Here is a 46363-nt window from a genome sequence, read left to right as displayed (position 1 = left end):
AAGCCGGTCCTGCGGCAAATCTCCCGGATCGATAGATGCTCTCGAAAATGCCAGCGTCGGATTACGCTCAGTAACGCCATGTCGATCACTCCAGAGCCCCCGCTGAAAACATGCGAGGGACGGTTGAAACATGGGTCAATTCTCAATGGAAATATCGGGCTGCGCCGGGTCAGCTCTCAGTGGAAATCAACAGATGAAGGATGGCCAGTATGAGGTTCTTGATGGCGCGGCCGTTCGCGTTCTCCTCGACAACGAGGATGAGTCGCCGATCGAGCCTTGATGGCGCAAGCATTGTTCTGGCTTGCGGATATGATCGATCATGGAGGATCCTGTGCCGACCTTAGCTGCTCTGTTCAAGGATCTTAAAACCGCGCAGGTCGCGGCGGCCAAGCTTTCCGCCTCTGGCGTCCCCGAGGACCATACCAGTATCATCTCCAATCAGAGCGAACATCTCACAACCGACATCGACCCGGTCGAAAGCACGACAATCGGAGCCAGTGTCGGTGCGGTCGGCGGTGGCGCTCTCGGTCTGGTCGCCGGGCTTGCTCTCATGCCTGTCTCGGGACTGGGTCTGGTGGGAGTGCTGGGGTGGCTGGCGACAAGCCTTGCGGGAGCCTCGGCGGGTGTCGTAGCGGGGGCAACGGCCACGAGCGTCTATGACGTATTATGCACCAGCGGGGCGCCGGAGAAAGAGGCGCATTTCTACACAGAGGGGTTGCGCGCTGGTGGTACCTTGGTTGCCGTCAAACGGTCGGGAACTCCGGTAGCATCGGGGATATCCTGCGCTCCGCCGGTGGAGCCTTTGCTGCTCCTGAGGAGGATATTCCATAGCCAAACGATCGAGCCTCTCGATCGTTTCCGAAGATGATTCCTCACGTCGGGAAGGAATGTCAATCGTGTCGCCGGCCAAGCGTTTCTAGGAAAGTATCGGCCTGGCTTCCGCCTCAGAGGACAACAGCGCTTCGATTATCAGCTTCTCGGAATTGAGATGCCGACGCAGCACTCCATCATCGATGCTGACCAGCACCTGCTCAGGGTTGAGCTAACTAGCGTTTACCTCTGAACCAGACCCAGGATTGGCGCCGCACCGACGGCAGCAGCAGTGCGGGGACACAGCCGAGAGACTCGCCCTTAGGCAGCAATGTCATCCCAACGGCTTGTAGGCGATCACGTCCATCTCGACTTTCACGTCCACCATCATTGGAGACTGGACCGTGGAACGGGCTGGCGGGTGGTCTATGAAGTGCTTCTGGAAGACCGCGTTGAAGCTTGAGAAGTCACGGGCGTCGTCGAGCCATACATTGACCTTCACCACGTCCTCCAGCGTGCAGTCCGCAAGTGCGAGAACGGATCTGATGTTCTCGATCACCTGTTCGGTCTGCGCCACGATGTTGCCGACGATAACCTCGCCTCCGACCGTGGGAACTTGACCCGATACATAGACGAAATCGCCAGCACGGACGGCTTTTGCGAAGGGACGGCGCTGGCCGCCTGCCTGGCTGTCGGCGACGTCATAGCGGATCAGTTTCTTGTTGGTCATGGAATGCGCTTTCTGTTTGGCAAGGCCGGGCGTCAAGGCCGGGTCACAGCGTTTCCTGCACGAAGTGCATGGGTGAAACTTCACGATACGCCCGTTTGGGCGGGACGTAGTCAAAAGCGCGGACTGGGCTTTTGATCTCTTCCGAAAGTGGTGGGGCCATCTGGCCGCGCCGGGTCGGGTCCGGGATCGGCACCGCGGATATCAGCCGTCGGGTGTATGGGTGCTGGGGGTTTTCGAAGATAGCCGCCCGCGGCCCGATCTCGACAATCTCCCCGAGGAACATCACGGCTACCCGATGGCTCATACGCTCGACCACGGCCATGTCATGGGAGATGAACAGATAGGCGAGGCCATGCTGCTGCTGCAGATCCAGCAGGAGATTGGAGACTTGCGCCTTGACCGACACGTCGAGGGCCGAGACAGCCTCGTCGGCTACGATGAATTTCGGTTCGAGCGCAAGTGCTCGCGCGATCGAGATTCGCTGGCGCTGGCCGCCGGAGAATTCATGCGGGTGCCGATCAGCCATTGCGGCGGAGAGGCCCACCTGTTCGAGAAGCTGCGACACACGCAGCTTTGCCTCCTTGCGGCCCATCAGGCGATGGGCGAGGATGGGCTCAGCAATCGCGGAACCCACGGTGATGCGCGGATTAAGGGAGGCGAATGGGTCCTGAAAGATCATCTGCGAGGAGCGGCGCATCTCACGCAACTTGCGGTTATCTGCTTTTGTGACATCCTGCCCGTCGATCACGATCGACCCGGCAGTTGGGGTGAGGAGCCTGATGATGGCGCGGCCGGTCGTCGACTTGCCGCAGCCGGATTCGCCCACCAGCGCGAGTGTCTCGCCAGGGCGCAGGTCGAAGGACACATCTTCCACGGCATGAACACGCCCGTTCGGAAGATCGAAACGGACCGCGAGGTTATCGACCCTGAGGATCGGTTCCACCGTCTGTGGAACCGGGTTCATCTCGATGCCATCCGTCGCTTCTCCGGTTGCCGGATCGACCTCCGGGAACCGCCGCGGTGCGTTCGCAGCGCCCATCGTGCCGAGCCGCGGGATGGAAGCGAGCAGCGATTTCGTGTAGACGGCCCTCGGATTGGCAAAGATTTCGTGCGTTGAACCGGTTTCGACCATGTCCCCGCGAAACATCACCACGGTGCGGTCTGCTATTTCTGCAACGACGCCCATGTCGTGGGTGATGAACAGGATGCCCATGTTCTCCTCCCTCTGCAGTTCGCGCAGGAGGTGAAGGATCTCGGCCTGGATGGTCACGTCGAGGGCCGTTGTCGGTTCGTCGGCGATCAGCAGCTTCGGCCGGCAGGCGAGCGCCATGGCGATCATGACGCGCTGGCGCATGCCTCCGGAGAATTTGTGCGGGTATTCGTGCAACCGGGTCTTGGCGGCTGGAATGCGAACACGCTCCATCAGGCGCAGGGCTTCGGCTTCCGCTTGCCCCCATGACAGGCCGCGATGCAGGACAAGGGCCTCGGCAATCTGGTTGCCGATGGTGAAGACCGGGTTGAGTGAGGTCATCGGCTCCTGGAAGATCATGCCGATGGAGCCGCCGCGGACGGAGCGCATCTGCTTGTCACTCATCTTCAGGACATCTGTGCCCTCGAGCAGAATCCGGCCTTCGATACGGGATCGTCCTGCAGGCAGAAGCCGCATGGTGGACAGCGCCGTGACGCTCTTGCCGGAACCGGATTCGCCGACGATGGCAACCGTTTCGCCTGCATCTACATGCAGGTTGATATCGCGGATGACCGGGATCCAGCCTTCCGACGTCTTGAACGAGGTGGTCAGGTTCTCGACGGCAAGCACCGGCGGCGTCGTGGTCATGGCAGTGGTCATGATCAGCTTTCCTTGGCCAGTCGTGGATCAACGAGGTCGCGCAGGCCGTCCCCGAGCAACTGCAGCGAGAGAACCGAGAACACGATAGCCAGTCCCGGGAAGATCATCAGCCACGGGGCGTTGTTCATGTATTCACGGCCGGACGCGAGCATCGTCCCCCAAGTCGGCATGTCGGTGGAAACGCCGACGCCAAGGAATGAGAGGCTTGCTTCCGCCAGCATTGCCGAAGCAAAGACAAAGGTCGCCTGAACCAGGATGGGGGAGGCGAGGTTGAGCAGGACATGCCGGGCAAGGATTTGCCAGGTGGGCAGGCCCATGGCGACCGCCGCCTCGATATAGGGTAGTTCGCGCAGGACGAGCGTCGAGCCGCGTACAATCCGGGCGAGGCGGGGGGCATAGGTTATCCCGAGCGCGATAATGACAGTCGAAAGCGAGGGGCCGAGTGCAGCAACCAGCGCGATCGCGAGCAGGATGTCCGGGAAGGACATCATTGCGTCGAGGAGGCGGGAGATGGGCGCATCCAGGCTGCGGAAGAAACCGGCGGCAACTCCCAGGATCACGCCGAGTACGGTCGAGATTGCGACGACGCCCAGACTGACGAGCAGCGAGATCCGCCCGGCGAAGATAGCCCGCGAAAAGATATCGCGCCCGAATTCGTCGGTTCCAAACAGGTTGGTCATCGACGGCGGCTTCAGTTTGTTGACGATCGAGAGCTTGTTCGGAGCATAGGGGGCAACCCATGGCGCAAGAAGTGCAGCCAGTATGACCACCACCAGGATGACGGTGCCGAGCAGCACCGCCCGGTTGCCGAACAGGCGGCGAAGGCCAGACACCAACGGCAGGGAGACGGAGGCCATCGTGGTCATTGGCGCACCCGTGGATCAACGAGGATATAAAGCATGTCTACGATGAAATTGATGAGCACATAGATGGCGGCGACAACAAGCAATGTTCCCTGAATCACTGGGTAATCGCGCCTCAGTACTGCCGATACGACAAGGTTACCAATCCCGGGCAATCCGAAAACGGTCTCCGTAACGACGGCACCGGCGACGAGTAGCGCGATCGACAGGCCGATGACGGTTATGATCGGGATCAATGCATTCTTCAGCGCGTGTTTCAGGATAACGCGACCTTCACCCGCTCCCTTGGCCCGTGCGGTCCTGACATAGTCGTCACCGAGAACGTCCAGCATGGCGGCGCGGGTGAAGCGTGTGATCAACGCGGAGTTGACGACGCCGAGCGCCACTGCTGGCAGAACAAGATGGTGAAGACGGTCAAGGAAAGAGGTGTCGGGACCACCATAGCCGGAGGCGGGAAACCAGCCCTGGCCGACAGCGAATACCTGGATCAGGATCAGGCCGAGCCAGAAACTCGGCACACTCGCCGCCACCATAGTCAGTGTAACGACGATCTGGTCGAAGATTGTGCCTCGCTTGACTGCGGACAATATCCCGACCGGTAGGGCAATCAGGACGGCGATCAGGATTGAGAACAGGGTGAGGAAGAAAGTCGGCTCCGCCCGTGCGGCAAGTGCCGTCGTGACGGGTTGGTTGAGGAAGATCGACTGGCCGAGATCGCCCTGCAATATGCCCAGCACGAACTGGCCGTATTGCAGGAGGAGCGGCGCATCAAGCCCCAGACGGGTGCGCAGTTGCGCGATGTCTTCCGGGGTCGCATCGGACCCCAGCATGACAGCGGCAGGATCGCCAGGCGTTACGCGAACGATGATGAAGACCACCGTCACGACAAGGGCGAGCACTATGGCCATTCCCCCCAGCCGTTTCACGAGTGCCTGAGCGATCCTTGCCATCAGTCAGTCCTTACTTCTTCGGGCTCACGTTCCAGAAATGCGGCCAGTACGTAGGCTCATAACCATCAACCCCATTGGCGAGACCGGAAACGGCGTTGAAGTTTCCCACCTTGTAGAGCGGAGCATCGTCATAGATGACGGTCTGGATGCCTTCCCAGGCCGCCTTCTTTGCGTCGTCGGTGGTGGCATCCATATAGGCAGCAACTGCCTTGGCCTTCTGCTCGGAGACATACCAGCCCGGATAGGTGTCGGTAATCGTGTTGATCGTCGTCGGATCGCCGGGGAAGTTGGAGTGGGTGATGAAGATGTCCCATTCCTTCGGATCAGCGCGGCGGGTCGTCAGCGTTGCCCAGTCCACCACCTGAAGGTCGACCTTGAAGCCCGCGGCTTCGAGATAGGCCTTTGCGACCTCGCCGATCTTGTAGTGGAACTCATACTGGCGGCTGGTCATCAGGCGCAGTGGCGTGCCATCGTATCCGCCCGCTTCCAGAAGTTTTGCGGCAGCTTCGGGATCGCCCTCACCATAGCGTTCGACGCCGGCTTCGGTGTGCCAGAAGGAGCTTTCCGGGAAGATCGAGGCATCAACGCTGAAGAAGCGGTCGTCGGAGAAGGCCGCCAGCATCATGTCGTTCGGATTGAGTGCGGCCTGAACTGCCTGGCGCAGTTCCTTTTTGACCAGAAGGCCTTCCTTCATGTTCATGTTCATCGACGCCCAGCCGGCATCCTTGAAGATGACGGGCTTGGCGCTGTCGCTTTGTTCGACACGCTCATAGGCGCTGACGGGAAGCGAATCCGCATAGTCGAACTGGCCCGAGATGAGGCCTTCGACGCGGGTATTGGCATCAGGCACGGGCACGAAGCGGATTTCCTTGGCGATCGCCTCGCGCTTGCCGGCATAGTTGCTGACTTCACCTTCCGGAGAGGTATAATCCTCGAAGCGGACGAGCTGGATGTACTGGTCAGGCTTGCGCTCCTTCAGCGCATAGGGTCCGGTGCCGACAAACTCGGTCAAGGTATCCGCGATCTTCTCGGACGGCAGGATGACCGAGGCCTGCGAGAGCGTTGCCAGTAGCGGCGCATAGCGCGACTTCAGCTTGATGACGACAGCGTGATCCCCGTCTTCAGTCAGGCTGTCAACAATCTCGGCAACCTGCTTGCCCTTCGAATTGATCGCCATCCAGCGCTTCAGGGAGGCGGTAACGTCCTTGGCGTCGAAGTCGCTGCCATCGTGGAACTTTACGCCCTCGCGCAGCGGAATCCGATAGGTGAGACCGTCTTCCGACAAAGTGGGCATGTCGGCTGCGAGGAGCGGCACCGACTTCCACTGGGCGTCGTAGGTGTAGAGCGTCTCGAAAATGTGCTGATCGATGGTCAGCACGATATCCGTCGGCGTCTGCATGACGTCAAGGGTTGGCGGTTCGCCGATCGTCGCGACGGTCAGTACGCCGTCGCTTGCCTGCGCCAGAGCCAGGCTGCTTGTGCCGGCCAGTGCTGCCAGAGTGATCAGAGCAAGTACATTCTTCTTCATGGTCATCCCCTTCTTGTGTTGCGTCGTTAATCAATCCGGCCGGCTTTCCTCCCGGCCGAAAGTTCAGGCATTATCCAGCCCCAGCGGGTCGGCCACGCGCGGCCAAAGCTCAAGGCTTGCCTTGCGATAGGGCGTGGTCGCCGGGTCGGTCGGATAGGAGGTCGGCGCGGCGATGTAGACGATCTCGGACGAGATCGGCTGGAAGCCGGCATAGAAATGGTTCGTCGACTTGATCAGTAGATATGACTTGCCGGAAAGTTCGACGCCCTGGTTGGTGAAGATGTCCGGCTCGTAGGTCTGGGTGCGGCTGGTGATCAGCAGGATATCGATATTCGTCCCGACGGGGCGGATGACGGCGGTGCTTCCGAGCGTCACTCGACTGTTCTGAAAACTTTGCCAGCCGGCATCAAATACCTTTGCGACAGTGACGCGCAGGTCCAGCGGATCACCGCCTTCCGGCCCGGATTTCCCACCGATGCGCAGGTTGATCTGCGCCCCTTCTCCCGCCGCATGGCAGAAGGTGACCGCGACGGGATCCCATATTGTTGCCACCGCGATGTTATCCAATCCGCGTGTCATCATGCGGCGGAGGATGTGGGTCGCGTCACCGGCCACGCCGCCGCCGGGATTGTCCCAGATGTCGGCGATCGTGACCGGCTTGTCGTGATGAGCGGCGCGGATGGCGACCGCCTTATCCAGGCCGGTCTCAGTGTCGAACATGGGCATGGCGGTCGTCTTGCGCAGGCTGTAGAGCTCGCGCCCGAGCCGAGCGGCCAGCGCGTCGCCCTTCTCCTTGTCGTTGTCGGTCACGACCACCATGCGCGTGCCCATGTCGGGCAGGTCGCCGGCCATGAAGCCGTGGATAACGGAGATGGAGAGGATGCCGTCTCTGCCTTCCAAGTCCTTGATACGGTCCACGAAGGACCGCATCGGCTCGCGGCTCGTAGGGAAAATGGTGATCATGCGGCAATCAAAGGTGGAGATGACCGGCGTGATCTCACCGCGCAAAGTCCTCAACGCCAAGTCAACAACATGCTCGCCACGCTGTTCGAAATCGGTGTGAGGAAATTCCTGGAAGGCGGCCATGATGTCGAGATTGGCGACCCGCAGCGCGGTCAGGTGGCTGTGCGGGTCGAACTCCGCAGCGATCAGCAGGCCGGGGCCAACTATGTCTCTGATGCGGGAAAGCAAATCGCCTTCCGGATCGTCATAACCCTGGGCGGCCATGGCGCCATGCAGGCCAAGTACCACCCCGTCGACAGGCATGGCTTCCTTCAGCTCCGAAAGGATCAGGTCACGCAGAGTCTCGTAGGTTTGTCGCTGGATCAGGCCGGCTGGTTCCGCCCAGCAGGAAGTACCCTCGATGACGGTAAAGCCTTCTTCCCGACTGCGACGGCGGAGGATCGGGACCACGGCGGAGCAAAGCGTGGGGGTATCCGGGTGCTCGCCCGGTCCGGCATAGAAGGCCGCCTTGAAGGCGTTCATATCGGTGGGGACGGGGGAGAAGGTGTTTGTCTCGGTCGCCAGCGAGGCGGTAAAAATGCGCATTCCGGTCCTGTCCACATACACTCCGGCCTTCGCGCCACCGCTTTGGCGCGCGCTGCCATCGTATCTTTGTCATGAAGCCGAGAAATCTGATCATGCCTCTCTGGGCTGTGTCAGCCAGAGCAGGTTCAGGCTCTCGATATCCCGTTTTCTTCAGTTCGCCCGTTCACCGTTACGGTGTAATTTATTTTCGTCATAATGCGTCAAAATGGTTTCAAGTCAATGCTTCTTCCTGGTTTCTAACAGGCTGATGTAATTAATTTTCTTATTGAGCGAAATCGCGCATCATTTTCGTAAGGGGGGAACTGCTCGGAACTCGTTTCACGATGGGCGGAAGGGCCATTATTGCTTTAAGATCATCAGCTTCCGGCAACTCAGGTGGGAGGTTGATCCAGAACGAGGCCTCGCTCTCCATGAAAAAGCAGGCCCGCAAGAGGCCCGCCATTTTCGTGACGTTCACTGGTTCTGGATGCCCGGCCCATTCGCTCAGACCCTGAGGAAGCAAAAAAATCTAAGGTGCTTCACCAGACAGTCCCGCGTGCATCCACTTTCTCGACGCGGGTGACGATGCCGTTGCGGTGGAAGACCATCCGTTCGAAAAGATTGCTCACGACGCAGGTGTGGTTCGGGACTACCTTGACCAAGCTGCCAATCTGAGGGAAAGGCTCGGTGCACGTGGAAAGATCGACCACCGCATGTTCCTCTGACAGCGAGACGATGCGGGCGCCTTCGAACCCATGGATCGCACCGTAGTCGGTAAAGCCGAGAAGGTCGGAGGTGAGGGCCTTGGAACCGCAATCCAGCACGGCCCGATCCTCTGCAGGCCGCGAAACCACTGTGGCAATGACATGCATGGCAAGGTCATCGGCACTGCAATGACCGGCGCGGACCATGCTGCGGTCGTTATAGACATAGGTGCCCGCCCGATGTTCAGTAGCAGATGGCACGAGATGGGCGGCGAACAGATCCGGAGAGCCGCCGCTGGAGCGGACGGGGCAATCCATGCCCTTTGCCGATAGCAGCGCCACGGTGCGGGCCAGGAATACTTCCACTTCAGCCGCTCCGCCGACGGCCGGGTAGGTCATGATCCCTCCAAAACGCAGGCCGGGCGCTGCCGCCACCTTTTCGGCAAGCAAGACCGCGGCCTCCGGCGTCTGCACGCCACAGCGCCGGGCGCCGGTGTCGCATTCAATCAGCACCGTCAGCGGCTGATCGGCGCTGAACGTGGAAGCGAGTCCAGCGATGGTGACTTCGCTGTCCGCTACAACGGCAAGCTTCGCGACCCGTGAATTCAGGGCCTTCAGGCGGGCGAGTTTGGCGGGGCCCAGAATGTTGTAGGTAATCAGGATGTCATCGAAGCCCGCCTCGGCAAATATCTCAGCCTCGGTCACCTTCTGGCAATTGAGACCAACCGCGCCAGCGTCCAACTGCTGGCGAGCTATCGCCGCGATCTTGTGGGTCTTGATGTGCGGCCGGAACGCCTTGCCGTGCTGATCGCAATAGGCCTGGACGCGCGCGATGTTGGCAGCCAGTCGGTCCTCGTCGATCACCGGCATTGGAGTTGCGATCTGCTCAAGCGGAGTGCCAGGCTCAGGCCAGGGATAGTTCATGGTCAACCTCATCGGGAAATGGAGCGCCACAATTGCGGCGGCGGCAGTGGTTTCTTTTATTTTCTTTCCAGCTGCGGATTTATTGATGGCTGCCCGTACTATGTTATCAAAAGCTGGGCAAACTGAAATTCATTTTCAAAAGATGCATTCCTCGAAACGCTGCCGAAGCATAGGAAGAATCGAATGGACCTTTTTCACGCCCTTTCCGATGAGGAGGGCAGACTGTCCAGCCTGGAGGCGAAACTGGCGCAGTTTGCGTTGGAGAACGTCGATTTTGTCGTCAACTCGTCCATTGTGGAACTGGCCGAACGGGTTGGCGTCTCCCCCCCGACCGTGACACGTTTCTGCCGGCGGCTGGGTTGCCAAGGTTACTCCGATTTCAAGGTGCAACTCGCCAAACTCGCCTATGTCGGATTGCGCTACCTTAAACCGGAAGTGCCCACGACCACGGTGGAGGAGGTGGCGCACGACATTGTCTCGAAGGCGCAGAACGCGCTGTTCGAACTGCATCGCCAGCTCGATCTTGCCGCCATCGAAAAGGCTGCTGACATATTGCGAGGCGCTGATTTCATCCAGGCGTTCGGAGGCAGCGGTAACTCGACGATGATCGTCAATGAGCTCTACAACCGCCTCTTCCGTCTCGGCTGTCGGATCAATGCTTCCAACGACCACGGGATGAACCTGATGTTGTCGGCTGCGGCACAGCCCGGAACAGTGATGTTCGGTTCGTCCTTTACCGGCCGGGACATGGGTCTTGTCCATTGCCTGGAGCTTCTGCGGCAGAACGACATCCCAACGATCGTCATGACCCAGGCGGGCTCGCCGGTCGCCGTCGCTGCGGATGTCGTGATCGCGATCGAGATGCCGGAGGGCAAGAATATTTTCCGACCGACATCCACTCGCTATGCCTATCTTGCCGCAATCGACATACTGGCGAACATGGTCGCCTATGCAGATCGCACCAAGGCACTCAGATCCCTCCGCAGCATCAAAGGCGAACTGGTGCGCAACCGAGACGGAGACGACCGCCAGCTTCTAGGGGATTAGAGGCTGAGACGGCGTCATCTGTGCTTCTTCGCCCGAATACGCTCGCCATTGACGCCGCCAGGCGCTGCAATACTTCCTGCGCATTGTCATGCGGGCGAGAGAAGAAATTGTCCCGAGCGTTTGAACGGTGGAGACAGCAGTCGTTGGCGCGCCGGTTCCTTCTGGCCGGCGGCGTCGTGTCCATTGCAGCAGCACTGGTCGTGGGCGCTTTGGTGACAACCCTCATCGAGGCTGCCGTTACCAGAAACTCTGCGGCCACCACGGCGATGTATGTAGATGGCATCATTGCTCCACTGCTTCCGGATCTTCAGACCACCGAGGTCCTGGACGATATTACAAGCCGCACGCTGGACGAGACCTTCGGGCAGGGAGCGCTGGGAGACCGCGTCATTTCGTTTCGTCTGTGGCGAGCGGATGGCACGGTTCTCTATGCCACGGATGCCAGCATGATCGGACGAAGCTTTGAGTTAAACGAGGAGCTTCAACGGGCGTTCTCAGGCAAGCTGGTCGCCGAGTTCGAGCGACCGGACGACGAGGAGAGCATCGCTGAACGCGCTGCCGGCGGCCCGCTCCTGGAGATCTACAATCCCATCCTGCAACCGTGGTCGGGCGAAGTCGTGGCCGTTTCAGAATTTTCTGAGGTGGCGGAGGGGTTCGAGGAAAGCCTGTGGGAGGCGAGGCTACTGAGTTGGGCAGCCGTGGCTGCGGTCGTTGCAGTCTTCTTTCTATCTCTCTCCGCCATCGTGGTTCGGGGGAGCCGGACCATTGATGATCAAAAGGCCGCCCTGACGGAGCGGGTGGCCGAATTGTCCAACCTCCTGGAGCAAAACCGCGAACTTCACAGGCGGGCCCAGCGTGCATCTCAGAGAGCGACGGCGCTGAACGAGAGTTACCTGCGCCGCCTGGGTGCTGACCTGCACGATGGTCCTGCGCAATTGGTGGCCTATGCCGCCCTTCGGATCGACAGTAAGACCCTTGTGACGCCAGATACACCCGCCGCCGTCCGTGAGGTTGAGCTTTCGGCGATCAAGGCCAGGCTCCATGAGGCGATGGAAGAGATCCGCGCGATCTGCAGGGGACTTATCCTTCCTGACATAGAAAATGGGGACCTTCACGAGGTGATCACTCGCGCCGTCAACGCCCACGTTCAACGAACAGGTTCCCCCGTGGCGCTTCGATTGTCGGATGTCGCGTGCGAACTCTCGCCATCCGCGAAGATCACCATCTACAGGTTTGTTCAAGAGGCCCTAAATAACGGCTTTCGCCACGGAGGCGGGGTTGGACAGAAAGTGCGCCAAACCCTGGGTGACAATGAGATCACGGTGGAAGTAGAGGATGAAGGTCCGGGCTTCGATGTGGAAAAGGTGAAGCCCGCGGGGCTTGGGCTTGCGGGGCTGCGGGAACGGATCGAGAGCATTGGCGGTCGCTTCAGCCTTAAGAGTTCTACAAGCGGAACAACCGTCTGCATGACGTTAAGAGCCGAGGGAGCAGAATTCACACAATGACAAACATCCGTGTCGCGGTAGTGGACGATCATCCGCTTTTCAGAGAAGGCGTTATCCGTAGCCTGGGTGAATCCCCCGGACTGGAAATCGTGGCGGAGGGAGCATCAGGCCATGATGCGGTCACCATCGCCGAAAACGACGCGCCGGATGTGATGCTGATGGATATCTCGATGCCGGGGAACGGCCTGCAGGCGATCCAAGCAGTGCTCGAGGCGCAGCCAAACGCGAAGATCGTGATGCTGACGGTCTCGGAAGCCGGCGACGACCTTGCTAATGCCGTCAGGATGGGTGCAAAAGGCTATGTCCTGAAGGGCATCGGATCTCAAGGACTGGCGGAAGTGGTCAAAGCCGTCGCCTCCGGCCAGAGCTATATCGCGCCCAGTCTTTCGGCACGTCTCGTGGAGACGCTTTCGAGGTCGTCGGAAGCAAGGCATGATCCTTTTAGCGACCTCACCCATCGCGAAATGGAAGTGCTTAAGCTGGTGGCTTCAGGGCTCAGCAACAAGCGGATCGCCATCGCGCTCGATCTGCACGAAAAGACAATCAAGCACCATATGACGCGCATTTTCACCAAGCTCAACGTCACGAACCGCACCGAGGCGGCGCTCGCCTTGCGCGACGCCACGCGGGAAGGGTCAGCGGAAGGAACGCAGGCGCGCACGATCTGAAGCGGTTGCGCGCCGGTTGACGATCCGCCTGTTGCGCGCATCGCGCATCTCGTAGCGGTTGCGGACGATCCGCTCGACGGTGCCATTGGGGTGGCGTACAGTTATCGAGGAACCGTTGGTGCGAACCTCGACTTCGCCCTTTCCCGAGCGGGACAGACCTGGCGCAGTTCCACGGCCCGTTTCCCGCGTCTCGCTGCTTCGGCCGCTGCTGTTTCCACCGTTATTGCCTCCGCCGTTCCCACCGCCATTGCCACCGCTGTTGCCATTGCCGCTGCCGTTCCCGCCACCGCTACCTCCGCTATTCCCACCGCCGTTACCGCCGCCGTTTCCACCACCATTGCCGCCACTGTTGCCTTGTGCGGCGGCCTCAATGGGTGTGAAACCCGGGCCACGTTTCAGGAAGGCAACGCGGTAGGGGGAAAGCAGCGCCGCTGACGTCAGCACAGCAGACAGCAATAGATCTCTTCTTGTCCTCATCTCCGGTCTCTCGCGCGTCCTAGCCTGCGGGTCGTTCAGCATCTAGACAGCGTGTGCGGCAAAAGAAAGCCCCGCCCGTTGCGGAACGGACGGGGCAGGAGCCTGCGCAGGAAGGGACGGACAGCGCAGGTATCGGTTGATCTCGTTACGCGGCTGCCGTGCCAAGGAGCACGAAGCCCAGGGCGAGACCGGCAATCGGGATGAGAAGCCATCGAGCCTGAAAGACGCTGTTTTCCATGATGATCTCCGCGTGCGCCGTTGTGTTGGTGCTGCAACGGATTGCTTGGGCCTGCCGTTCCGGCGCATTGCGTCCCTGGGACCTTTGCGCGGGACTATCCGACCAAGGTCTGACTTTTTCGGGCCAAGGCCGGAAGCCCTCCCCAACTTAATCGGAACAATCACACCAGAGATGCAAAGGAGACGGGAGCATCTGCGAAAGACGTCCAAGCACTGCGTGCCTCGGGAGGGCGAATTGATGGATGTAGAGGAAGAGGTCGAAAAAGGCGGCGTCCTGTGCCGACGCGCACGGAACGCCGTTTGTGGCCCTGCGGGATTCGCGACAAAAAGAAACCCGCCGAAGCGGGTTAGGAAAACGCGGTACGCTCCTTCCTAGTCAGGAAGGGCAACGCTGCTGTCCGTGCGATCAATTATAGGCTTCTTGCCGGGCACATGGGACATGGTGCGGGTTGTGCTCTCGAGTTCGCCATCTCTCACCCGCGTCTTTGTCCGGGACTTGCTGAAGGTGCCCTTGTCCATCGCCTGGGCGCGGGACTGCGCTTTCAACTGGTTCGGGTTCTTATTGATCTGCGTACGGCTCTGTGCTTTTCCGTCTGCAGCAGCAGCGCTGCCGCCTGATGCGATGGAGGAGGTGGTGCCGTCGTCGGTGACGCAGGCCCCGGCAGTGCCGAGCGTGCTTGCGGAGGTTCCGCCAGCCGCGGCGCTTCCACCTGTTCCAACGGTTCCTGCCGCGTCACACTCCTGCGCATTTGCTGGAGAACTCGCGAAGATGGCCATTGCTGCTGCAGATGTAACAAGCATTTTGCGAAACATGAGGATGCCTTTCACTTTGCCGGTTTCGTAATGTCGCATGTCCCGTCTGACCGACGGGTGATAACGGTGCCGTCCGGCTGGACAACACTTGCAGTGGATAAGGACTGACCGCCGGCAGAACTGGAACTCGACGCCGACGCACCGCTTGAAGACGATGACCCGGCAGTGGAGGATGACGATGATCCGGTGCCTGATGTAGTCGTGCTGGTCTGCCCATTGACGGTTGTCGATGACGTGACCTTTCCGCCGCCCGCGGTCACGGACGAGGATAGCCCACCTGTAGCCTCAGCCTCGCTGTCATCGCTGTGGATGATGGTGCATGTGCTCCCATCTTCCAGCGTCACCCGCTCCGTCGTCGCGGCCACAGCAATGCCGCCGAACAAGATGAGCGGTAAGGCGAGCGGCTGGCTCGATAGTTTGCTCAAAAGCTTCATGATCTCCTCCTGAAAAGTTGGCTCCGGTAACCGGAGCCAACCAGAGACACGTTAGCAGGTGCCGTCGTTCTTCTTGGCCTGGCCCGGAGGGCAGTCCTTGTTGCTGATGTCGTCCTGAGCTGCGCCAGCGGCACTGCCGGCAGTCCCAACGGAACTGCTGGAGGTTCCGCCGCCAGCGCTCGTTCCGCCTGTCCCGAGTGTCGAAGCCGAGCCGGAGCCGCTGGCTGAGCCAGCCGCGGATCCACCGGTCCCGACGGAGCTGCTCGACTGGCCGTCGCCAGCAGAGGTTCCACCAGTGCCAAGGGTCGAGGCAGAGCCAGCGCCCTCACCGGATCCGGCCGCGGAACCGCCTGTGCCGACAGAACTGCTCGACGTACCGCCTCCCGCAGAGGTGCCGCCTGTGCCGAGGGTGGACGCCGATCCGGCACCGTCACCAGAGCCTGCCGCAGAACCGCCCGTGCCAACCGAGCTGCTGGACGTGCCACCCCCTGCCGACGATCCTCCGGTTCCAAGAGTGGAGGCAGAGCCAGCGTCGCAATCGGTAGCCCCGGGAGCGCAATCCGTGCTTCCAGCGGAGCTGCCGCCTGTGCCGACAGTACTGCTGGACGTCCCGCCGCCCGCGCTGGTGCCGCCGGTGCCGACCGTGCTGCTGGTTTGGGCATAGGCTGAAAGAGCGGTTCCGGCGAGCAGCGCCGTCGCAAGTGCAAGTGGGGTCACAAGTTTCATTGGGTTCCTCCTGGGTTCACCATGCTTCGGTCGATATTCGCCAAAGCTGCAAACGGAACATCCACTCCGGCACCCTGTTCCCCGCCTGAGGCTTCAGTCGTACAGGCGATAGGACCTAGGTCCGAAGCGTGAGGACGGGTCTAAAGGTTGACTTTCAATCGGTAGGTCCGCGCCGTCACAGCGGGAACGACGCTCTCGCTGCAAACCCGCGACCACCTCTCTCGAAGGCCAGGCTGCCTCCTAGTCGGTCGAGTGCCATCTGGACGATCGAAAGGCCGAGTCCGCTGCCTTGGCCTTGGGGCTTCGAACCTCGGAAGAAACGTTCCGTTACGCGGTTCTCTTCCGCAACGGGAAACCCCGCTCCCTGGTCGAGGATATCGACGACGGCCTCGGACTCTCGCAGGTGGATGAGGCACCTCACTTCGCCCCCACTGGGCGAATGCTGAACCGCATTCTCCATCAGATTGCGTATCACCAGACGAACAAGGATCCTGTTGCCCTGGATGAGGGGTTGCTGCTGGGTCTGATCTGGGAGTTCTACTGCGACGCGGACGTTGTTGGCCGTAAGCAGTGTCTCCAGTTCCGAGGCGATCTCTCCGACGAGCGCCGCGATATCGACGGACTCAGCGCTCGGGACGTCTTGCGAGGCATCTACGGCGGCAAGATCGATGAGTTGACGCACCATCCGGCTGGTTCGGTCGACGCTTGTGGAAATGCGGGCCAGTGCGTCGCGCTGGACGGCGGGGTCGTCGGTTCGGAGGGCGATCTGAGCCTGTGTCTTCAGCCCCGCAAGCGGCGTCTTCAGTTCATGCGCGGCATAGGCAGTGAAGCTCCGCTCTCGGTCCCGCGCATCGGCCACGCGACCGAAAAGGCTGTTCAACGCCCGAATGACGGGACGCACTTCGCGCGGGGCGGAGCCGGCATCCACCGGATGAAGTTCGGATGCCGAACGGCTAGCCAGCCCTTCGGCAATGCGGGTGAGCGGAGCAAGGCCGCGACCAACGCTCAGCCAGATCAGTGCCGCCAGCACAGGGAGAATGGCGATGCCCGGCACGAGGAGCCCCTTGATGACATCGCCGATCAGCCGCTCCCGGATTTCGAGACTGTCGCCGACCAGCACGCGCACGCCAAGCGAGGGATTGACGACTGCATAGACACGCCACCGCTCGCCGTCGATCTCGGTCTCTTCGAAGCCATTCGTGTGACTGGCGAGGGAAGTTGCAGGCGCACTCTCCGAACGGCTGACAAGGCTACCCTGCAGCGACCAGATTTGGCAGGAGAGTTGGCGGCTGTAGCTGCCGCCGGCTTGCTCAAATGGTGCAGGTGGGACGCTCGCGGTTGCCGCGCTCGCTGCCGCAGCAGGATCGATCTGGTGGTCGGTAATCAGAGAACTCACCATGCGTGCCGCTTCCATCAGGCGGGCGTCGAGGACGCGCTCGACCTCGGCCTGGGTGCTGGCGTAGATCCAGACAGCGGCGAAGAGCCACACGGTGCCGGTCGTGGCAAGCAGGATCGCGAACAGCCTTACCCGTATGGAGTTCATGGCGACGCCCTAAGCCGGTAGCCCGCGCCACGTACGGTTTCGATGAAGGACGTGCCGAGCTTGGTCCGCAGCTTGTGAACGTGAACCTCCACCGTATTGCTCTCGATTTCCTCCTGCCAGCCGTACAGCTTCTCTTCCAAGGTCGATCGGGAAAGGATGACGCCTGGGGCCTCCATCAACGCCTGCAGGATCACGAATTCGCGCCGCGATAAGGAAATTGCAGTACCGGATCGCGATGCAGACATTCGCGCCGGGTCAAGGCTTACGTCCTTCCATTCGAGAAGCCCCTTCGCCCTGCCATGACCGCGGCGCACGATCGCCCTTAGCCGCGCCGCGACCTCGTCGAGATCGAAGGGCTTGCCAAGATAGTCGTCGGCTCCGGAATCCAACCCTGCTATTCGGTCGGCAACCTCGTCCTTCGCCGTCAGGAGGAGAACAGGGGTGCGGTCTCCCGATCGACGCATCTTCGCCAGCACGTCGAGTCCCGAACCGTCCGGGAGCATGAGGTCAAGGATAACGGCATCGAATTTGTCGGCCTTGATTGCAGCGTCGGCATCGGCAATCGATGTCACCGCGTCAACTGTAAAGCCGCACATCTGCAACCCGACCTTCAGGCCGTCCAGCAGGATCTCGTCGTCTTCAACCACAAGCAGGCGCATTGCATCCTCATTGACTTCGCAACCTCCCTCCACCCGTCACCTTAAGGCTGCCTTAAGGTTGGGAGGAGAGACCGCCGCTCCAACCTCAGAGCAACGGAGCGAGCTTTGCGTTTCTTCCTGTCGGTCTCATGTCTCATCGTAACCTTGGCTGCGTCGGCGATAGCCTTTGCCGTCGAGCCGCCGCTCCCTATGGACCAGGCTTTCCGAATGGAGGCCCGCCGCGATGGCCCTCACATCGCAATAAGATGGCAGCTTGAGGATGGCTATTATCTTTATCGCGAATATCTGGGCGCAACGGGGGCGGACGGCAAGCCCGTCGAGCTGACAACTCCGCCCGGTGTCATCAAGGATGATCCCGGTTACGGAAGCACCGAAGTCTATTACAATTCGACCACGGCAACGATTTCGGCGCCGATCGCTGGGTCCTTGAAGGTCACCTACCAGGGCTGCCAGGACGGCGGGCTCTGCTATCCTCCTAAAACCGTCGATATCGACACGGAGGGACTTGCGTCCATATGGAATTCAGGGACGCCTGAACCTCAAGCTGCGCCTCAATCGCAGGCAGCCTTTCCTCTGGTGTCCAAGGCCGCGCCGGAACCCGCCGACAGTCCCGGCATCCGTATCTCGGACCAGTCTACCGACGGAGTAGTCGGCTCTCTCCTGAACCGCGGGGGTGTGCTCTTCCTGATTGCCGGCTTTCTGGGTCTAGGCATGTTGCTGGCCTTCACGCCATGCGTCTTTCCCATGTACCCAATCCTGGCCGCGAACCTGTCGAGGGAGGGCGAGAGTCTCACTGCCGGACGCGGTTTCGCGCTGTCACTGACCTACGTCCTTGCTCTTGCGGCGGCATTCAGTCTCTTCGGTGTCGTCGCCGCATGGTGGGGCCAGAGCTTCCAGATCGCCCTGCAGTCGACCACTGCGACCTTCGTCGTCGCCGCCATCTTTGTTGCTCTGGCATTATCGAGCTTTGGGCTCTTCGAACTGCAACTGCCGTCTTTCCTCACGAACCGGATTGCACGGCGCCGTGGGCCGGGAGGCTCACTGGCGTCTTCGGCAGCACTCGGGTTTTCATCCGCTCTAGTGATCGGGCCTTGCGTCACGGCTCCGCTCGCCGGCGCTCTTCTCTACATTGCGCAGACCGGAGACGTCGTCCTCGGCGCGACAGCCCTGTTTGCTCTCGGCGTCGGCAAGGGCATTCCGCTGATCCTGATGGGCACCTTCGGGTCGGGCCTGCTTCCGCGCGCAGGACAATGGATGGAACGTGTCCGCCAGGTCTTCGGCTTCCTCTTTCTTGCAACTGCCGTATGGCTTGTGGATCGTCTGCTGCCTGCCGGCGCCGGCCTTCTGCTGTGGTCGGTTTTGGCGATCACCTTTGCCGTCTTCGTCGGCGCCTTCGATCAAATCAAGCCCGAGGCGGGTGGCAGTGCGCGGCTGGCCAAGGCCGCGGGAATGCTGGCCGCGCTCTACGGCGTCATGCTGGGGATTGGCGGCCTCTCTGGCGCAACCGATCCGCTAAAACCTCTCGCGACCATCGCTGCCGCACGCTCCGGAGACGCGACAGCAACGAAAGCGGTCGACAAGGACTCGTTCCAGGCCGTTTCCTCGGCAGTGGAACTGTCCTCGCTCCTGGAGGCCGATGCCACTGGCTCTCCTTCGCTTGTCTACTTCACAGCTGACTGGTGCGTCACCTGCCGGGTGATCGAGCGGTCCGTTTTTCCGGACCCGACAGTGGCAAATGCGCTGGATGGCGTCCGCCTGATCTCAGTCGATCTCAGCGAGATCAACGAGGCCAACCAGTCGCTGATGAAGGAACTGCAGGTCGTCGGGCCGCCGACAATGCTGTTCCTCGACGGCAGCAATAACGAGATCGCCGGCAGCCGGCTCGTGGGCGAGATTACCGCGCAGACCGTCGCGGCTTCCGCGTCAGCCGTCAAGGGTGCGCTTCGATGAATGCGGTGTCCTTCGGTCCCTTCGTGTTCGACACGGAGCGCTTCGCTGCCATCGCAGGCATGGTCGTGTTTCTCGTCGTGGCGTCCGTTCTTGCCCATAGGGTTGATGACAGGCTCGGCCGCTGGTCGTCTTGGACGGCGCTGGTCGGACTGGCAGCGGCGCGCCTGGGGCATGTTCTGCAGCATGTTGAAACCTTCGCCTCGGAGCCCTGGCGGATCCTTGCGGTATGGCAGGGTGGCTTCTCCTGGAGCGCAGGCGCCGCAGGCGTGGCCCTGATGCTGGTCGTGCTGTTCCTGAGGAGCCGAACGCTCGCCGGGTGGGCGATGGCAAGCGTGGTGGCGGGGAGTGTTGCCACAGCGGCGACCTTGGCATTGACCTATTCCGGCACCCAGGTTCCGCCTGTCACATCCGTCTTCCATTCTCTCACTGGTGCCGAAACCAGGATTGGTACCAACGGTCGTCCAGCAGTTCTGAACCTGTGGGCGACGTGGTGCCCGCCTTGTCGCCGCGAACTGCCGATGATGGCGGAACTTGCTGCCAGTACGGCCGACGTCGACTTTGTCTTCGCAAACCAGGGAGAGCCTGCGGCAAAGATCGCTGACTACCTCCGGAGCGCGAACCTCAACCTGCCGCGGGCGGTGCTCGATCCGCAGCTTCTGCTCAGCCGCCACTATTCGGCCGTCGGCCTGCCCGCGACACTCTTTCTAGCAGCCGATGGCACGCTTGCCGGCTCCCACCTGGGTGAGATCTCCCGCGAGGTTCTCGCGCAGAAGATCCAGGAACTCAAATCTGAAGAAGGAATATCCGAATGACACCTTCCCGAGCGGCCGCTCTGTGGCGACCGTTGACCGCCTCGCTTTTTGTCATGGGCCTGTCTGCCTGCGCGCAGACCGCCCCGGAGCCACCAAAGGTCGAAGGACCAAAAGTGGATCCGTCACTGGCGAGCATGTACGCGCCGATCCAGGATGGGGACGAGACAATTCCTGGGGTCGACGTCTCCAAGATGGATCCGAAGAACGTCCGGCAGGTGGTTGACTACAAGACCGGTTATCCGGCGGGCACGATCGTAGTCGACCCCTATTCCCGGTTTCTCTACCTCGTCATGGAGGGTGGCAAGGCAATGCGTTACGGCGTCGGCGTCGCCAAGGCTGGCATGGAGTTCGAGGGAGAGGCTGATATCTCGCGGAAGGCGCAGTGGCCGGGCTGGGTGCCCACCCAGAACATGATCAAGCGCGATCCGGAACGCTACGGCCCTTTGGCATCGGGCCTGGAGGGGGGCATCAAGAACCCTCTGGGAGCGCGTGCCCTGTACCTCTACCAGGGCGGCAAGGACACGCTCTATCGAATCCACGGGACCAATGAGCCCTGGAGTATCGGCAAATCCGTCTCGTCCGGCTGCATCCGGCTGCTGAACCACGACATCATCGACCTGCACCGCCGTGTCCCGAAAGGATCGAAGGTGGTCGTGCTTGGACCCGAAGAATCAGGAAAAGGAGAAATATGAGATGATTACCCGCAGGAACCTGCTTGCCGTCACCGCTGGCGCCGCTGCTTTCGGTGCCATGCCTCCGCGCCTGGCCTTCAGCCAGGAAATCACCGAGAAGACGGTCTTTCACGATCCCGACGCGCCGGTCCTTGGCAATTCCAAGGGCGACGTTACGGTGGTCGAGTTCTTCGACTACCAGTGCCCCTACTGCAAGAAGATCCATCCCATGCTCGAGAAGGTCGTTCGCGATGACGGCAATGTCCGACTCGTGCTGAAGGACTGGCCCGTGTTCGGAGGCGCATCGGTCTTTGCTGCCCAGGCCGTTCTTGGAGCCGCGCAGATCGGCAAGTACGAACCAGCCATGGAAGCGCTGATGAAGACGACCGGAAAACTGAACGAAGAAGTCGTCGAAAAGACCCTGACGGGCGCCGGCCTTACCATGAAAGAGATTGCAGCCGCCGTGAACGAACACAGCGCCAAGATCTCGGGCCTGCTCGATCGCAACTACAATCAGGCACTGGCCTTCAACTTCGCAGGCACGCCCTCCTTCGTCATCGGCCGGACGACCTTTGCCGGCGTTCTGGACGAGACGGGGCTGAAGGAAGCGATTGCCGAAGCCCGAGCGGCTTGAGCTGAGGATCGGGTGTCACCCTGCACACTGCCACACGAGCGGAGGACGAGATGAAGCCTCGTCCTCACTGGTGTTTCTTGTGAAGGCCTTCGTCTGCGCGTTCGGCTGACGCTGTTGCCGGTCCGCATAAACCAATCCCAAATCCTTCGACGGAGGTGAATAGCACCCCGGCGTCTTCAAACGTGCGCCTCAACTGGGCGGCCGTTGAACGGTGGAGACCGTGACGGCCACCCTCAAAATCGCGGATCGTGCTGCGAGATATGGAGGAACGGTCTGAAAGCTGCTGTTGCGTCCAGTTGAGCCAGCCTCGAGCGGCGCGACACATTGCCGGTGTGATGGCTGGCTCTTTTGTGGCTTGACCCATTGCGGCACCCCCATCTGTGGCGATATACGTCATTTAGGGCGATTTGCGAAGGCCCGGAAGGAAATACGGCATTGGGATAATCACACAGCAGCATCTTCTCCTTCTGGTGGTTTTCCTTCCCTTCGCGGGAAGCGTGGTCGTTGCGCTGGCGCTACGCACGCATTCACGACTACTTCCCGCATCGATCGCGGCAGCGGTCTGCGGCATTGTCATAGCGGCCATCGCGGCGCTCTATCCCGCCATAGCCAAAGGTGGAATTGTTCGCTTCGAGGTTGATTGGCTGCCGCAACTAGGGCTCAGCTTCTCCCTGCGGATGGACGGATTCGCATGGCTTTTTGCTGCACTCGTTACCATCATTGGCGTGCTCGTGGTGCTCTATGCCCGCTACTACATGTCGGAGCAGGACCCGATCCCGCGCTTCTTCTCATTCCTGCTGGCGTTTATGGGTTCGATGCTTGGCATCGTAATCTCCGGCAATGTCATCCTCCTGTCGATCTTCTGGGAGCTGACAAGTCTCTCATCCTTCTTCCTGATCAGCTACTGGCATCACAATGCCGCTGCGCGTGATGGCGCTCGCATGGCACTGACCATCACGGCGACGGGCGGCTTCTGTCTGTTGGTAGGCCTGTTGATGCTCGGCTCTATCGTCGGGAGCTATGAACTCGATGCTATATTGGCAGCTGGCGACCAGATCCGCGCACACCCGCTTTACCTGGCGAGCCTGATCCTGATCCTGGTCGGTGCCTTTACCAAGAGCGCGCAGTTTCCATTCCATTTCTGGCTTCCAGCCGCCATGGCCGCGCCCACGCCGGTATCGGCCTACCTCCATTCTGCGACGATGGTGAAGGCAGGTGTCTTTCTCCTGGTGCGCCTCTCGCCCGCCCTGTCGGGGACCTATGAATGGTTCCTGCTGCTCGGCCTTGCCGGGATCAGTACGCTTGTTCTTGGTGCCTATTTCGCCATGTTCCAGCAGGACCTGAAAGCGCTGCTGGCCTATTCGACGATCAGCCACCTTGGCCTGATCACCACGCTCCTCAGTCTTGACAGTCCGGTCGCAACCGTTGCCGCCATCTTCCACATGGTCAACCACGCGACGTTCAAGGCGTCGCTGTTCATGGCTGCCGGCATCATCGACCACGAAACTGGCACCCGCGACATGCGCCAGCTCAGCGGACTGCTGAGATACCTGCCGATAACCGGTCGGCTGGCGATGGTCGCCAGTGCTGCCATGGCTGGCGTGCCTCTCCTGAACGGCTTCCTGTCGAAGGAGATGTTCTTTGCGGAATCGGTGGAGACACATGCCGATTCGTGGCTCGATACCGCTCTGCCTTATCTGGCCGTCACCGCCAGTGCGTTCAGCGTTGCCTATTCACTGCGTCTGATCCACGCCGTTTTCTTTGGCCCCCCGGCCCTCGATCTTCCAAAGGGGCAGCCGCATGAGCCACCGCATTGGATGCGATTCCCCATTGAGTTTCTCGTCTTTGCCTGTCTTGTCGTCGGTATCGTACCGAACCTCACGATCGGTCCCTTTCTACGGGAAGCTGCCGTCAGCGTTCTTGGTCAAGCGACGCCGGAGTACAGCCTGTCTGTCTGGCATGGCTTCAATACGCCGCTCCTGATGAGTGCTCTCGCACTTGTTGCGGGGACCGGAATCTATTTCGGGTTTCGCCATTACTTTGCACGCTGCGATGAGGGCCCTCCATGGTTCCGGCACCTCAGGGGGCAGCGCATTTTCGAACGTGTCCTCGTGACGGTGTCATGGCGCTGGGCAAGGGAGCTCGAGGCCCGTCTCGGGACACGCGCTCTGCAGCCGCAGCTGCGTTGGGTCACCTTTGTCGGCTTCATGGCCGCCTTGACGCCCTTGTACCTGCTCGGATTCCAGTCGCGGATGATCGAGCCGTCCCGCATCGATATCGCCTTCTCGGGCCTGTGGGTCATCGGTGCCTGCCTGGCGGTCGGTACCGCGTATCTTGCTAAATATCACCGCCTGGCCGCGCTGGTCATGCTGGGCGGTGTTGGCCTGATCGTCTGCCTGACCTTTGTCTGGCTCTCGGCCCCGGATCTGGCGATCACCCAGTTGCTGGTCGAGATCGTCACGACGGTTCTGATCCTGCTCGGGCTTCGATGGCTGCCGAAGAGGACTGAGGAACTGAAGGATGAACTGACCTTCCGGGCCAGGTTCAGACGCTTCCGCGACCTCATCCTCGCCATGGCCTGTGGCGTGGGAATGGCGTTCATCGCTTACGCAGTGATGACCATGAGCGTACCCGACGCGATCGCCAATTACTTCATCAGCAATGCCTATAGCCAAGGCGGCGGGCGCAACATCGTCAATGTGATCCTCGTCGATTTCCGCGGGTTTGATACGCTGGGCGAGATCACCGTTCTGGGAATTGTCGCGTTGACCGTCTACGCGCTCTTGCGCCGCTTCCGTCCGGCAGCAGACAGTATGGCGCCCCCGGAACAGCAGCGAGTCCAGACAGCCTTTGACCAGCAACAGCCCAACCGAACCGTCGGGGATACGGCCCGAGATTATCTCGCCGTACCCTCCGTCATCATGCAGTGGCTGTTTCCTGTCGTGATCACATTCGCAATCTATCTCTTCATTCGCGGGCACGACTTGCCGGGAGGCGGCTTCTCCGCAGGACTCACCATGTCGATCGCTTTCCTCCTCCAGTATCTCGCGGGAGGGACGCGTTGGGCGGAAGAACGTATCCGCATCCTACCGCTGCGATGGATGGGAACAGGCCTGCTAACCGCGACTGCGACGGGCATCGGGGCGTGGCTTCTGGGGTATCCCTTCCTGACCTCCCATTCCCGATATCTGGACCTGCCACTGATCGGCAAGGTTCCCGCCGCGACCGCCATGCTCTTCGATCTCGGCGTCTTTCTGCTGGTGATCGGTTCGACAGTTCTCATCCTCGTGGCCCTTGCGCACCAGTCGATCCGCATCAACCGGCTGAATGCGCTGGAGAAGAAGGCGGAGGATGTCGTCTGATGGAAGTTGTGCTTTCGATTGCCATCGGCGTCATGACCGGCTGCGGCGTCTGGCTGATCCTTCGGCCGCGCACCTACCAGGTGATCATCGGTCTCTCCCTGCTTTCCTACGCGGTCAACCTGTTCATCTTCGGAGTCGGCGGCGTCAAGTCGGACGAGCCGCCGCTTCTCATCGACGGAGCCTCTGTGGCCAGCATCAGCGATCCGGTTCCGCAGGCGCTGGTCTTGACGGCGATCGTCATCGGTTTCGCGACGACCGCGCTCTTTCTGGTCGTCCTTCTGGCCGCCAGGGGGCTGACCGGCAGTGACCACGTCGATGGTCGGAGCGATTCCCGATGATGGACTGGTCAAAGCATCTCATCGTGGCGCCCATCCTCATACCCCTGGTATCAGGCGCACTCATGCTGTTCATCGCGGACCGCCAGCGCGTCCTGAAGTCGATGGTCGGCCTCGTCAGTTGTCTGCTGCTGTTGCTGGTATCGCTGCTGCTGGTCGGCATCGCGGCAGCCGACTACGGTGCGAGCGGAGTCTATCTCGTCGCCAACTGGGCGTCACCTTTCGGGATCGTGCTCGTGGTCGACCGCCTCTCCGCATTCATGGTGGCGCTGTCGGCGGTTCTATCCGTTCCTGTCCTTGTCTTTTCGATGGCCCGCTGGCACTCGGCGGGTGCTCATTTCCATAGTCTCTTCCAGTTTCTGTTGATGGGCCTGAACGGCGCCTTTCTGACGGGTGACCTGTTCAACCTCTTCGTATTTTTCGAAGTCATGCTGGCGGCCTCGTACGGTCTGTTGCTGCACGGGTCAGGACCGTTGCGGGTCAAGGCGGGGCTTCATTACATCGCCGTCAATCTGGCGGCGGCGCTGCTGTTCCTGATCGGCGTAAGCCTGATCTACGGTACCGCCGGTACGCTCAACATCGCCGATCTGGCCGCCCGCATTCCCGCGATCGAGCCGGACCGAAGGATGTTGATGGAAGCCGGAGCCGCAGTGCTCGGCGTTGCCTTTCTGATCAAGGCAGGCATGTGGCCTCTCTGCTTCTGGTTGCCCAGTGCCTACAGCGTTGCCGCGGCACCAGTCGCCGCCATCTTTGCCTTGCTCAGCAAGGTCGGGATCTACATCATTTTGCGGCTGACCATGCTGTTGTTCGCCGAGGGTCCCTCTGCCGGTTTCGGGTCAGCCCTTCTCCTGTACGGTGGAATGGTGACGCTTGCCTTCGGAATCATAGGGGTGCTCGCTTCCCAGGCACTGGCACGGATTGGTGCCTATTCGATCCTCGTGTCCTCCGGCACCTTGCTGGCCGTCATAGGCCTCAACGATGCGGCAGCCACGTCAGGCGCCCTTCTTTATCTGGTCAGCTCCACCCTCACTCTGGGTGCCTTCTTCCTGCTTGTGGAACTGGTCGAGCGATGCCAGGGGGCAGGAGCATCCGTGCTTGCCGTCACCATGGAGGCCTATGGCGATGCAGATGACGATGTCCCGGAAGAACTGGATGGGGTCACGATGCCGGCAACGCTTGCGATGCTCGGGGTCTGCTTCGCGGGCTGCACTATCCTGCTTGCGGGCCTGCCGCCCCTTTCGGGCTTCATTGCCAAGTTCGGCATTCTCTCGGCGATCATAGGCACCGGATCGATCGGCGTTCCGCCCACAGGGCCGGCGCTCGCCCTCGCCGCCTTGATCATCATTGCCGGGTTGGCGACCCTCATTGCGCTGACGCGTGCGGGAATTCGAACCTTCTGGAGCTCCCTCGACGTCGCAGTGCCACGGGTGCTGGTCGTCGAAGTTGCTCCCGTACTGGCCTTGTTGGCACTGCTTGCTGCACTGACCATCCAGGCCGGTCCGGCGCTATCCTACATGGAGGCTGCCGTCCGCTCCACGGGCAAGGGTGGCAGCTACCTGAATGGCGTCATGGAGGAAAAGGCGCTGCCCTCCTGGCGCGATCTGCAGCCTCAAGCGAGCGGGGACTAGATCATGTTCCCGTATCCGCTCCTGACACTCGCGCTTCTCGTCATGTGGCTGCTCCTCAACGGGTTTACGTTGGGCCATCTCGTGCTCGGCACCATCGTGGCAGTCGTGGCTTCATGGACCATGGTTTCCTTGCGTCCCAGCAAGCCACGCCTGCGCAAGTGGTATCTGATCCCGAAGCTGCTGATGGTTGTGATGATCGACATCGTCCGGTCCAATCTGGCGGTCGCGTGGGTGATCCTGCGCGGGCGCGGCAGCGGTCGACATTCAGCGTTCATAGATCTGCCGCTCGATCTGGATGATCCGACCGCCCTTGCCATCCTCGCCGTGATCGTGACCAGCACACCAGGATCAGCTTGGCTGGAATATGATTCCCATCAGCGTTCGGTTCTGGTCCACGTATTCGACCTGGCCAGCGAGGACGAGTGGCGCGATCTGTTGAAAAACCGCTATGAAAAGCTGTTGATGGAGATCTTCTCATGAGCGCGATAATCATCTTCACGGCCGTCAGCCTGGCGCAGATCATGTTGATGATCGCCATGGCGATTGCCTCGGTCCGGATGTTTTTCGGCCCGCGTGCTCAAGACCGGATCATTGGCCTCGATGCGCTCTACGTGAATGCCATGCTGCTACTGGCTGCCTTCGGCATCGGAACGGGGAAGACGGTCTATTTCGAGGCGTCTCTGGTTATCGGGCTTCTGGGTTTCGTCGCCACGGTCGCGCTCGCAAAATTCCTGATGCGCGGGGAGGTGATCGAATGATCTACTCGGCAGCCGACATCCCGATTTGGGCGGCCATGCTGGTCGCCTTCTTCCTGCTGCTCGGCGCCGGCCTGGCTCTTATCGGAGCAATCGGCTTCCTGAGGCTTCCAAACTTCTATGAACGGCTTCATCCCCCGACCTTGTCGACGAGCTGGGGCACGGGCGGCATCATGACCGCCTCGATCCTGTTCTTCAGCCTCGCCGGAGGGCGGCTTGTTGCTCACGAGCTGCTGGTCGGGCTCTTCATCACCGTTACCACTCCGGTCACTTTCATGCTCCTGGCAAGGGCAGCCCTGCATCGGGATCGGTTCGAGAATAATCCTGAAGTTCCCAGCAAGGCGTCGATCGAGAACGGCGCGGAGGACGTATGACTGCGGTTCCTGCTGCAAGGAGCGCGGTAGGGGAATTGCGAGATGTAGCCGGTACTGTCCGAGCCTCTGACACCGACTTCTTCTGAGTTCGTTTCTCAGATAACGCCTTCGTGCAAGGCTCAGTCGGGGCAATCATGCCGGCCATCATTGTGGACTGTAATCGAGGCGGCGAATAAGTTCGCCGTGAGACCGCGCCGTTTCCCGTGCGCATGTCTTCACCAGCGAGGGGAGCCGCGCCCGCAATGGCAGTACTGACTTCGTCACTCACTACCCGCTCCGAGACGTTCGCCGCGAATGTCAGGGCCCACCAGGCCGCGATGGAAACGATCCATCAGGCTGCGGCGCGTGCCGTTGACGGCGGCGGTCAGCAGTCGCGGGAGCGTCACGTGGCACGCGGCAAGATCCTGCCGCGGGATCGCGTCGCCAGGCTTCTCGATCCCGGATCACCTTTCCTCGAGATCGGCATGTTCGCCGCCCACGATCTCTACGACGGCGCGTCGCCGTCGGCCGGGGTGGTGGCCGGCGTCGGTCGCGTGTCTGGCCGCGAGGTCATGATCGTCTGCAACGATGCTACCGTCAAAGGCGGCACCTATTATCCGATGACCGTCAAGAAACACCTTCGCGCCCAGGAGATCGCCGAGGCGAACTGCCTGCCCTGCGTATACCTCGTTGATTCAGGCGGAGCGAACCTGCCCCAGCAGGACGAGGTTTTCCCGGATCGCGACCATTTCGGCCGCATCTTCTTCAATCAGGCCAACATGTCGGCCAAGGGCATCGCGCAGATCGCGGTTGTGATGGGATCCTGTACGGCAGGTGGCGCCTATGTGCCGGCTATGTCGGACGTGACCATCATCGTCCGCGAGCAGGGCACGATCTTCCTGGCGGGCCCGCCGCTGGTCAAGGCTGCAACGGGAGAGGTCGTATCGGCGGAGGATCTCGGCGGCGGCGACGTGCATACCCGGCTGTCGGGCGTGGCGGACTATCTTGCCCGGGACGATGCCCATGCACTCGCTCTGGCGCGGCGGGCAGTCGCCAACCTCAACCTGACAAAGCCCCGGCAACTGGATCTCGCACCGGTGGAGGCTCCTCTATATGACCCGGAGGAGATACTTGGTATCGTTCCCGCCGACCTCCGCACGCCCTACGACATCCGAGAGGTGATTGCCCGCGTGGTGGACGGCTCGCGCTTCGACGAGTTCAAGGCCCGCTACGGCCCCACTCTGGTCTGCGGATTTGCGCATGTCATGGGAATGCCGGTGGGGATCATCGCCAATAACGGCGTACTGTTTTCCGAGAGTGCCCTGAAAGGCGCGCATTTCGTCGAGCTTTGCTCGCAACGGAAGATCCCGCTGGTGTTCCTGCAGAACATTACCGGGTTCATGGTCGGCCGCAGTTACGAGGCGGGCGGGATTGCGAAGGACGGCGCCAAGCTTGTTACCGCCGTCGCGACCACCAAGGTCCCAAAGATCACCATGCTGGTCGGCGGCTCGTTCGGAGCCGGCAACTACGGCATGTGCGGCCGCGCCTACAGCCCGCGCTTCCTGTGGACGTGGCCTAACTCGCGCATTTCAGTGATGGGCGGCGAGCAGGCGGCGGGTGTTCTGGCGACGGTGAGGCGCGAAGCGCTGGAGCGATCGGGGAAGACCTGGTCGGCGGAGGAGGAGACCGAATTCAAGCGGCCGACAATCGAGATGTTCGAGCGACAGTCGCATCCGCTCTATGCCTCGGCAAGGCTCTGGGACGATGGCATCGTGGATCCGCGGAAGACACGGGAGGTTCTCGCGCTGTCGCTGTCGGCGGCTCTGAACGCACCCATCGAAGACACACGCTTCGGCGTGTTCCGGATGTGAGGGCAGGGCAATGTTTCAGAAGATCCTGATCGCAAACCGGGGCGAGATCGCTTGCCGTGTCATCACAACCGCTGCCCGCATGGGAATAAAGACCGTTGCCATCTACTCCGATGCCGACGTGCGGGCGAAGCATGTGGCGATGGCCGACGAGGCCGTGCGCATCGGTCCGGCGGCGGTTGCCGAAAGCTATCTCCAGGGCCAGAAGATCATCGAGGCGGCGCTTCATACCGGGGCGCAGGCCATCCATCCCGGCTACGGCTTCCTGTCGGAGAACCCCGATTTCGTCGAGGCAGTCGAGGCGGCAGGTCTCGTTTTCATCGGTCCTCCGGCCTCGGCGATCCGCGCCATGGGCCTGAAGGATGCGGCCAAGGCTCTGATGGCGGAAGCCGGCGTTCCGGTTGTTCCCGGTTATCACGGTGAACGTCCGGACCCAGACTTTCTTGCAGCGGAGGCGGGCAAGATCGGCTATCCGGTGTTGATCAAGGCGCGCGCCGGGGGCGGCGGCAAGGGCATGCGCCTTGTCGAGAAGCCCGCCGACTTCATGGACGCCCTGGCAGGCGCACGGCGGGAAGGGCAGGCCAGTTTTGGCGACCCGACCTGTCTGATCGAGAAATACATCACGCATCCCCGCCATATCGAGATCCAGGTCTTTGGTGATGGCCACGGCAATGTCATCCATCTCTTCGAACGAGACTGTTCGCTCCAGCGCCGCCACCAGAAGGTTATCGAGGAGGCCCCGGCGCCGGGCATGCCTGCAGCCGTTCGCGAGGCGATGGGCAAGGCCGCAGTCGAGGCCGCTAGAGCGATCGGCTATACGGGCGCGGGTACGGTGGAGTTCATCGTCGACGGATCCGGCCCGCTGCGGGAAGACGGCTTCTGGTTCATGGAGATGAACACAAGGCTTCAGGTGGAGCATCCCGTCTCCGAAGCCATTACAGGGTTTGATTTCGTCGAGCTGCAGCTCCGGATCGCTGCGGGTGAGCCGCTGCCGGTAAGGCAGGACGATCTGGCGATCGATGGCTGGGCCTTCGAAGCGCGGGTCTATGCCGAAGATGTGCCCAAAGGCTTCCTTCCCGCGACCGGCCGGCTCGAGCACCTGCATTTCTCGTCTGCAACCGCATTCGAAGCGGGTCCCGTTCGCATCGACGCCGGGGTGCGGCAAGGGGATGAAATCAGCCCATGGTATGACCCAATGATCGCCAAGGTCATTGTTCATGGACCCACGCGCTCGGCAGCGCTGAACATGCTTTCATCTGCGCTGGAGGAGTGCCGGATTGTCGGCTCGGTCACGAATGTCGAGTTCCTTGCGGTGCTCTCGCGACACGAAGGATTCCGCCGGGGCGAGGTCGACACCGGCCTCATCGCGCGCGACCTGTCGGAACTGATGCCTGTCTCGGAGCCATCACTCCAGGTTCTGGCACTGGCGGCACTCGGTGGCCTGAACCTGCTGCGTGCAGAGGAAGGTTCCGATCCATGGGATAGTCTCGTAGGCTGGCGACACTGGTCGGCTGCGCGGCAGTTCGTGCATCTGGAAAGCGGCGACAGGTGCATCGAGGCGCAGGTAACGAACCTTGGCCAGGGGCGGTTCACTGTCTCGGTCATGGGGGAGACCGTGATGTTGAACGTGATGGTTCTCGGCGGCCCCGCTGTCCGGGTGGAGACGGATGGCCACCAGTTCAATGCCGATATCGTGCGTGAAACCGATCGCGTCTCAGTGTTTGTCAGCGGGCGCAGTTTCTCGTTCGGCCTGGCTGATGCACTTTCGGATGTGGATGAGGAGCAGGCCGCAGGTGACACGATCACCGCACCCATGCCCGGACTTGTCAGGGCAGTTTACGGAAGGCCGGGTGCATCCGTCACCAAAGGCGAGGCGCTGCTTGTCCTTGAGGCGATGAAGATGGAACATACCCTGTTTGCACCGCGCGACGGAGTAGTCTCGGAAGTTCTGGCGGCAGAGGGCGACCAGGTCACGAACGGGACGTTGCTGCTGGCGCTGGAGCCGCAGGGTGAGTGAACACGTGACCATCTTTGAGGTGGCGCCGCGGGACGGGCTGCAGAACGAGCGGGCAATGATCGCGACGGCCGACAAGGTCCGGCTCGTGAACCTGTTGAGCGCATGCGGCTTCACCCGGATCGAGGTGACAAGCTTTGTCAGTCCGAAATGGGTGCCGCAGATGGCGGATGCGGCCGATGTTATGGCGAGCATCGAACGCAGAAAGGGCGTCTCCTATGCAGCCTTGACGCCCAACCTTTGCGGCTTCGAGGCGGCGCAGGCGGCCGGTGTCGACGAGGTTGCGATCTTCGCCTCGGCTTCCGAGGGCTTCAGCCGTGCCAACATCAACTGTTCGGTTGCAGAGAGCCTCGAGCGCTTCGGCCCCGTGGCTGAAGCTGCACGCGCGGCAGCGATACCGCTCCGCGGTTACGTATCCTGCGTTACGGATTGCCCTTTCGACGGTCCGATCGATCCGCAGAAGGTGGCGAAGGTCGCGGCGAAGCTGCTCGCAATGGGCTGCCATGAAATCAGTCTCGGGGATACGATCGGGGCGGGAACGCCGGATACGGTCGCTCGCATGCTCGATACGGTTCTGACTTCTGTCCCCGCCAATCGGCTGGCGGGGCACTATCATGACACCGGAGGACGAGCGCTCGACAATATCCGCATCAGTCTTGATCGCGGGCTTCGCACCTTCGATGCCTCGGCGGGCGGGCTCGGCGGATGCCCCTACGCCCCGGGTGCCAAGGGTAATGTTGCCACCGAGGCGGTGGTTGAACTGGTGGAGTCGCTGGGGTTCGGCACCGGTATCGATCGCAAACGCCTGGCCGAGGCATCAGCGTTTGCGCGCAAGTTGAGGACAGTGGGATGAGTTACAAAACGCTGGACGTGCGGGTTGACGACCGAGGCGTCGCCTATGTCGCCCTCAACCGGCCCGACAAGCGCAACATTTTGTCGGCGCAGATGATCGAGGATCTGACGCGGACGGCTGGTACCTTGGGTGCCGATCGAGCCGTCCGTGCCGTTGTCCTTTCCGGCGCCGGTGAAGTCTTCTGCGCGGGCGGTGACTTGACCTGGATGAAGGCGCAGATCGAGGCGGACCGGGCAACCCGCATACGGGAGGCGCGCAAGCTAGCACTCATGCTGAACGCGCTGAACACCTTGCCGAAGCCGCTGATCGGCCGCATCCATGGTGGGGCGTTCGGGGGCGGCGTGGGCCTGACCTGCGTCTGCGACGTGGCGATCGCGGAAACTGCCACGCGGTTCGGACTGACGGAGACGCGGCTTGGGCTGATCCCGGCCACCATAGGTCCCTATGTCGTGGCGCGGATGGGTGAGGGAAATGCGCGTCGCGTCTTCATGTCGGCCCGGCTTTTCGACGCTGATGAAGCCGCGGTACTCGGCATCGTGGCCCGCGTCGTGCCGGACGTCGAGCTTGATGATGCCGTCGAAGCCGAAATCCAGCCCTATCTGCTCGTTGCTCCCGGTGCGGTGGCGGCCGCCAAGAAACTTGTGCGCAGCCTCGGGCCTCGCATCGACGAAACGGTGATCGACGATACCATACGGCGCCTGGCCGACGCCTGGGAAGGGCCGGAGGCGCGCGCAGGCATCATGGCGTTCCTGGAGAAGAAGGCGGCTCCGTGGGCTCCGGGTGGACACGACGTTTCGTAGCCGCGCCCTTTCCCGGCTGCGCTGCCGGCAGATGTGCCTAGAACTCGAAGTCCGGTAGGCTTTTGAAGGCTGATCTGAGGGCTTGCGACCATCCATCGGAAATTGCCCGAAAGCAAGGATCATCCTGTTCGATGCGTTTCTGATGCCCGACCTTGAAGCTGTCGGCGGGGTAGCAGAGAAGGTCGAGGGGCAGGCCGACGGAAAGGTTGGATTTCACCGTCGAATCGAAGGAGACAAGAAGCAGTTTGGCCGTTTCCTCAAAGCTCAGGTCCATCTCATGAGCGCGAATGAGGATAGGCTTGCCGTATTTCGTCTCGCCGATCTGGAAGAACGGAGTGTCGGGCCCGGCTTCTATGAAATTGCCTTCCGGATAGATGAGAAAGAGGCGCGGCTCACCGCCGCGGATCTGGCCGCCGAGAATGAAGCTTGCGCCGAATGCGTCGGCGCTTTGGCCACCGGTTGCAGCCTGGCGGATCACCTCTTTCAGCGTATCGCCAACGAGGCGGGCTGTCTGGAACATGGACGGCGTGGCAAGAATGGAAGGAGTGCGTTCTTCCGGCGCCTTGCTACGTTCGTCGAGGAGGCTTGCAACTGCCTGGGTGGTAGCGAGGTTGCCCGCCGATAGCAGCACGATGACGCGTTCGTCCGGTCGCTCCCAGACCTTCATCTTTCGGAAGGTCGAGATATTGTCGACACCCGCATTGGTGCGGGTATCGGACATGAAAACAAGTCCGCTGCCTATCTTTAGTCCCACGCAATATGTCATCAGGCTGGCCTTCCTGGCGGCGAGAGTGACTCGCCTTTGGGACGATTACTGCTCGACCGTGAGCCGAACCGCAAGATGTTCTTCAGCCTCGCCCAGTCTGATCCCCATCACCGGCATTGCATCCCGATAGTCGCGGCCACAGGCGATGCGAACATACCGCTCATCCGGCGATATGCCGTTGGAGCAGTCAAACCCGATCCAGCCCAGGCCTTCCACATGCGCCTCAGCCCATGCATGGGTGGCCGTCTGTGCGTCGATCGCGTCGAGGTTCAGGTAGCCGCTGACATACCGAGCAGGGAATCCAAGGAGCCTCGCTGCTGCAATGAAGACGTGGGAATGGTCCTGGCAGACGCCCTGACCCTTGGCGAGTGCTTCTTCGGCCGTGGTCACCGCGTCAGTAGCTCCGATCGTATAAGCAACCCGCTCCCCCACCAGTCGCATCAGTTCGTGAAGCCGCTCAAGATCGCTAGCGGCCGGGACAAGAGCCACGACCGCCTCCGTTGCTGGCCCCGGCCGGGAGAGGGCCGTCGGTTGCCTGAACAACCAAAGCGGCGCCAGTCCACGATGAACGCCAAGTATGCCGTGATTGTCGATCGTCTCTACGGTGCCCGAGGCATGGATCGCGATCCGGTGTGGTTCTCCGTCGACACTCAGGAGCCAAGTCGTGTTGCCGAAAGAATCGTCGTAGGTGACCTCTACCTTGGCGCCGTCGATGGAAATATTCCAGTCGATCACGGTCTGCAGCGCAGAGGATCGCGGCACCAACCGAAGGCGCTGAAGCGAATAGGTCAGCGGCGCGTCGTAGTGGTACTCGGTGCTGTGGGCGATCCTGAGCAGCATGGCGGGCCTCAGTGAAAGCGGTAATCGGTCATGATTTGGTCGCCCAGTCTCGCATTGGCCCTGATGAAGTCTGACAGGAACTCGTGGAGCCCAGTCTCGAAGATATCCGCGATCGAAAGCCCCCGCAGCTTCTTCGACTGCGCCTGTGCAATATCATGGCAAGGATGCCGCACGTCGTACTCGTCCGCGAGAAAGCCAAGCGCGTCGTTGATGCCGAGATAGCAGTATGCCAGCGATCGCGGCAGTCGACGGTTCAAAATCAGATAGTCGGCGATATTCGCAGCCGTGTAGTCGCCGTAGCTCCAGCGGAAGGAACGCTGTGCGGAGACGGACCGCAGGATCGCGTGCCATTGGTGATTGTCCAGTGACGTCCCGACCCAATGGACCGAGGGAAGCAGGACGTAGTATTTCACATCAAGGATGCGGGCCGTGTTGTCAGCCCTTTCGATCATCGTTCCAAGCCTAGCAAAGTCGAAGATGTCATTGCGCAGCATCGTGCCTTGAAACGACCCCCGGATAAGCGCCGTTTCGCGCTTGATGATCTCCAGTACCTGCGGCAGTTCACGCTCGTCGACCGGATGCCTCAGCAGGCGACGAAGCGCCATCCACGCTTCATTGACACTCTCCCAGACCTCGCGGGTAAGTGCGGTGCGTACCATTCGTCCGTTCTGCCGGGCGTTTTCCATGCAGGTCATGACGCTGGAGGGATTTCTCGGGTCGCGCAACAGGAAGTCGATGACCGCATCGGCGTCATAAGATCCGACGCTCTCATCGAATGCCTGGCTTACGCCTGCGCTGCGCATCACCGACATCCATTCATCGGCGGCGGCAGAGGTCTGCGTCAAGGCGAGCCTGAGGCCGGTGTCGATCAGGCGGGCCATGTTCTCGGCCCGCTCTATATAGCGGCTCATCCAGTAGAGACCATTTGCGGTGCGCCCCAGCAGCATGGTCAGCCCCGTCGCATCGTCTTGCGAAAGCTAGTCATCAAGCACCCATGTGTCCTTGGTTCCTCCTCCCTGAGAAGAGTTGACCACGAGCGACCCCTCCTTGAGGGCCACTCGGGTGAGCCCGCCAGGCACGATCTTGATCTGGTCCGACACCAGCACGAAGGGCCGCAGGTCGACGTGGCGCGGTGCCAATCCCCTTTCAGTCAGCACAGGACAGGTCGACAGGGCCAATGTTGGCTGGGCGATGTAATTGGACGGGAAGGCTCTCAACTTGGCGGCAAAGACCTCTCGCTCCTCCTTCGAGGCGGCGGGGCCGACCAGCATTCCGTAGCCGCCCGATCCATGCACCTCCTTGACCACGAGTTCCTCGAGATTGTCGAGGACGTAGGAGAGGCTCTCGGGGTCCGCACAGCGCCATGTCGGGACGTTGCGAAGAATGGCCTTGCGGCCGGTATAGAACTCGACGATTTCAGGCATGTAGGAATAAATTGCCTTGTCGTCTGCAATGCTGGTGCCGGGGGCATTGGCGATCGCCACGTTGCCGGCACGGAAGACATCCATGATGCCGGGAACGCCGAGGATCGAATCCGGCTTGAACGTCAGCGGGTCCAGGTAGTCATCATCGAGCCGACGGTAGAGCACGTCGATCGTCTTGTATCCCTGGGTGGTCCGCATGGCGACGCGGCCGTCGACCACACGCAGATCCTGCCCCTCCACGAGTTCGACGCCCATCTGGTCGGCCAGGAAGGCATGCTCGAAATAGGCAGAATTGAAGCTGCCGGGTGTCAGCACCGCAAGCGTCGGGCTGCCCTTGCACCCGTCGGGCCTGGCGGCGGCAAGTGAATCCCGCAGGAGCTGCGGGTAGTTTTCCACGGGCAACACCCTGATTTTCTGGAACAGCTCGGGAAAGAGCTGCATCATCGTCTCCCGATTTTCCAGCATGTAGGAGACGCCCGAAGGGGTGCGCGCATTGTCCTCGAGCACGTAGAATTCGTCTTCGCCGGTACGGACGATGTCCACCCCGATGATGTGGGTGTAGACGCCGCCCGGCGGTCGCACGCCAATCATTTCCGGCACGAAGGCCTTGTTCCTGGCGATCAGATCGGTCGGGATGCGGCCGGCTTTCAGTATTTCTTGCCGGTGGTAGATGTCGTACAGGAATGCGTTGAGCGCGCGAACCCTCTGCTCAATGCCTTGCACCAGATGCCGCCACTCCTTGCCGGACAGGATACGTGGCACGATGTCGAATGGGATCAGCCTTTCCGCGGCTTCGGGATCACCATAAACGGCAAAGGTGATGCCAGTGCGTCGGAAGACTTTCTCGGCATCCTCTGACTTTATCCTCAGTCGTTCGGAATCCTGTCGCTCGAACCAACTGGCATAGGCGTTGTAAGGTGGCCTGATCTGGTTGCCCAGACGCATCTCGTCGAATGTATCCACGAAGTACCCCCTGGGAGTATTTGTCGCGACCTGATCGATATTTGCAAGTAGAATTTCTGATCTTTATTTCTTGATGAAGTAATGGGCGGGCTGCCTCGGTTATGTGCGCGACGTGATCAAGGGAGAGGCAGGTGTCGGTCCGCCAGACTCGCCCGCGACGGCGGCTTCTCAAATGCCATCGGCGAATGGCTAATATGATAGCCACCCGCTTAAGTCCTACCTCCCGCCTTGCTCCGCAGCAGAGTTCGACCGAGGGTGGACGGCTCCGGCAGCCGGTCTGCTTCGAGCGACGCAAAAAGCCAATCGATGAAGACGCGGACGATGGGGGCGGCGCGCATTTCGTGGCGGCAGGCAACATAGAATGCGTCGTTCGCGGGCACGCTGAGATCGAAGGGGACCAGGAGTTCGCCTTCTGCGATGAGTTTTGCCGCGGTTATCGTATCGCCCAGCGCGACACCCTGTCCCTGGAGCGCTGCCTCAGTGGAGAAGCGTGCATCGCCCATGAAATGCTGTCGGCGTCGGGGAATGTCCGCACCGTCGGCCGCAGCCAGCCACGTGTTCCATTCCCGGCCGTCGGTATCTCCATGCAGAAGAACATGGTCTTCCAGGTCTCTCATCGACCGCAGCGGCCGGCTGTTGAGCAGGGTGGGGCTGGCCACGGGAAAGAGCTGCAGATTGCTCCAGAGCCGTGTCCAGGCATCCGGCCAATTGCCGTCGCCGTATAGGACGCAGACATCCACATCCGATGAATGGAGGTCGCGGGGGTCATTGGATGCCGCAAGCTTCAGGGTCAGGTCGGGATACTGGTCCGTAAACGAAGACAGCCGTGGGACGATCCAGAACGACAGGAGAGCCGGGACGCAGGTGATGGAGAGGCTTCCTCTCGTCGCCGGCCGCTGCATCTGGGCAGTTGCCGCGGCAATCCCGCTGAAGGCCTGGGTGACGGCCGGCAACAGGAGGGCGCCGGCGGCCGTGAGCTTCATGCGCTTCCCGCCGCGTTCGAAGAGAGCGGTGTCCAGCGACTCCTCCAGCGCTTTCAGCTGATGGCTCACTGCGCCATGGGTCACCCGCAGTTCCCGGGCGGCAGCCGATACCGAGCCGAGGCGCGCCGTTGCCTCGAAGGCGCGAAGCGGGTTGAGCGGCGGCAGACGGCCGTTCATCTTTGTCTCCTGTGTGTGAATTTTTCTCACATCTTCTGCTAGAACATTGTCAATTGCATTTCCAGCTACTCTTTGCCGATAATGATGAAAACAGAGGCGACACGTTCGCTGGAACCAAAAATAGGCACATGGGGAGCGGTCGGATCTATGGCCCTGAACGACGAAAAGCTGAAGGAACTGCGCGAGAAATACGGCAGCGGGCACGGGGGCGATCTCTATGACCCCGACTTCCGCAGGGTCGCGCAAAAGATCTTCTCGAAGAGCGGGAGCAGGATCGCCCCATATGCCGGCGTCCCGACCTTTCTTTCTGCTCCATTCATGCAGGTGGATGCGGAAAATCCCGAATTCGGTGATCTGCAGGTTGCCATCACCGGCGTGCCGATGGATCTGGGCGTAACGAACCGGCCCGGATCGCGTTTCGGGCCGCGCGCCTTGCGGGCGATCGAGCGGATTGGCCCATATAATCACGTGCTGAAGACGGCGCCGGTCTTCGATCTTCGCGTTGCAGATATTGGCGACGTGCCGCTGCGCAGCCGCTACGACCTCGAAATGTGCCACCAGGACATCGAGAAGCGCTTCACCCAGATCGTCGACGCAGGCGTGGTGCCGCTTGCGGTTGGCGGCGATCACTCCATCAGCCAGTCCATCCTGAAGGCGGTGGGTCGACGCGCGCCGGTGGGAATGATCCATATCGACGCTCATTGCGACACGAGCGGCCCCTTCGACCACAGCAAGTTCCATCATGCGGGCCCGTTTAGAAACGCGGTGCTGGACGGGATGCTGGATCCTACTCGGACGATCCAGATCGGCATTCGTGGTGCAGCGGAATATATCTGGGAGTTTTCCTACGCATCCGGCATGACGGTCATTCATGCGGAGGAGGTCTCCGTCCTGGGGATTGCGGCGATCATCGAGAAGGCAAGAGCCGTGGTCGGCGACGGCCCGACCTATCTGTCCTTCGATATCGACAGCCTCGATCCGGGGTTTGCTCCGGGAACCGGTACCCCCGAGATCGGCGGCCTGACGACGCGTGAAGTCCTGGAACTCATTCGCGGCCTGAAGGGGCTGAACCTTGTCGGGGGCGACGTGGTGGAGGTCGCGCCGCAGTATGATCCGACCAGCAACACGGCCCAGGCCGGCGCGCAGATGCTGTTTGAAATTCTCAGCCTGATGGTGTTCAGCCCTTCCGTGACGGGCAAGCCCTGACGTAGACTGAAGACAAGAGTGGGAACTGGCTGCGCAGGCACAGAACCTGCCGGCAAACAAAGGAGAAAGACATGGGTAAGATCTTCAACATGCAGCCGACCCGCCGCGCGGTACTTGGCGCCGGCCTGGCAGGTGCGTCGATGCTGGCAATGCCGTCCATCCTGCGCGCTCAGGACCGTTCCCTGAAGGTCGGCGTCTACGGGGGCTACTTCAAGGACTCGTTCGACAAGAACATTTTTCCGGAGTTCACCAAGGCTACCGGCATTGCGATAGAATCCATTGCCGAGCCGACGGGCGAGGCCTGGCTGGTGCAGCTGGAGCAGGCGGCGCGCGCTGGCCAGGCGCCGGCGGACGTCTCGATGATGTCGCAGGTGGCGCTGCTGAAGGGGCAATCGACCGAGCTCTGGGCTCCGCTCGACATGGCGAAGATCGAGAACGCTTCCGGCCTGATCGACACCTTCATCAACAAGTACCCTGATGGTCGCGTCGCCAGCATCGGTGCCGTGTCCTGGTATATCACGCTCGTGACCAATACCGACGTCTATCCCGAAGCGCCCACTTCCTGGGCTGCCCTGTGGGATCCGGCAAACGCCGACAAGCTCGGCCTGCTCGCGCTCGTCTCCAATTCCTTCCTGCTCGAGGTGACGGCGAAGACGCATCTCGGCGGCACCGATATCCTCGCAACCGAGGAAGGGATCCTCCAGGCCTTCGAGAAGCTGGTAGAGGTGAAGCCGAATGTACGGCTGTGGTATCGCGACGAGGCGCAGTTCGAGCAGTCCCTGAAATCGGGCGAAATCCCGATGGGCCAGTACTACCACGACGTGACAGGACTTGCTGCTGCAGACGGCCATCCCGTGCGGTCGACCTTCCCGAAGGAGGGCGGTATCCTCGATTCGGGAAGCTGGGCTCTCTCGCGGGCCTCCGAGAAGGTCGAAGAGGCACACGTGTTCATCGACTACATGTGCCAGCCCGCTATCCAGGCGACGCTGTCGCGGAAGGTCGGCACGTCGCCGACGGTCAAGCGCGATCTCCTCGACCTGACCGCCGAGGAATTTGATGCGGTATCGTCCGACATCGATCCGATCATCCCGCGCTACGAGATGTACCAGCAGAAGTCCGACTTCCTGAACCAGAAGTGGACGGAGATGATTGCAGGCTGATCCTGCGACGGCCACTCTCCCCAAGGGGGGGGAGGGTGGCTTCCCTTCAAAGACAAGAGGCTTCTTGAAAGCCGAGCGTAGAGCAGATGTCCGGACTGACCCTTAGCCATGTGACGAAAGAGTTCGGCACGTTCAAAGCCGTGAACAACGTCAGCCTCTCGGTTCCGGACGGGACCTTCGTCTGCCTTCTCGGTCCTTCCGGATGCGGCAAGACCACGTTGATGCGGATGGTGGCTGGACTCGACCTTCCCACGGAAGGCTCGATCACCTTGGGCGGCGAAGACATCACGCGCGTCCCGACCCACAAGCGCAATCTCGGCATGGTCTTCCAGTCGCTCGCACTGTTCCCGCACCTGACAGTTGGTGAGAACATCGCCTACGCTCTGCGCATCCGCGGCGTTTCAAAGGACGAGCAGAAGAAGCGGGTCGACGAGCTTCTGTCGATGATCCATCTGCCTGGTTTTTCCGACCGCTCCGTCAACAAGCTCTCCGGCGGCCAGCGTCAGCGGATTGCAATCGCCCGCGCCCTGGCCATCTCACCAAAGCTCTTCCTGCTCGATGAGCCGCTATCCGCACTCGATGCGAAACTACGCGAGGCCATGCAGGTCGAACTGCGTCAGTTGCAGCAGCGTCTCGGCATCACCACGATCGTCGTGACGCATGACCAGCGCGAGGCGATGACCATGGCCGACACCGTCGTGGTCATGAACGGCGGTGAAATCCGCCAGGCAGCAGCGCCTGTCGACATCTATCGTCGGCCAGCCGATTCCTTCGTCGCCGACTTCATCGGCTCCACGAACCTCATTCCATTCACTACCGATGGCAAGGGAGAGGCATCCATCTTCGGTTCCTCCGTCGCAGGCCTCACGCTCGGCACCACGAGAAGCGGCACCATCTCCGTCCGGCCGGAGGATGTGCAGATCGTCCCGCCAGCGGAAAGCAGCCTGGCCGGTAAGGTCACCTTCGTCCGTGACCTCGGCGGGAGCGTAGAAACCTTCATCGAGGCGGGTGGGCAGCAGATTGTCGCCGTCTCCGCCCCCCGCTCGCGACCCGACGTTACCGTCGGTCAGACCGTCGGCCTGCGCTTCGATCCAGAGGCGAGCGTGGTGCTGGCGCGATGAGGCGGGAGGCACCGCAGCGCCTGGCCGACTACGGACCGCTCGTCTTTCCGGCGGGGATGCTGATCGTATTCTTCGTTATTCCCTTCGCCACCATGATCGCCGTCTCCTTCTTTGAACGGCAGCAGGGCGGCTTCTACGAACCGGCCTTCGTCCTCGACAACTATGGACGCTTCCTCAGCCTGTTCTTCGGCAAGGTCCTCGGTTTCTCGCTTTTCCTCGCGATGGCGGTTGCGGCCGCATGTGTCGCCATTGGCGTGCCCTTCACCTATCTTCTCTCCTCCGCTTCGAGGCGCGTGCAAATATGGTGGCTCGTGGTTCTCCTCTCGATCCTTTCCCTCTCGGAGGTGATGATCGGCTTTGCATGGTCGACGCTCCTGTCCCGTACGGCAGGGCTCACCAACCTGCTCGTCATGCTCGGCGCTATGGAAGCTCCGCAGGCGCTCACCCCAAGCTTCGGCGCGGTGATGACTGCGATGACCTACCAGGCGCTGCCCTATACCGTTCTCGTCCTCTACCCGGCTCTTGTGCGGCTTGATCCGACGCTCACGGAAGCTGCCCGGACCCTGGGAGCCTCGCCTGTCAGGGCCTTCTTCTCCGTCGTGGTGCCGGCGCTTCGCAACACCATCCTCGCGACATTGATCATGGTATTCATCTTCGCGCTCGGTTCCTACCTGCTGCCGCAACTGCTCGGCAGGCCGCAGCACTGGACGCTTTCGGTGCTCATCACCGACCAGGCGATCTACCAGTCGAACATGCCGTTTGCCGCGGCCATGGCAGTCTTTCTGGTGCTCGTCTCGCTCGCGCTGGTTGGTCTTGCCTTCTACGCCGGACGGCAAAAGGAGGCGGCGTGATGACTGCCCTGCGACGCTTCTTCTTCCTTGCTGTCGGCCTCTTTCTGGCACTGCCACTGATCGTTGTGGCGGGTGTCTCGATCAACGAGAAGCAGACCCTGGCCTTTCCGCCACAGGGATTTTCCCTCTCCTGGTATGGAGAGATCTTCACCAATGACGAGTGGAGAAGCGCGCTCCTCGCCTCCCTGACGCTCGCAGCCACCTCAGCAGCGCTGGCACTGCTCGTAGCGCTTCCACTCGCCTGGTTTCTGTGGCGCCGGGTGGCGCCGTGGGCCAACATCTTCCAGCTGCTCGGTGTTGCCCCATTCACGCTGCCGCCCGTCATAACCGCACTAGGTTTCCTGACCTTCTGGGCAACCAGCGGGTTCTACGGCCAGCCGTGGACCGCCGTCATCAGCCACGCAATCTTCTTCGTGACGCTGCCGCTCGTCACGCTGTCGCTCGGCTTTTCGGCGATCGACCGGTCCCTGGTCGAGGCCGCGGCGACCATGGGGGCAGACGACCGGACGATCTTCCGCACCGTCATCTTTCCCCTGATCCTGCCCTATATGGTGTCCGGCTATGCCTTCGCCTTCGTCCTGTCGCTCAACGAGTACATCGTCGCCTACATGACGGTTGGCTTCACTATGGAAACCCTGCCCATCAAGATCTTCAACGCCTTGCGCTACGGCTATACGCCCACCATGGCTTCGGTAACCGTCTTCTTCCTGGCGATCGCAGCGCTTGTGTTCGGTGCAATCGCCAGATTTGGCGACCTTCCGAAGCTGCTCGGTGCAATGACGAGTGACCGATGAAGATCGCCGGATACCAGATGCAGTCGATAACGGGCGACGTCGAAGCCAATCTCGACAAGATCGCCAAGGCCGCTGCACGCGCTGCAGAAGAGGGGGCGAGGCTGCTGATCACGCCGGAACTTGCGATCAACGGATATGGCGCCGCGGAGGCGCTTGTCAGAACCGCGGTATCGGCACAGTCACCAACGATAGCGCGCCTGTCAGAGATGGCAGCCCGCACCGGGCTCACGATCGTTGCAGGTTTTGCCGAGTCCGATGGTGATGCCATCTACAACAGCGCAGTGCTCACCGACGGCTCCGGGGAGTTCGCCGTCTATCGCAAGTCGCATCTTTACGGTCCGTATGAGCGGCGCTGGTTCTCCGTGGAAGAACCTCGCGCCATCCTGGCCGATGTCGACGGCACGCGCGTCGGCATGCTGATCTGCTACGACGTGGAGTTTCCGGAAAACGTTCGCCGGCTGGCGAAGGCGGGTGCCGATCTGGTGGTGGTACCGACGGCTCTTCCCATAGGCTGGTCGGGCAGCTTCATTGCCGAGCACATGATCCGAGTGAGGGCCTTCGAGAACCAGGTCTTCGTCGCCTATATCAACCACTGCGGTGCGGACCGGAATTTCGCCTATGCGGGCCGATCCCGTATCGCAGCGCCTGATGGCAGCCTTCTGGCGGAGGCGCCTGCGGATGACGAGGCGCTATTCTTTGCCGAAATCGTTGCCTCCGCGTTCGACCAGTCGCGCGCAGAGAATACCTATCTGAGGGATCTGCGCTAGTTGCTGCCGGCGAGAGATCCGCAGTAGTATCTGACTAGCTGATCATCAGGGGCTGAGAGAGCGTCGGTCGACCTGTCTCGCAACCCTTGCTGCAAGACTTGCCCCTCCAAATTGATATCAATCAACAATCAGCGCACCTGCTCGATTAGTCTCGGCATGTGCAACAATTTCATGGGCGCAGCAGGAGAGCATGGCCGAAAGTGACCGCGCGCGAATATCGAGGGTGATGAGCCGCTGCTTCTCCGGCCTTCACATATCGGACCGATGATCAGGCTTCTCGGAAACAGGCTGATTGAAGTGCTGAAGGCGGTCATGCCGCTCTTCGCTGTCGTATTCCTGCTGCAGGTGACGATCGTCCACGCACCGATTGCGCTTTTCGTGCAGTTCCTGGTCGGCTCGGCGCTCGCCACTGCCGGGATGTTGCTGCTGTTCCTGGGCATCGACCTGGGTGTTCTGCCAATGGGGCGTTTCATTGGCGCGGAACTTCCGAAAAGGGGGTCCATCCTCCTCATCGTCTGCGTCGGGTTTGCTACCGGCTTTGCAACCACCGTTGCCGAGCCCGACGTCCTGGTCCTTGCCAGCCAGATCGGGCTGGCTTCCGAGGGGACGGTCTCACGTCAGACGGTTATTCATGTCGTCGGACTGGGGGTGGCAGTCCTGACGGCGGTGGCGATGGCCAGGGTGGTGCTGGGCTGGTCAATCAGGCAACTCGTTACCATTGCTTACCTGCTCATGCTGCTCCTCGCCTTCCTTGCACCTGCGGACTTCGTGCCGATGGCGTTTGATGCCGGGAGCGTAACCACAGGAGTCCTGACAGCGCCGGTGGTGCTCGCGCTGGCGATCGGCCTCAGCTCGGTTCTTGCAGGACGTTCCGCCGTGACAGATGGCTTCGGCCTACTCGGGCTCGCGTCCACGGGTGCGATCCTGGCAGTTTTGGCGATGGGGTTGGTCTGGTGATGCTGGAAGCGCTCCTTAACGACGTAGGACCCACTGCTTCGAGCGTCGCCATGGCGATTGTCCCGCTGGTGATCATGTTTCTTCTTGCGCAGGTCTTCATGCTGAAACTCCCCGGGCGGGCGGTGAAGGATATCCTGCTTGGAACGGCACTTGCCGCCTGCGGACTGTTTCTGTTTCTCCTCGGCGTGGGCATTGGGTTCCTGCCATTCGGCCGCGCGATCGGGGAAGCTGTCGGCGCGACGCAGCAGCCCTGGCTTCTCATCGGGGCTGGCCTTTTCCTGGGCTTCGTCACGACCTGGGGAGAGCCGGCAGTGCGGATTCTGGC

Annotated in this window: 45 protein-coding genes and 1 pseudogene (1 of these 46 running past the window's edge); 27 read left to right on the top strand and 19 right to left on the bottom strand. The window is 61.2% G+C overall.

What is annotated here, in order from left to right:
* Window positions 1-130 precede the first annotated feature (130 nt).
* Both FN060_RS07105 and FN060_RS07100 read left to right on the top strand, forming a co-directional pair.
* Window positions 131-280, top strand: coding sequence for a hypothetical protein (locus FN060_RS07105; protein ID WP_185929037.1), 150 nt, complete (start codon window positions 131-133; stop codon window positions 278-280).
* 51 nt (window positions 281-331) lie between these two features.
* Window positions 332-868 (top strand): hypothetical protein, encoded by a 537-nt coding sequence (locus FN060_RS07100; RefSeq protein WP_142587466.1) that lies wholly within the window; start codon window positions 332-334, stop codon window positions 866-868.
* Between the two features lie 276 nt (window positions 869-1144).
* Here the strand turns inward: FN060_RS07100 and FN060_RS07095 are convergent, their stop codons facing one another.
* The 7 genes from FN060_RS07095 to FN060_RS07065 all read right to left on the bottom strand — a co-directional run bounded on the left by FN060_RS07095 (window position 1145) and on the right by FN060_RS07065 (window position 9885).
* Window positions 1145-1540 carry a RidA family protein gene (locus tag FN060_RS07095; protein WP_142587465.1) on the bottom strand — a complete coding sequence of 132 codons (396 nt, stop codon included), beginning with the start codon at window positions 1538-1540 and terminating at the stop codon, window positions 1145-1147.
* 43 nt (window positions 1541-1583) lie between these two features.
* Window positions 1584-3389: an ABC transporter ATP-binding protein gene (locus FN060_RS07090; protein WP_142587464.1), complete on the bottom strand. Its 1806-nt coding sequence runs from the start codon at window positions 3387-3389 to the stop codon at window positions 1584-1586.
* Between the two features lie 2 nt (window positions 3390-3391).
* Entirely contained in the window at window positions 3392-4246 is an 855-nt protein-coding gene (locus FN060_RS07085; RefSeq protein WP_413037878.1) for an ABC transporter permease, read from the bottom strand.
* Between the two features lie 5 nt (window positions 4247-4251).
* Complete coding sequence (locus tag FN060_RS07080; RefSeq protein ID WP_077548215.1) at window positions 4252-5193, bottom strand: ABC transporter permease; 942 nt, start codon at window positions 5191-5193, stop codon at window positions 4252-4254.
* Between the two features lie 19 nt (window positions 5194-5212).
* The gene (locus FN060_RS07075; RefSeq protein WP_142587462.1) at window positions 5213-6730 is read right to left on the bottom strand and encodes an ABC transporter substrate-binding protein; all 1518 of its coding nucleotides are present in this window, start codon (window positions 6728-6730) and stop codon (window positions 5213-5215) included.
* Window positions 6731-6793: 63 nt separating this feature from the next.
* On the bottom strand, window positions 6794-8278 hold the full coding sequence (locus FN060_RS07070; protein WP_077548013.1) for a M81 family metallopeptidase: 1485 nt from the start codon (window positions 8276-8278) through the stop codon (window positions 6794-6796).
* 518 nt (window positions 8279-8796) lie between these two features.
* Window positions 8797-9885, bottom strand: coding sequence for a D-TA family PLP-dependent enzyme (locus tag FN060_RS07065; protein ID WP_142587461.1), 1089 nt, complete (start codon window positions 9883-9885; stop codon window positions 8797-8799).
* 183 nt (window positions 9886-10068) lie between these two features.
* On the opposite strand from FN060_RS07065, the gene FN060_RS07060 reads away from it, so the two are divergent.
* From FN060_RS07060 to FN060_RS07050, 3 genes are all read left to right on the top strand, one after another.
* Complete coding sequence (locus tag FN060_RS07060; RefSeq protein WP_077548007.1) at window positions 10069-10932, top strand: MurR/RpiR family transcriptional regulator; 864 nt, start codon at window positions 10069-10071, stop codon at window positions 10930-10932.
* Window positions 10933-11015: 83 nt separating this feature from the next.
* Window positions 11016-12437, top strand: coding sequence for a sensor histidine kinase (locus FN060_RS07055; protein ID WP_142588420.1), 1422 nt, complete (start codon window positions 11016-11018; stop codon window positions 12435-12437).
* The gene (locus FN060_RS07050; protein ID WP_142587460.1) at window positions 12434-13105 is read left to right on the top strand and encodes a response regulator; all 672 of its coding nucleotides are present in this window, start codon (window positions 12434-12436) and stop codon (window positions 13103-13105) included. The genes FN060_RS07055 and FN060_RS07050 overlap by 4 nt, the downstream gene beginning before the upstream one ends.
* Here the strand turns inward: FN060_RS07050 and FN060_RS07045 are convergent.
* The 6 genes and pseudogenes from FN060_RS07045 to FN060_RS07020 all read right to left on the bottom strand — a co-directional run bounded on the left by FN060_RS07045 (window position 13073) and on the right by FN060_RS07020 (window position 17994).
* On the bottom strand, window positions 13073-13582 hold the full coding sequence (locus FN060_RS07045; protein ID WP_142587459.1) for a hypothetical protein: 510 nt from the start codon (window positions 13580-13582) through the stop codon (window positions 13073-13075). The two genes, FN060_RS07050 and FN060_RS07045, sit on opposite strands and share 33 nt — an antisense overlap.
* A gap of 609 nt (window positions 13583-14191) precedes the next feature.
* A complete protein-coding gene (locus tag FN060_RS07040) occupies window positions 14192-14620 on the bottom strand; it encodes a hypothetical protein (RefSeq protein WP_244665713.1) in 429 nt (142 codons plus the stop codon).
* Window positions 14621-14643: 23 nt separating this feature from the next.
* Window positions 14644-15057, bottom strand: coding sequence for a hypothetical protein (locus FN060_RS23525; protein ID WP_082077814.1), 414 nt, complete (start codon window positions 15055-15057; stop codon window positions 14644-14646).
* A 270-nt stretch (window positions 15058-15327) separates the two neighbouring features.
* Window positions 15328-15792: pseudogene (locus FN060_RS23520) on the bottom strand (hypothetical protein); the annotation flags it as partial.
* A 175-nt stretch (window positions 15793-15967) separates the two neighbouring features.
* Window positions 15968-17335 carry an ATP-binding protein gene (locus tag FN060_RS07025; RefSeq protein WP_142587456.1) on the bottom strand — a complete coding sequence of 456 codons (1368 nt, stop codon included), beginning with the start codon at window positions 17333-17335 and terminating at the stop codon, window positions 15968-15970.
* Complete coding sequence (locus FN060_RS07020) at window positions 17332-17994, bottom strand: response regulator (RefSeq protein WP_142587455.1); 663 nt, start codon at window positions 17992-17994, stop codon at window positions 17332-17334. The genes FN060_RS07025 and FN060_RS07020 overlap by 4 nt, the downstream gene beginning before the upstream one ends.
* Before the next feature lie 105 nt (window positions 17995-18099).
* On the opposite strand from FN060_RS07020, the gene dsbD reads away from it, so the two are divergent.
* From dsbD to FN060_RS07000, 4 genes are read left to right on the top strand one after another with little or no spacing between them, the layout of a single operon-like run.
* Window positions 18100-19944, top strand: coding sequence for a protein-disulfide reductase DsbD (gene dsbD / locus FN060_RS07015; protein ID WP_244665712.1), 1845 nt, complete (start codon window positions 18100-18102; stop codon window positions 19942-19944).
* The gene (locus FN060_RS07010) at window positions 19941-20756 is read left to right on the top strand and encodes a TlpA disulfide reductase family protein (RefSeq protein WP_142587454.1); all 816 of its coding nucleotides are present in this window, start codon (window positions 19941-19943) and stop codon (window positions 20754-20756) included. Before dsbD ends, FN060_RS07010 begins: the two co-directional genes overlap by 4 nt.
* Window positions 20753-21448, top strand: coding sequence for a L,D-transpeptidase (locus FN060_RS07005; protein ID WP_244665710.1), 696 nt, complete (start codon window positions 20753-20755; stop codon window positions 21446-21448). The genes FN060_RS07010 and FN060_RS07005 overlap by 4 nt, the downstream gene beginning before the upstream one ends.
* Window position 21449: 1 nt before the next feature.
* On the top strand, window positions 21450-22061 hold the full coding sequence (locus tag FN060_RS07000; RefSeq protein ID WP_142588413.1) for a DsbA family protein: 612 nt from the start codon (window positions 21450-21452) through the stop codon (window positions 22059-22061).
* A 64-nt stretch (window positions 22062-22125) separates the two neighbouring features.
* Here FN060_RS07000 and FN060_RS23075 read toward each other — a convergent pair whose 3' ends face one another.
* Complete coding sequence (locus FN060_RS23075) at window positions 22126-22425, bottom strand: helix-turn-helix transcriptional regulator (protein WP_142587453.1); 300 nt, start codon at window positions 22423-22425, stop codon at window positions 22126-22128.
* A 76-nt stretch (window positions 22426-22501) separates the two neighbouring features.
* Between FN060_RS23075 and FN060_RS06995 the strand changes: the two genes are divergently transcribed.
* The 10 genes from FN060_RS06995 (at window position 22502) to FN060_RS06950 (ending at window position 34029) form a co-directional block, all read left to right on the top strand.
* Complete coding sequence (locus tag FN060_RS06995) at window positions 22502-25423, top strand: monovalent cation/H+ antiporter subunit A (RefSeq protein WP_425312163.1); 2922 nt, start codon at window positions 22502-22504, stop codon at window positions 25421-25423.
* Window positions 25423-25761 (top strand): Na+/H+ antiporter subunit C, encoded by a 339-nt coding sequence (locus FN060_RS06990; RefSeq protein WP_077548035.1) that lies wholly within the window; start codon window positions 25423-25425, stop codon window positions 25759-25761. The genes FN060_RS06995 and FN060_RS06990 overlap by 1 nt, the downstream gene beginning before the upstream one ends.
* Window positions 25758-27386 carry a monovalent cation/H+ antiporter subunit D gene (locus FN060_RS06985; protein ID WP_142587452.1) on the top strand — a complete coding sequence of 543 codons (1629 nt, stop codon included), beginning with the start codon at window positions 25758-25760 and terminating at the stop codon, window positions 27384-27386. The genes FN060_RS06990 and FN060_RS06985 overlap by 4 nt, the downstream gene beginning before the upstream one ends.
* 3 nt (window positions 27387-27389) lie before the next feature.
* A complete protein-coding gene (locus FN060_RS06980; RefSeq protein WP_142587451.1) occupies window positions 27390-27866 on the top strand; it encodes a Na+/H+ antiporter subunit E in 477 nt (158 codons plus the stop codon).
* Window positions 27863-28144, top strand: coding sequence for a K+/H+ antiporter subunit F (locus FN060_RS06975; protein WP_077548029.1), 282 nt, complete (start codon window positions 27863-27865; stop codon window positions 28142-28144). The genes FN060_RS06980 and FN060_RS06975 overlap by 4 nt, the downstream gene beginning before the upstream one ends.
* Window positions 28141-28515 carry a monovalent cation/H(+) antiporter subunit G gene (gene mnhG / locus FN060_RS06970; RefSeq protein WP_183950007.1) on the top strand — a complete coding sequence of 125 codons (375 nt, stop codon included), beginning with the start codon at window positions 28141-28143 and terminating at the stop codon, window positions 28513-28515. The genes FN060_RS06975 and mnhG overlap by 4 nt, the downstream gene beginning before the upstream one ends.
* Before the next feature lie 242 nt (window positions 28516-28757).
* Window positions 28758-30365 carry a carboxyl transferase domain-containing protein gene (locus FN060_RS06965; RefSeq protein WP_142587450.1) on the top strand — a complete coding sequence of 536 codons (1608 nt, stop codon included), beginning with the start codon at window positions 28758-28760 and terminating at the stop codon, window positions 30363-30365.
* A gap of 10 nt (window positions 30366-30375) precedes the next feature.
* A complete protein-coding gene (locus FN060_RS06960) occupies window positions 30376-32379 on the top strand; it encodes an acetyl-CoA carboxylase biotin carboxylase subunit (protein WP_142587449.1) in 2004 nt (667 codons plus the stop codon).
* Window positions 32372-33229, top strand: coding sequence for a hydroxymethylglutaryl-CoA lyase (locus FN060_RS06955; RefSeq protein ID WP_142587448.1), 858 nt, complete (start codon window positions 32372-32374; stop codon window positions 33227-33229). The genes FN060_RS06960 and FN060_RS06955 overlap by 8 nt, the downstream gene beginning before the upstream one ends.
* Entirely contained in the window at window positions 33226-34029 is an 804-nt protein-coding gene (locus FN060_RS06950; protein WP_142587447.1) for a crotonase/enoyl-CoA hydratase family protein, read from the top strand. Before FN060_RS06955 ends, FN060_RS06950 begins: the two co-directional genes overlap by 4 nt.
* A 37-nt stretch (window positions 34030-34066) precedes the next feature.
* On the opposite strand, the gene FN060_RS06945 is transcribed toward FN060_RS06950, so the two are convergent.
* The 5 genes from FN060_RS06945 to FN060_RS06925 form a co-directional block, all read right to left on the bottom strand.
* Entirely contained in the window at window positions 34067-34795 is a 729-nt protein-coding gene (locus FN060_RS06945) for a proteasome-type protease (protein ID WP_052639702.1), read from the bottom strand.
* 45 nt (window positions 34796-34840) lie between these two features.
* Window positions 34841-35635, bottom strand: coding sequence for a transglutaminase family protein (locus FN060_RS06940; RefSeq protein WP_142587446.1), 795 nt, complete (start codon window positions 35633-35635; stop codon window positions 34841-34843).
* Window positions 35636-35643: 8 nt separating this feature from the next.
* Complete coding sequence (locus FN060_RS06935; RefSeq protein WP_142587445.1) at window positions 35644-36582, bottom strand: alpha-E domain-containing protein; 939 nt, start codon at window positions 36580-36582, stop codon at window positions 35644-35646.
* A 30-nt stretch (window positions 36583-36612) separates the two neighbouring features.
* The gene (locus FN060_RS06930; protein WP_244665708.1) at window positions 36613-38022 is read right to left on the bottom strand and encodes a circularly permuted type 2 ATP-grasp protein; all 1410 of its coding nucleotides are present in this window, start codon (window positions 38020-38022) and stop codon (window positions 36613-36615) included.
* A gap of 209 nt (window positions 38023-38231) precedes the next feature.
* Window positions 38232-39182 carry a LysR substrate-binding domain-containing protein gene (locus tag FN060_RS06925; RefSeq protein WP_142587444.1) on the bottom strand — a complete coding sequence of 317 codons (951 nt, stop codon included), beginning with the start codon at window positions 39180-39182 and terminating at the stop codon, window positions 38232-38234.
* 147 nt (window positions 39183-39329) lie between these two features.
* On the opposite strand from FN060_RS06925, the gene speB reads away from it, so the two are divergent.
* The 8 genes from speB to FN060_RS06885 form a co-directional block, all read left to right on the top strand.
* Complete coding sequence (gene speB, locus FN060_RS06920) at window positions 39330-40388, top strand: agmatinase (RefSeq protein WP_142587443.1); 1059 nt, start codon at window positions 39330-39332, stop codon at window positions 40386-40388.
* Window positions 40389-40459: 71 nt separating this feature from the next.
* Window positions 40460-41548, top strand: a complete 1089-nt coding sequence (locus tag FN060_RS06915; protein ID WP_183950005.1) for an ABC transporter substrate-binding protein — start codon at window positions 40460-40462, stop codon at window positions 41546-41548.
* Window positions 41549-41634: 86 nt separating this feature from the next.
* Window positions 41635-42669 carry an ABC transporter ATP-binding protein gene (locus FN060_RS06910; protein WP_142587442.1) on the top strand — a complete coding sequence of 345 codons (1035 nt, stop codon included), beginning with the start codon at window positions 41635-41637 and terminating at the stop codon, window positions 42667-42669.
* Complete coding sequence (locus FN060_RS06905) at window positions 42666-43520, top strand: ABC transporter permease (RefSeq protein WP_142587441.1); 855 nt, start codon at window positions 42666-42668, stop codon at window positions 43518-43520. The genes FN060_RS06910 and FN060_RS06905 overlap by 4 nt, the downstream gene beginning before the upstream one ends.
* Complete coding sequence (locus FN060_RS06900; RefSeq protein WP_210310795.1) at window positions 43520-44314, top strand: ABC transporter permease; 795 nt, start codon at window positions 43520-43522, stop codon at window positions 44312-44314. Before FN060_RS06905 ends, FN060_RS06900 begins: the two co-directional genes overlap by 1 nt.
* Window positions 44311-45081, top strand: a complete 771-nt coding sequence (locus FN060_RS06895; protein WP_142587439.1) for a carbon-nitrogen hydrolase family protein — start codon at window positions 44311-44313, stop codon at window positions 45079-45081. The genes FN060_RS06900 and FN060_RS06895 overlap by 4 nt, the downstream gene beginning before the upstream one ends.
* Before the next feature lie 264 nt (window positions 45082-45345).
* The gene (locus FN060_RS06890) at window positions 45346-46038 is read left to right on the top strand and encodes a DUF1538 domain-containing protein (RefSeq protein WP_142587438.1); all 693 of its coding nucleotides are present in this window, start codon (window positions 45346-45348) and stop codon (window positions 46036-46038) included.
* On the top strand, window positions 46038-46363 hold the start of the coding sequence (locus tag FN060_RS06885; RefSeq protein WP_142587437.1) for a DUF1538 domain-containing protein. The gene runs 403 nt beyond the window's last position; 326 of the gene's 729 nt are visible here — the first part of the coding sequence; its start codon is at window positions 46038-46040; the stop codon falls past the right edge of the window. The genes FN060_RS06890 and FN060_RS06885 overlap by 1 nt, the downstream gene beginning before the upstream one ends.

The organism is Pseudorhizobium halotolerans (assembly GCF_902153235.2).
Lineage (GTDB): Bacteria > Pseudomonadota > Alphaproteobacteria > Rhizobiales > Rhizobiaceae > Neorhizobium > Neorhizobium flavum.
This window is presented reverse-complemented; position numbering and strand designations above follow the sequence as displayed.

Bases quoted from the DNA above. Each gene is read 5' to 3' on its own strand.
- FN060_RS07105 (WP_185929037.1), top strand. From the start codon at position 131: ATGGGTCAATTCTCAATGGAAATATCGGGCTGCGCCGGGTCAGCTCTC.
- FN060_RS07095 (WP_142587465.1), bottom strand. From the start codon at position 1,540: ATGACCAACAAGAAACTGATCCGCTATGACGTCGCCGACAGCCAGGCA.
- FN060_RS07090 (WP_142587464.1), bottom strand. From the start codon at position 3,389: ATGACCACTGCCATGACCACGACGCCGCCGGTGCTTGCCGTCGAGAAC.
- FN060_RS07085 (WP_413037878.1), bottom strand. From the start codon at position 4,246: ATGGCCTCCGTCTCCCTGCCGTTGGTGTCTGGCCTTCGCCGCCTGTTC.
- FN060_RS07075 (WP_142587462.1), bottom strand. From the start codon at position 6,730: ATGAAGAAGAATGTACTTGCTCTGATCACTCTGGCAGCACTGGCCGGC.
- FN060_RS07070 (WP_077548013.1), bottom strand. From the start codon at position 8,278: ATGCGCATTTTTACCGCCTCGCTGGCGACCGAGACAAACACCTTCTCC.
- FN060_RS07065 (WP_142587461.1), bottom strand. From the start codon at position 9,885: ATGAACTATCCCTGGCCTGAGCCTGGCACTCCGCTTGAGCAGATCGCA.
- FN060_RS07060 (WP_077548007.1), top strand. From the start codon at position 10,069: ATGGACCTTTTTCACGCCCTTTCCGATGAGGAGGGCAGACTGTCCAGC.
- FN060_RS07050 (WP_142587460.1), top strand. From the start codon at position 12,434: ATGACAAACATCCGTGTCGCGGTAGTGGACGATCATCCGCTTTTCAGA.
- FN060_RS07045 (WP_142587459.1), bottom strand. From the start codon at position 13,582: ATGAGGACAAGAAGAGATCTATTGCTGTCTGCTGTGCTGACGTCAGCG.
- FN060_RS07040 (WP_244665713.1), bottom strand. From the start codon at position 14,620: ATGCTTGTTACATCTGCAGCAGCAATGGCCATCTTCGCGAGTTCTCCA.
- FN060_RS07025 (WP_142587456.1), bottom strand. From the start codon at position 17,335: ATGAACTCCATACGGGTAAGGCTGTTCGCGATCCTGCTTGCCACGACC.
- FN060_RS07020 (WP_142587455.1), bottom strand. From the start codon at position 17,994: ATGCGCCTGCTTGTGGTTGAAGACGACGAGATCCTGCTGGACGGCCTG.
- FN060_RS07010 (WP_142587454.1), top strand. From the start codon at position 19,941: ATGAATGCGGTGTCCTTCGGTCCCTTCGTGTTCGACACGGAGCGCTTC.
- FN060_RS07005 (WP_244665710.1), top strand. From the start codon at position 20,753: ATGACACCTTCCCGAGCGGCCGCTCTGTGGCGACCGTTGACCGCCTCG.
- FN060_RS07000 (WP_142588413.1), top strand. From the start codon at position 21,450: ATGATTACCCGCAGGAACCTGCTTGCCGTCACCGCTGGCGCCGCTGCT.
- FN060_RS23075 (WP_142587453.1), bottom strand. From the start codon at position 22,425: ATGGGTCAAGCCACAAAAGAGCCAGCCATCACACCGGCAATGTGTCGC.
- FN060_RS06990 (WP_077548035.1), top strand. From the start codon at position 25,423: ATGGAAGTTGTGCTTTCGATTGCCATCGGCGTCATGACCGGCTGCGGC.
- FN060_RS06985 (WP_142587452.1), top strand. From the start codon at position 25,758: ATGATGGACTGGTCAAAGCATCTCATCGTGGCGCCCATCCTCATACCC.
- FN060_RS06980 (WP_142587451.1), top strand. From the start codon at position 27,390: ATGTTCCCGTATCCGCTCCTGACACTCGCGCTTCTCGTCATGTGGCTG.
- FN060_RS06975 (WP_077548029.1), top strand. From the start codon at position 27,863: ATGAGCGCGATAATCATCTTCACGGCCGTCAGCCTGGCGCAGATCATG.
- mnhG (WP_183950007.1), top strand. From the start codon at position 28,141: ATGATCTACTCGGCAGCCGACATCCCGATTTGGGCGGCCATGCTGGTC.
- FN060_RS06965 (WP_142587450.1), top strand. From the start codon at position 28,758: ATGGCAGTACTGACTTCGTCACTCACTACCCGCTCCGAGACGTTCGCC.
- FN060_RS06960 (WP_142587449.1), top strand. From the start codon at position 30,376: ATGTTTCAGAAGATCCTGATCGCAAACCGGGGCGAGATCGCTTGCCGT.
- FN060_RS06950 (WP_142587447.1), top strand. From the start codon at position 33,226: ATGAGTTACAAAACGCTGGACGTGCGGGTTGACGACCGAGGCGTCGCC.
- FN060_RS06945 (WP_052639702.1), bottom strand. From the start codon at position 34,795: ATGACATATTGCGTGGGACTAAAGATAGGCAGCGGACTTGTTTTCATG.
- FN060_RS06940 (WP_142587446.1), bottom strand. From the start codon at position 35,635: ATGCTGCTCAGGATCGCCCACAGCACCGAGTACCACTACGACGCGCCG.
- FN060_RS06935 (WP_142587445.1), bottom strand. From the start codon at position 36,582: ATGCTGCTGGGGCGCACCGCAAATGGTCTCTACTGGATGAGCCGCTAT.
- FN060_RS06925 (WP_142587444.1), bottom strand. From the start codon at position 39,182: ATGAACGGCCGTCTGCCGCCGCTCAACCCGCTTCGCGCCTTCGAGGCA.
- speB (WP_142587443.1), top strand. From the start codon at position 39,330: ATGGCCCTGAACGACGAAAAGCTGAAGGAACTGCGCGAGAAATACGGC.
- FN060_RS06915 (WP_183950005.1), top strand. From the start codon at position 40,460: ATGGGTAAGATCTTCAACATGCAGCCGACCCGCCGCGCGGTACTTGGC.
- FN060_RS06910 (WP_142587442.1), top strand. From the start codon at position 41,635: ATGTCCGGACTGACCCTTAGCCATGTGACGAAAGAGTTCGGCACGTTC.
- FN060_RS06905 (WP_142587441.1), top strand. From the start codon at position 42,666: ATGAGGCGGGAGGCACCGCAGCGCCTGGCCGACTACGGACCGCTCGTC.
- FN060_RS06900 (WP_210310795.1), top strand. From the start codon at position 43,520: ATGACTGCCCTGCGACGCTTCTTCTTCCTTGCTGTCGGCCTCTTTCTG.
- FN060_RS06895 (WP_142587439.1), top strand. From the start codon at position 44,311: ATGAAGATCGCCGGATACCAGATGCAGTCGATAACGGGCGACGTCGAA.
- FN060_RS06890 (WP_142587438.1), top strand. From the start codon at position 45,346: ATGATCAGGCTTCTCGGAAACAGGCTGATTGAAGTGCTGAAGGCGGTC.